Annotated in this window: 51 protein-coding genes and 1 other RNA gene (2 of these 52 running past the window's edge); 45 read left to right on the top strand and 7 right to left on the bottom strand. The window is 43.5% G+C overall.

The window, feature by feature from the left end; all coding sequences use genetic code 11:
* The 5 genes from secA to SULKU_RS07425 all read left to right on the top strand — a co-directional run.
* A protein-coding gene (gene secA / locus SULKU_RS07445; protein WP_013460337.1) for a preprotein translocase subunit SecA crosses the window boundary here: on the top strand, positions 1 to 1,537 show its 3' portion. Its footprint begins 1,031 nt before the window's first position; only the last 1,537 of its 2,568 coding nucleotides appear in the window; the start codon falls outside the window, past its left edge; it ends in the stop codon at positions 1,535 to 1,537.
* 2 nt (positions 1,538 to 1,539) lie between these two features.
* Positions 1,540 to 2,730 carry an ABC transporter permease gene (locus SULKU_RS07440; RefSeq protein ID WP_425358596.1) on the top strand — a complete coding sequence of 397 codons (1,191 nt, stop codon included), beginning with the start codon at positions 1,540 to 1,542 and terminating at the stop codon, positions 2,728 to 2,730.
* Positions 2,731 to 2,762: 32 nt separating this feature from the next.
* Positions 2,763 to 3,248 carry a hypothetical protein gene (locus SULKU_RS07435; protein WP_013460335.1) on the top strand — a complete coding sequence of 162 codons (486 nt, stop codon included), beginning with the start codon at positions 2,763 to 2,765 and terminating at the stop codon, positions 3,246 to 3,248.
* 240 nt (positions 3,249 to 3,488) lie between these two features.
* Positions 3,489 to 4,997, top strand: a complete 1,509-nt coding sequence (locus SULKU_RS07430; protein ID WP_013460334.1) for an extracellular solute-binding protein — start codon at positions 3,489 to 3,491, stop codon at positions 4,995 to 4,997.
* Positions 4,998 to 4,999: 2 nt separating this feature from the next.
* Positions 5,000 to 7,048: a putative bifunctional diguanylate cyclase/phosphodiesterase gene (locus SULKU_RS07425; RefSeq protein ID WP_013460333.1), complete on the top strand. Its 2,049-nt coding sequence runs from the start codon at positions 5,000 to 5,002 to the stop codon at positions 7,046 to 7,048.
* Between the two features lie 123 nt (positions 7,049 to 7,171).
* Here the strand turns inward: SULKU_RS07425 and SULKU_RS07420 are convergent, their stop codons facing one another.
* Positions 7,172 to 7,360: a hypothetical protein gene (locus SULKU_RS07420; RefSeq protein WP_013460332.1), complete on the bottom strand. Its 189-nt coding sequence runs from the start codon at positions 7,358 to 7,360 to the stop codon at positions 7,172 to 7,174.
* Between the two features lie 143 nt (positions 7,361 to 7,503).
* On the opposite strand from SULKU_RS07420, the gene SULKU_RS07415 reads away from it, so the two are divergent.
* From SULKU_RS07415 to SULKU_RS07385, 6 genes are read left to right on the top strand one after another with little or no spacing between them, the layout of a single operon-like run.
* Complete coding sequence (locus tag SULKU_RS07415; protein ID WP_013460331.1) at positions 7,504 to 7,911, top strand: DUF1924 domain-containing protein; 408 nt, start codon at positions 7,504 to 7,506, stop codon at positions 7,909 to 7,911.
* A 15-nt stretch (positions 7,912 to 7,926) separates the two neighbouring features.
* Positions 7,927 to 8,466 (top strand): diheme cytochrome c, encoded by a 540-nt coding sequence (locus SULKU_RS07410; protein ID WP_013460330.1) that lies wholly within the window; start codon positions 7,927 to 7,929, stop codon positions 8,464 to 8,466.
* A gap of 19 nt (positions 8,467 to 8,485) precedes the next feature.
* Positions 8,486 to 9,589, top strand: coding sequence for a cytochrome b/b6 domain-containing protein (locus SULKU_RS15015; RefSeq protein ID WP_013460329.1), 1,104 nt, complete (start codon positions 8,486 to 8,488; stop codon positions 9,587 to 9,589).
* Positions 9,590 to 9,602: 13 nt separating this feature from the next.
* Positions 9,603 to 9,983, top strand: a complete 381-nt coding sequence (locus SULKU_RS07395) for a Spy/CpxP family protein refolding chaperone (protein ID WP_013460328.1) — start codon at positions 9,603 to 9,605, stop codon at positions 9,981 to 9,983.
* Positions 9,976 to 10,647 (top strand): response regulator transcription factor, encoded by a 672-nt coding sequence (locus SULKU_RS07390; RefSeq protein WP_013460327.1) that lies wholly within the window; start codon positions 9,976 to 9,978, stop codon positions 10,645 to 10,647. The genes SULKU_RS07395 and SULKU_RS07390 overlap by 8 nt, the downstream gene beginning before the upstream one ends.
* A gap of 3 nt (positions 10,648 to 10,650) precedes the next feature.
* Positions 10,651 to 11,853 carry an ArsS family sensor histidine kinase gene (locus SULKU_RS07385; protein WP_013460326.1) on the top strand — a complete coding sequence of 401 codons (1,203 nt, stop codon included), beginning with the start codon at positions 10,651 to 10,653 and terminating at the stop codon, positions 11,851 to 11,853.
* Position 11,854: 1 nt separating this feature from the next.
* Here the strand turns inward: SULKU_RS07385 and SULKU_RS07380 are convergent, their stop codons facing one another.
* Complete coding sequence (locus tag SULKU_RS07380; protein ID WP_049766969.1) at positions 11,855 to 15,025, bottom strand: YhdP family protein; 3,171 nt, start codon at positions 15,023 to 15,025, stop codon at positions 11,855 to 11,857.
* Between SULKU_RS07380 and mltG the strand changes: the two genes are divergently transcribed.
* The 16 genes from mltG (at position 15,009) to rnpB (ending at position 32,296) form a co-directional block, all read left to right on the top strand.
* The gene (mltG, locus tag SULKU_RS07375; protein ID WP_013460324.1) at positions 15,009 to 15,899 is read left to right on the top strand and encodes an endolytic transglycosylase MltG; all 891 of its coding nucleotides are present in this window, start codon (positions 15,009 to 15,011) and stop codon (positions 15,897 to 15,899) included. The genes SULKU_RS07380 and mltG overlap by 17 nt on opposite strands.
* A 101-nt stretch (positions 15,900 to 16,000) precedes the next feature.
* On the top strand, positions 16,001 to 18,196 hold the full coding sequence (locus SULKU_RS07370; RefSeq protein ID WP_013460323.1) for an NADP-dependent isocitrate dehydrogenase: 2,196 nt from the start codon (positions 16,001 to 16,003) through the stop codon (positions 18,194 to 18,196).
* A gap of 139 nt (positions 18,197 to 18,335) precedes the next feature.
* Positions 18,336 to 19,295 (top strand): malate dehydrogenase, encoded by a 960-nt coding sequence (gene mdh, locus SULKU_RS07365; RefSeq protein ID WP_013460322.1) that lies wholly within the window; start codon positions 18,336 to 18,338, stop codon positions 19,293 to 19,295.
* On the top strand, positions 19,295 to 20,686 hold the full coding sequence (gene fumC / locus SULKU_RS07360; RefSeq protein ID WP_013460321.1) for a class II fumarate hydratase: 1,392 nt from the start codon (positions 19,295 to 19,297) through the stop codon (positions 20,684 to 20,686). The genes mdh and fumC overlap by 1 nt, the downstream gene beginning before the upstream one ends.
* Before the next feature lie 20 nt (positions 20,687 to 20,706).
* Entirely contained in the window at positions 20,707 to 21,876 is a 1,170-nt protein-coding gene (gene sucC, locus SULKU_RS07355; protein WP_013460320.1) for an ADP-forming succinate--CoA ligase subunit beta, read from the top strand.
* Positions 21,877 to 21,880: 4 nt separating this feature from the next.
* Positions 21,881 to 22,756 (top strand): succinate--CoA ligase subunit alpha, encoded by an 876-nt coding sequence (sucD, locus tag SULKU_RS07350; RefSeq protein ID WP_013460319.1) that lies wholly within the window; start codon positions 21,881 to 21,883, stop codon positions 22,754 to 22,756.
* Positions 22,756 to 23,058 (top strand): heavy-metal-associated domain-containing protein, encoded by a 303-nt coding sequence (locus tag SULKU_RS07345; RefSeq protein ID WP_013460318.1) that lies wholly within the window; start codon positions 22,756 to 22,758, stop codon positions 23,056 to 23,058. The genes sucD and SULKU_RS07345 overlap by 1 nt, the downstream gene beginning before the upstream one ends.
* Before the next feature lie 96 nt (positions 23,059 to 23,154).
* Entirely contained in the window at positions 23,155 to 23,484 is a 330-nt protein-coding gene (locus SULKU_RS07340; protein ID WP_013460317.1) for a 4Fe-4S dicluster domain-containing protein, read from the top strand.
* Positions 23,484 to 24,635 carry a 2-oxoglutarate synthase subunit alpha gene (locus tag SULKU_RS07335; RefSeq protein WP_013460316.1) on the top strand — a complete coding sequence of 384 codons (1,152 nt, stop codon included), beginning with the start codon at positions 23,484 to 23,486 and terminating at the stop codon, positions 24,633 to 24,635. Before SULKU_RS07340 ends, SULKU_RS07335 begins: the two co-directional genes overlap by 1 nt.
* Positions 24,635 to 25,489: a 2-oxoglutarate ferredoxin oxidoreductase subunit beta gene (locus SULKU_RS07330; protein ID WP_013460315.1), complete on the top strand. Its 855-nt coding sequence runs from the start codon at positions 24,635 to 24,637 to the stop codon at positions 25,487 to 25,489. The genes SULKU_RS07335 and SULKU_RS07330 overlap by 1 nt, the downstream gene beginning before the upstream one ends.
* A gap of 9 nt (positions 25,490 to 25,498) precedes the next feature.
* A complete protein-coding gene (locus SULKU_RS07325; protein WP_013460314.1) occupies positions 25,499 to 26,062 on the top strand; it encodes a 2-oxoacid:acceptor oxidoreductase family protein in 564 nt (187 codons plus the stop codon).
* 308 nt (positions 26,063 to 26,370) lie between these two features.
* A complete protein-coding gene (locus SULKU_RS07320; protein WP_151174282.1) occupies positions 26,371 to 27,354 on the top strand; it encodes an ABC transporter substrate-binding protein in 984 nt (327 codons plus the stop codon).
* The gene (locus SULKU_RS07315; RefSeq protein ID WP_013460312.1) at positions 27,347 to 27,928 is read left to right on the top strand and encodes an SCO family protein; all 582 of its coding nucleotides are present in this window, start codon (positions 27,347 to 27,349) and stop codon (positions 27,926 to 27,928) included. Before SULKU_RS07320 ends, SULKU_RS07315 begins: the two co-directional genes overlap by 8 nt.
* Complete coding sequence (locus tag SULKU_RS07310) at positions 27,925 to 29,883, top strand: putative bifunctional diguanylate cyclase/phosphodiesterase (RefSeq protein WP_013460311.1); 1,959 nt, start codon at positions 27,925 to 27,927, stop codon at positions 29,881 to 29,883. Before SULKU_RS07315 ends, SULKU_RS07310 begins: the two co-directional genes overlap by 4 nt.
* A gap of 56 nt (positions 29,884 to 29,939) precedes the next feature.
* Positions 29,940 to 31,868, top strand: coding sequence for a GGDEF domain-containing protein (locus SULKU_RS14415; RefSeq protein ID WP_049766968.1), 1,929 nt, complete (start codon positions 29,940 to 29,942; stop codon positions 31,866 to 31,868).
* 99 nt (positions 31,869 to 31,967) lie between these two features.
* Positions 31,968 to 32,296: RNase P RNA component class A (gene rnpB, locus SULKU_RS14625), an RNA gene on the top strand.
* On the opposite strand, the gene SULKU_RS07300 is transcribed toward rnpB, so the two are convergent.
* Positions 32,290 to 33,021, bottom strand: a complete 732-nt coding sequence (locus tag SULKU_RS07300) for a Gabija anti-defense Gad2 family protein (RefSeq protein ID WP_013460309.1) — start codon at positions 33,019 to 33,021, stop codon at positions 32,290 to 32,292. The two genes, rnpB and SULKU_RS07300, sit on opposite strands and share 7 nt — an antisense overlap.
* A gap of 257 nt (positions 33,022 to 33,278) precedes the next feature.
* Here SULKU_RS07300 and SULKU_RS07295 point away from each other — a divergent pair, with 257 nt between their 5' ends.
* Both SULKU_RS07295 and SULKU_RS07290 read left to right on the top strand, forming a co-directional pair.
* The gene (locus SULKU_RS07295) at positions 33,279 to 33,635 is read left to right on the top strand and encodes an ArsR/SmtB family transcription factor (protein ID WP_013460308.1); all 357 of its coding nucleotides are present in this window, start codon (positions 33,279 to 33,281) and stop codon (positions 33,633 to 33,635) included.
* 158 nt (positions 33,636 to 33,793) lie between these two features.
* A complete protein-coding gene (locus tag SULKU_RS07290) occupies positions 33,794 to 35,035 on the top strand; it encodes an EAL and HDOD domain-containing protein (RefSeq protein ID WP_013460307.1) in 1,242 nt (413 codons plus the stop codon).
* Positions 35,036 to 35,070: 35 nt separating this feature from the next.
* On the opposite strand, the gene nhaD is transcribed toward SULKU_RS07290, so the two are convergent.
* Entirely contained in the window at positions 35,071 to 36,399 is a 1,329-nt protein-coding gene (gene nhaD, locus SULKU_RS07285; protein WP_013460306.1) for a sodium:proton antiporter NhaD, read from the bottom strand.
* A gap of 227 nt (positions 36,400 to 36,626) precedes the next feature.
* Between nhaD and SULKU_RS07280 the strand changes: the two genes are divergently transcribed.
* On the top strand, positions 36,627 to 36,878 hold the full coding sequence (locus tag SULKU_RS07280) for a hypothetical protein (protein ID WP_013460305.1): 252 nt from the start codon (positions 36,627 to 36,629) through the stop codon (positions 36,876 to 36,878).
* Positions 36,879 to 37,132: 254 nt separating this feature from the next.
* Complete coding sequence (locus SULKU_RS07275) at positions 37,133 to 37,582, top strand: globin domain-containing protein (protein ID WP_013460304.1); 450 nt, start codon at positions 37,133 to 37,135, stop codon at positions 37,580 to 37,582.
* A gap of 8 nt (positions 37,583 to 37,590) precedes the next feature.
* On the opposite strand, the gene SULKU_RS07270 is transcribed toward SULKU_RS07275, so the two are convergent.
* On the bottom strand, positions 37,591 to 39,096 hold the full coding sequence (locus tag SULKU_RS07270; RefSeq protein WP_013460303.1) for an FAD-dependent oxidoreductase: 1,506 nt from the start codon (positions 39,094 to 39,096) through the stop codon (positions 37,591 to 37,593).
* Positions 39,097 to 39,223: 127 nt separating this feature from the next.
* Here SULKU_RS07270 and SULKU_RS07265 point away from each other — a divergent pair, with 127 nt between their 5' ends.
* Positions 39,224 to 40,492 (top strand): citrate synthase, encoded by a 1,269-nt coding sequence (locus SULKU_RS07265; RefSeq protein WP_013460302.1) that lies wholly within the window; start codon positions 39,224 to 39,226, stop codon positions 40,490 to 40,492.
* On the opposite strand, the gene SULKU_RS07260 is transcribed toward SULKU_RS07265, so the two are convergent.
* Both SULKU_RS07260 and SULKU_RS14410 read right to left on the bottom strand, forming a co-directional pair.
* The gene (locus tag SULKU_RS07260) at positions 40,462 to 42,033 is read right to left on the bottom strand and encodes a GGDEF/HDGYP domain-containing response regulator (protein WP_013460301.1); all 1,572 of its coding nucleotides are present in this window, start codon (positions 42,031 to 42,033) and stop codon (positions 40,462 to 40,464) included. The genes SULKU_RS07265 and SULKU_RS07260 overlap by 31 nt on opposite strands.
* A 17-nt stretch (positions 42,034 to 42,050) precedes the next feature.
* The gene (locus SULKU_RS14410) at positions 42,051 to 45,527 is read right to left on the bottom strand and encodes a PAS domain S-box protein (RefSeq protein ID WP_013460300.1); all 3,477 of its coding nucleotides are present in this window, start codon (positions 45,525 to 45,527) and stop codon (positions 42,051 to 42,053) included.
* A gap of 201 nt (positions 45,528 to 45,728) precedes the next feature.
* On the opposite strand from SULKU_RS14410, the gene SULKU_RS07250 reads away from it, so the two are divergent.
* From SULKU_RS07250 to lptA, 13 genes are all read left to right on the top strand, one after another.
* The gene (locus tag SULKU_RS07250) at positions 45,729 to 46,160 is read left to right on the top strand and encodes a CoA-binding protein (protein WP_013460299.1); all 432 of its coding nucleotides are present in this window, start codon (positions 45,729 to 45,731) and stop codon (positions 46,158 to 46,160) included.
* A 9-nt stretch (positions 46,161 to 46,169) separates the two neighbouring features.
* Positions 46,170 to 47,381 carry a threonine ammonia-lyase gene (gene ilvA / locus SULKU_RS07245; protein ID WP_013460298.1) on the top strand — a complete coding sequence of 404 codons (1,212 nt, stop codon included), beginning with the start codon at positions 46,170 to 46,172 and terminating at the stop codon, positions 47,379 to 47,381.
* A gap of 11 nt (positions 47,382 to 47,392) precedes the next feature.
* The gene (locus SULKU_RS07240; protein ID WP_013460297.1) at positions 47,393 to 49,522 is read left to right on the top strand and encodes a WD40 repeat domain-containing protein; all 2,130 of its coding nucleotides are present in this window, start codon (positions 47,393 to 47,395) and stop codon (positions 49,520 to 49,522) included.
* The gene (locus SULKU_RS07235; protein WP_013460296.1) at positions 49,522 to 50,403 is read left to right on the top strand and encodes a Ppx/GppA phosphatase family protein; all 882 of its coding nucleotides are present in this window, start codon (positions 49,522 to 49,524) and stop codon (positions 50,401 to 50,403) included. Before SULKU_RS07240 ends, SULKU_RS07235 begins: the two co-directional genes overlap by 1 nt.
* Positions 50,404 to 50,463: 60 nt before the next feature.
* Complete coding sequence (locus SULKU_RS07230) at positions 50,464 to 51,318, top strand: NAD(+)/NADH kinase (protein ID WP_013460295.1); 855 nt, start codon at positions 50,464 to 50,466, stop codon at positions 51,316 to 51,318.
* 100 nt (positions 51,319 to 51,418) lie between these two features.
* Positions 51,419 to 52,960: an AAA family ATPase gene (locus SULKU_RS07225; protein ID WP_013460294.1), complete on the top strand. Its 1,542-nt coding sequence runs from the start codon at positions 51,419 to 51,421 to the stop codon at positions 52,958 to 52,960.
* On the top strand, positions 52,957 to 53,733 hold the full coding sequence (locus SULKU_RS07220) for a TatD family hydrolase (RefSeq protein WP_013460293.1): 777 nt from the start codon (positions 52,957 to 52,959) through the stop codon (positions 53,731 to 53,733). Before SULKU_RS07225 ends, SULKU_RS07220 begins: the two co-directional genes overlap by 4 nt.
* Before the next feature lie 15 nt (positions 53,734 to 53,748).
* Entirely contained in the window at positions 53,749 to 54,969 is a 1,221-nt protein-coding gene (locus SULKU_RS07215) for a lytic transglycosylase domain-containing protein (RefSeq protein WP_013460292.1), read from the top strand.
* Positions 54,970 to 55,012: 43 nt separating this feature from the next.
* Positions 55,013 to 55,768, top strand: a complete 756-nt coding sequence (locus tag SULKU_RS07210; protein WP_013460291.1) for a septal ring lytic transglycosylase RlpA family protein — start codon at positions 55,013 to 55,015, stop codon at positions 55,766 to 55,768.
* Between the two features lies 1 nt (position 55,769).
* Positions 55,770 to 56,342: an imidazoleglycerol-phosphate dehydratase HisB gene (gene hisB, locus SULKU_RS07205; protein ID WP_013460290.1), complete on the top strand. Its 573-nt coding sequence runs from the start codon at positions 55,770 to 55,772 to the stop codon at positions 56,340 to 56,342.
* The gene (locus SULKU_RS07200) at positions 56,339 to 56,830 is read left to right on the top strand and encodes a KdsC family phosphatase (RefSeq protein WP_013460289.1); all 492 of its coding nucleotides are present in this window, start codon (positions 56,339 to 56,341) and stop codon (positions 56,828 to 56,830) included. The genes hisB and SULKU_RS07200 overlap by 4 nt, the downstream gene beginning before the upstream one ends.
* A complete protein-coding gene (gene lptC, locus SULKU_RS07195; RefSeq protein ID WP_013460288.1) occupies positions 56,831 to 57,340 on the top strand; it encodes an LPS export ABC transporter periplasmic protein LptC in 510 nt (169 codons plus the stop codon).
* Between the two features lie 12 nt (positions 57,341 to 57,352).
* Positions 57,353 to 57,671: the 5' portion of a lipopolysaccharide transport periplasmic protein LptA gene (gene lptA / locus SULKU_RS07190; RefSeq protein ID WP_013460287.1), read on the top strand. Its footprint extends 173 nt past the window's final position; the window shows 319 of its 492 coding nt (coding positions 1-319); its start codon is at positions 57,353 to 57,355; its stop codon lies beyond the right edge, outside the window.

Here is a 57,671-nt window from a genome sequence, read left to right as displayed (position 1 = left end):
AGAGGGGGTCATCATCAAAGAAGAGACCCAAACACTGGCCGATATCACCTACCAAAACTATTTCCGCATGTACGCAAAAATCGGCGGTATGACCGGTACGGCACAGACCGAAGCGACCGAGTTTGCACAAATCTACAATCTCGACGTTATCTCGATCCCGACCAATGTTCCCGTTATCCGTCAAGACTTGAACGACTTGATCTATAAAACGGAAGGGGAGAAATTTGATGCCGTTATCGCCAAAGTCAAAGAGCTTCATGCCAAAGGTCAGCCGATTTTGATCGGTACCGCTTCGATCGAGAAATCCGAAAAACTGCATGAATTGATCAAAAAAGAAAAAATCCCTCACACCGTTTTGAATGCGAAAAACCATACGCAAGAGTCTGAGATCATCAAAAATGCAGGTGAAAAAGGGGCGGTAACCATCGCAACCAACATGGCAGGTCGCGGGGTAGACATTAAAGTCAGCGATGAGATCAAAGCTCTCGGCGGTCTCTATATTCTCGGAACTGAGCGCCACGAAAATCGCCGTATCGACAATCAGCTTCGCGGCCGTTCAGGGCGTCAGGGCGATCCGGGAACGAGCCAGTTTTATCTCTCATTGGAGGATAACCTTCTCCGTATCTTCGGTTCGGACAAAATCAAGTCGATCATGGAGCGTCTGGGTGTTGAAGACGGTGAATATATCGAATCGGCGATGGTAACCCGTGCAGTAGAAAAAGCGCAGAAAAAAGTCGAAAGCATGCATTTCGAAGGGCGTAAAAGTATCGTTGAATATGATGACGTCGCGAATGAACAGCGCAAAATCGTCTATAAATTCCGCGGTGAACTGCTCGATCCGTCGTATAACGTAGCCGATAAAATCGATCTAATCCGCAGTGAATACGTCAACCGTACGTTGGCGTTCTGCGGTATCTTTGAGGGGATTGCCGAAGAGGAGATCGATTTGGAACGTCTGGCAATGACGTTGAAAGAGGAGATGAACGCCGATATCGATGTTTCACTCTTCGGCGATAAATCGTTCGACTCGATTCAAGGTACATTGCTAAATGTATTAAAATCTCAATATGACGAAAAAATGTCGGTTGTGGATGAAAAACTTCGAAGCGAAATCGAGCGGGAGATTTACCTCAAAACCCTCGATACCGCATGGCGTGAACACTTGTACCAAATGGACAGCATGAAAACGGGGATCCGACTTCGCGCCTACAACCAAAAAGATCCGTTGGTCGAGTATAAAAAAGAGAGTTATAACCTTTTCAGCGAATTGGTCGAGACGATCAAATACGATACGATTAAAACCCTCCATGTTATCCGATTTAAAGTAGAGAGCGCCGAAGAAGAGGCTGAAGCGTTTGCCCGTCAAATGGAACTGGAGAAAAAACAGGAAGCATTTCGAATGTCTCTCAATCATCAAGAGCACGAAAATGACGATAAAAAAATTTCCCGAAACGACGATTGCCCGTGCGGAAGCGGTCTCAAATACAAAAACTGCTGCGGTAAATCAGGACCTAAAAAAGGGGTATTTGCCTCTTGAATATCGTCTCTTACCTCGTCAAACGATTTTTGCGCTTTGACAAAGAGCAGCCCTTTATCTTCCTCTCCGCACTCCTCGCATTCTCCGGAATTGCGCTGGGCGTGATGGTTCTTATCATCGCTATGGCACTTATGAACGGTTTTGACAACGAGTTTAAAAAGAAACTTACCGTGATGAACTATCCCATGACGATTCAGCCAAAATTTTATGCGACATGCGACACGGCTTTGCTCGAACAGCTGCGTCAGAAATTTCCCGATCTCTCGTTTAGTCCGTATGTCACCTCTGCCGTTCTCTCCAGAAGCGGCGATCAAATGGAGGGGGGGTATCTTTTCGGTGTCGATTTTGCTCAGGAAGCCAAAGTCAACCGCATAGTTGCCGAAGGGCTGAGAGGGGGGATACCTAAAAACTTTGAAGTGATGGTCGGCAAATCGCTCAAAGAGGAGTTTCAACTCGATTCTGGGGAGAAACTGACTTATATATTCACTCAGATGGAGCCGGGCGGTTTGGCCTTGACTCCGAAGATCAAGCGCTTCAACGTCGTGAGCACATTTAACTCCGGACTGAGTGCCTATGACAAGGGGTTCTCCTATACCTCTCTGAGTGCGTTACAGCGTATTTTGGGGATCCCTGAAAACCTCTATGACGGGATTCACGTCCATTCCGCCAATCCCGAAGCCGATATTGGCCGTGTCGCTGCCGCATTGCCCGATACGGTATCGATTCGCGGATGGTGGGAAGACAACGGCAACTTTTTTGCCGCGCTGAAAATGGAGAAGATGTCACTGTTTATTGTCCTGATGCTCATCATCCTCATCGCCGCCATCAATATTATCTCATCGCTTTTGATGACGGTGATGAACCGCCGAAGTGAAATCGCTTTGCTTATCTCACTCGGTGCATCGAAACAAGAGGTTAAAAAAATCTTTTTGGTTCTGGGTATCGTCATTGGATTGTTGGGAATTACGACGGGAGCCATTTTAGGCTTTTTGGGGATGTGGATTTTGGGGACATTCGATATTATCTCCCTTCCTGCCGATGTTTATCCGACCTCGACACTGCCTCTGGATTTGAGTGTAGTCGATTTCTTTTCCATCATAACAGGGGCTTTTGTGATTGTCTTGCTTTCTGCCTGGTATCCAGCAAAAAAAGCTTCTGAAGTGGATGTTTTGACCGTTTTACGCAACGAATAAAATTGATGCAATAAATAATGTGAAGGTAGATAGTGGACGAGTTTTTACAAAATGATCAAGTATATAAAACTTCATTATATGGGCGTTTAGGCTATTTTGTAATGATACTTATGTATTTGATTTTTGTTCCAGTGTTTATCGGTTTAGGATATGAAAAAATCATTACTCCTGATTATCCTACTGAAATTATAGTTGGTATTTTATTTTTTGGAATGGGCTTAGGACTAGTGAGATGGCTTATATGTGATTTGTTTTTTCTATTTTCATTTAGAAATCGTGTTGTGCTTGAGAATGATAATATAATTTATTACGGATGTTTCAAAACTCTAAAGATAAAATGGAATGATATTGGTTATATACGACTATCATTAAGAACAGGCCCGTACGCATTGCTTTGGATAACTGTTAAGCAAAGAAGATGGCCATATATGCTCGATGTCTCAGGTCTAAAACCATCGTATACAAAATTAATGGAAGAAGTGGAAAAACGAAAAGACAGAAACAGCACGGAGAGGTAGGGGGGCAAGGGGTAAAAAAAAGTAGCCTGTCCCCTTTTTTCTGTGATCGATTTCTTCTTTATCATCATCGGAGCATTTGTTATTGTATTGCTCTCTGCGTGGTATCCGGCGAAAAAAGCTTCTGAAGTGGATGTTTTAACCGTTTTACGCAACGAATAGTTTTTTTAGTCTGAATTTAAGGCAAACAAAATAGGGTCTTTATTACAATGAAGCACTATATCGGGATACGGGTACCAAAGCATGAAGATTGACTATGCAAATCGTTTCACTCTGGCTGCTTTACTCGTTTTGATCCTTGTCGGATTTGCCGGATGCGAACGAAAGAAAGAGGGAAACGATGTCTCGACATCGGTTGTTAACCCTTCCAAACCTTTTGCAGGACAGTCTATCGTTCTAATTGTTCCGACCCTCGAAGCCCGCCTGATACGCGGTCCGATTTTGGATGAAGTGGAGTCTTTTGAAAAAAAGACGGGTGGCAAGGTACGGGTCGTGACTCCCAGCTGGAACGAAACGATTGAAAAAATCGATCAGTCTCTTAAAGACCCGAACCTCAAATATGATATTTTTGTTGTGATTTCGATGTGGAACGGAACGCTTCTTGGAAACAACCATATCGAACCGATCCCGGAAGCGATCAAAAAACAGATTGACTGGGACGATGTTTTGCCGATTTACCGCAATACGGTTCTCTCCTGGAATGGAAAAGCATACGGACTCCCTTATGATGGAGATTGTATCAATCTCTATTACCGCAAAGACATTTTCGAAAAACCTGAATACAAGGCTGCATTTTCCAAACGCTACGGCTATCCTTTAGCGCCGCCGAAAACATGGAAAGCATTTAGAGATATTGCAGAGTTTTTCAACGGCTGGGATTGGGACGGAGACGGTAAAGTTGAATACGGAATGGCCGGTTTAAGGGTCAAAGACGATATCTCCATGCTGCAATTTTTTGCACAGGCGGGAGCATATGCCAAATATCCGGACGATAAAGCATACTATTTTGATCCCGATACGATGAAACCGCGCATCAACAATCCGGCTTTTGTCCGTGCCCTGAGCGATTATGTCGATTTTATGAAGTTCGGGCCTCCGGGGATGGCAAGCTTCGCAGGGCATGACGTTCGTAACAGTTTTGCTTCGGGCGAAGTAGCGATGGCACTGGATTGGGCCGATATGGGGATTTTCGTCGCCAATTCTCCGGTATCGATTATTAAAGACAAAGTTGGGTATGCTCAAATTCCGGGATCCAATACCGTATACAACTCTCATACGCATAGATGGGAAAAGCGTCATAATGATGTCTCGTCGATCAGCGGCAACTGGATGTTTTTAGTTAACAAGGATTCCAAACATAAAGATTTGGCTTTTGCGTTTGCCGCCCATATGACATCCAAAGAAATGACAAAAAAGCTTACTGCAACAAACGGTACAGCCGTAAATCCATCGCGATATTCGCATTTCAACGATCCTGCATCATGGGAACAAGCCGGGTTTTCAACCGCTTCGGCGAAAGCGTATCTGGATGAAATTACCGTCTCACTCTCGAACCCGAATGTCGTCTATGATATTACCATTCCGGGAGCTGGAGAATATTATCAGGCAATCGATGAATACGCGTACAAAGCCGTTAAGGGTGAGATGACGCCTCAGGCAGCTATGGACCATGCTGCTCACTCATGGGAACAAATAACGGACGACTTGGGACGAGAGAAACAGATTGTTTTCTACAAATCCTCTTTGAACTGAACATGCAGAAAAGTTTAACCCTTCGGCACATAGCAAATCTTACTTTTATCACGATTTTGCTCGGATCGCTGGTGGTCGGTTTTTTACTGAGTTCGCTCTTGAAAGAGTATGAGCAGATTATTGCCGATGAACAGCTAAGCAAATCGACCTACGAATCACTGTTTATACTCAAATACGATACTGAGAGGCTTTTGACGACGGGAGATCTTGATCAGCAGAAAAAAACGATTATTGAATCCGAGCGCGAGTTTATAAAAAAATTCGATGCTCTCTCACCGAATATTTTTGATAAAAAAGAGTGGTTTGAGTTTAAAAACATCATAGTCAGCGAGTTGGACAAGGTCGAAATCTTATTGCAGGATGATTTGTTTTCAAAACAGAATATGATGGAGAAATCTCTCTTGAGACGGTTAGGAGAAGGTCTGAATGCGAATGAAAACAGTGCCTATTACATCAAAATTCGGGATATAAACAACCGAATTGTCTTTTTAAAGCAATATGAAGACTTTTTGCTTGACGAACTTTACACGTTTCAACGTGATAATTCGATCAGAGCGGATCAGCGGATTGCTCGAACAAAAGTGATATTGATTCGGGTCATAGTGATTACGTTCAGTTTTTTGGTTGTATTGATCTTTTTCGTCTCTCGATCGATTAAAAAAGTGGAAAATAAGCTCCTCGGTATCCAGGAAAATCTCAAAAATGCTCTCTCCGAGCTTGAAAAGAAACAAAAGACACTAGTAGTGCAACGGGATATTTTGGACCATTCGGCTCACTACGATTTACTTACGGGGATTCCGAACCGCCTCCGTTTCGTGGAAAAATTGAACCGTCTCATATACGATTATCGTCAAAATAAAACGCCGTTTGCCGTATGGTTTATTGATTTGGACCGTTTCAAAGAGATTAACGATTCATTCGGCCACAGTATTGGTGATCGTGTATTGCAGGAGGTGGCTATACGCCTTGAAAAAACCATTGACAAAGAGTCTATAGCCCGTTTCGGAGGAGACGAATTTGCGATTATCGTCGAGAATGCGCAGAGCATGGAATATGTTGAAAGTGTAATTCACAGATTTGTTCATTTGTTGACCGAACCTCTGGATGCAGACGGTTACGAAATCTTTATTAGTTGCAGTGCCGGAGCCAGTTTTTATCCTATAGATGCGGCAAATGCCGAAGAGCTGTTGCGCAATGCCGATTCGGCCATGTATCAGGCAAAAGAGAGGGGAAAAAATACCTACCGTTTCTATACGCATGAATTGACCCAAAGAGTCTATGAACGGCTTACTATGGAAAACAGTTTACGAAAAGCGCTCAAAAACAATGAACTTATTTTGCATTACCAGCCGCAGGTCGATATGTCAGAGAACAAAATAATCGGTGTCGAAGCTCTGGTACGCTGGAATAATCCGGACATGGGAATGGTACCGCCGGTAAAATTCATTCCGATCGCGGAAGAGACAGGGCTGATCATTAGCATAGGCGAATGGATTATTGATGAAGCATGTCGTCAAATTGTGCATTGGAAGAGCGAAGGAGTAGAGATAGGCTATATAGCGGTAAATATCTCTGCTAAACAGCTGATGCACGGAAATCTAGAAAAAACGATCCCTTTGATCCTCGATAAATACGGTTGCAAGCCCGAATGGATTGAATTGGAACTGACAGAGAGCATTTTGATGGAGGATCCGGAATACTCCAAAAATATTCTCACACTCTTGTCCGAAAAAGGGTTCAAATTGGCGATCGATGATTTCGGTACGGGATATTCTTCCTTGGCATATCTGAAAAATCTCCCGATTCATAAACTTAAAATCGATAAATCTTTTGTTGATAATCTCCCGTTTGCGGCAGCCGATTGTGAAATCGTAAAATCGACGATTCACTTATGCAAAGGGCTAAATCTGACTATTGTAGCAGAGGGAATTGAGCAAAAAGAGCAGGGAGAATTCTTGTTAAGAGAAGGGTGTATGATCGCCCAAGGATATTATTATTTCAAACCTATGGCAGCCGATCTTGTGACACAGAATTTTCACATATCTATTTGAGTCCGTGTGCTTGCGATTGCATTGTTTTTGTACGATATTGGATTAAAAAAGCTTTCAAAATCGTTGAAGTGATAATTTGCAGAAATGAATAGAGAGGCGCTACAGCTAGCGTATAGCTGTAGACTAACCTTTTATGTCAAGATTTTGACCTAGGCCGGTAAGCTCTGAGCCGGAAGCGGTGCCCGAGCTACCTGACATAGGCATAGCACTCTCTAACACTTTCATTATTCCCTGTCCCTGAATATCAATCGCTTTTTTCATCGCATAGATTTCAAGTCCACTACCTAAATTGCTGCTGCTGATCGGATCCATTTTGTAACCTCCTAAATGGGGTTCATGGTTATATCGGTCATAAATCACTATTTGTTAAATGTCAAGAAAGTGTCAAGGGATTTTACGTGAGGGATTGACAACTTTGGCGTAGCATTAGAGCATCAAAAAACAGGAGGAAGGTTATGAAATACCTTGCAATCGTCACAATGTTCTCAATGTCACTTATGGCGGCATCGCCGGAAGTGCTCCAGTATATGAATGATCTCTCAAAAACGGCTAAAGCCGAAAACAGTGCATTTAACGGCTTTGATGCCGCCAGAGGAAAAGAGATTTTTACCTCTACCCACACCGGAAAGCAGGGCAAGCCGATGGCATGTACCAGCTGCCATACACTCAATCTTGCAAATCCGGGGAAAAACTCTCTTACCGGAAAAGTGATCGAGCCGCTCTCGCCCCGTGCGAATCCGCAGCGTCTTACCAGCACCAAAGAGGTGAATAAATGGCTCAAACGCAATTTTATGGATGTGTACGCCCGTGAGGGGAGCGCACAGGAAAAAGGTGATGTTCTCACCTATATCATGAAAAACTAAACTAAAGGATCCACAATGATGAAGTTTTTAAATCTATCCGTAGCCGCTCTAATTTTAGCCGGCGGAGTTTATCTGTATGCAGAAGATGAACATGAAGAGCATGAACACCGTTCTTCAAGCGTTGTAGCAAAACCGATGACGCCGCAAGAAAAATCGACCGTTGCGTTGTATCAAAAAGAGTGCGGATCGTGTCACATGGCCTATCAGCCGCAGTTTCTGCCGAAGCGGTCATGGGACAAGACGATGAATACGTTGGAGAACCATTTCGGTACCGATGCCACGCTCGATCCAAGCGACCACAAAACGATCCAAAATTATTTGGCGACCCATGCGTCTAAAAACGATCGCACAAGCGATATGAAGGGAGCGGTTGCTCTGCGTATATCGGAAACACCGTATTTCGTACGTGAACACCGTGAAGTAACCAAAAAAATGGTCACACAGCCGGAAGTAAAAAGTTTCGCAAACTGTAATGCATGCCATACCCAAGCATCAAGCGGAAGCTATCGCGAACGTGAAATCCGCATCCCGAATTACGGGCGCTGGGAAGATTAAACCACTCTAGGAGTCAACTATGAAACGGGTATATGTTTGGACACTGCCTACACGGCTGTTTCACTGGCTGTTTGTTTCCCTGATCCTTATCAGCTGGATTGCTTCCTTGGAAGATCGCTGGCTTTCACTGCACGTAGCGGCGGGAATGGCGGCGGGTGTATTGGTCGTGTTTCGGATCGTGTGGGGGATAATCGGTCCAAAATACTCCCGTTTCGGCGATTTTACACTTCGATTTGATGCCCTCAAAGAGTATCTGATGACTCTCCTGAACCCATCACGGCACTATGTCGGTCACAATCCCGCGGCAAGCTATGTGATGATCGCTATGCTTCTGACGGTCGTATTGGCCGTGATCAGCGGAATATTCGCATACGGAATACAGGAAAACCGCGGTATTTTGGCATTTTTGCACAGCGGATATTTCCAAGAGATGAAGGTGTTTGAAGAGGTACACGAATTTTTCGTCAATCTTTTGTGGATTTTAATCGCGGCTCACGTAGGCGGTGTCATCGTCGATAGAATGTTGCATAAAGAGGAACGGACACTCCCCTCTATGATCGACGGGCACAAAAACAGTGAGGGGGAGAGTGCTGTTCTCACTGTACCGCAGAAAACGGTCGCTCTCATCGGCATCGGCGGAGCTATCGGATTGCTCATTTACACTCTGAGTGTTCCTAATAATCCGTTGATTGCGGGACACAACCAAAAAGTAGCTTATGAGCAGGAAAATCCGGTCTTCGTCAACGAATGCGCATCGTGCCATACCCTCTATCCGCCGACCCTTCTTCCGAAAGAATCATGGTCGGCGTTGATGGGGGATTTGTCAAACCATTTCGGCGATGATGCTTCGCTTGACCCCGCCGATCACCAAACGATATTAGCGTATCTTTTAGCCCACTCGGCAGAAACCTCGACGCAGGAGATGTCGGTAAAAATGGTGCAATCGCTTCAAAAACGCGATATGATAGCAATTACCCAAACGCCGTTTTGGAAAAAGAGACATAAAAATATCGCGGCTGACGTCTTTGCAAGCGAGAAGGTCAAAAGCCGCGCAAACTGTAAAGTGTGTCACAGTGACATAGAGCAGGGGACCATCGAAGATAACGCCATAAAAGCGATATGAAAAAGAGGATAAGATGAAACGGATTGTCTTTGTATTGACGCTAATGTTTCTGATCGGAATGAATCCCTTATATGCCGACGATCATCGTCTTCCGATGGATCTTCATGATTTGGGATTGAACAAGCAGCAGCATCGAGCCGTTGAAGAGGCTATGAAAGAGTATCAGCATTCTTATCGCCGCTATCATCATCAAAGCGAGAAAACCCAAGAAGAACTTAATGCCTTGTTTTTGAATCCGACGTTCGATGCGGAGATGTTCCGGGCTAAAAACCTGGAGAGGGAGAAAGCTTCCGTAGAGATTCGTACCCGGTTATTCGAGCGGCTTCATACTATTTTGACTTCTGAGCAAAAACGGCGCTTTATCGCCCATATAAAGGAGTGGGACATTGAGTAGAAAGGTATTGTTGATCGAAGACGATCTTTCGCTTCAGGAATTGATTATCTCTTTTTTGAAATCGTACGGATTTGAAACAGCCGGATATGCCGATCCGAAAAAAGCGCTTGATCGGCTGCTGGTGGAGAAAGAACCGTTTGACATCGTCGTATTGGATCTGATGCTGCCGGGGATGGACGGATTCGATGTGGCAAAGATGATTAAATCTCAGTTGGATATTCCCATCATTATCTCATCCGCCCGCACCGATATCGGAAACAAAATATACGGCTACGATTTAGGAGCCGATGATTATCTTGACAAGCCCTATGAGCCTCGCGAGCTTGTCCTTCGCATCGAGGCGGTATTGCGCCGCTACGGGCGTAAAAATGAGCTCGTCGTATCCGATTTTACGATTGACGAAACCAATAAGACAGTGATGATGGAGGGGTATCCGATCGACTTGACGCGGATCGAGTTCGATATATTTATACTTCTGATTAAAAATCGCGGTAAAAACCTCTCACGCGATCAGATCATCGGTTCTTTAGGGCTTGAAGATGAGATGAAGCATCGCACCGTCGATATGCACATCAGCAATATTCGCCTCAAAATCGGTGACGATGCCAAAGAGCCCCGCTATATCAAATCGGTATGGGGTATCGGCTATAAATTTACGGGGTAACGTATGTCTATTTTTACAAAAATCACCGTATTATTTTTGATCAGTCTGGCTCTGATGGTCGGGATAGGGTACAAAATCGATACGATCAATACCCAAAAATACGAATCGGTCGTTCTACAAAAATATCTCCTTGACGGACGAAAAATATTTAGTTGGATGGCAACGTCAACCGCCGATGAGCTTAACGACAGATTTCGGAGCCTGAATTTGGTCAAGATATCTCCTGTGGATTCGAAACTGGTTATGTTGCGCCAATCGCACACCTTTGGATTATTGGAAATCCTAAAGGCGGATGAGGGGGATTATATTCTCCATATCCGCTACTTCGACGATGATATCTATTTGCGCGATATAACACTTCAGAGGGCTCAGAAAGAGGGGTGGATACTCAATGTCCTTGTTATCGCCGATATCGTTGTTTTGGCCATTATATTTTTTATCATCCTTCGAATGCTCTCACCACTCCATTCGATAACGGCGAGCATGCGCCGATTTGCGCAGGGAGAGTACCGCAGCCGCAGTCCGATACATTCGCGTGACGAGATAGGCGAAGTCGCACGCAGCTACAACGAGATGGCGCAAACGATAGAGAATCTGATACGGTCGCGTCAGGAACTTTTACGGGATGTGGGGCACGAGCTTAGAACCCCGATAGCGCGCGGAATGTTTGCGCTGGAACAGTTGGAGGAATCGAACATACGCGATTCGCTGAAACATTCGTTTAAAGAGCTTGAGCAACTGACTCAGGAGCTTTTAGAGATCGAAAAACTTCAGGCAACCGATTCGATCCAATCGGAGAGCTTCAGTGCCGAAACACTCGTTATGGAGGCCCTTTCAAAACTCTATCTGATCGATGAATCGAATATCGAGGTCCGTATCGAAGAGAATTTTTCGATAACGGGCGATTTGCAGTATTTATCGCTTGCGTTAAAAAATCTGCTCGATAATGCGCTGAAATACGCGGATCGGCTGCCGATACGGCTGGAAGCCGCGTCAAAGAGCATTAATATTTATAATCACGGAGATCCTTTGGAAAAAGAGTTCAGTTATTTTCTGACACCCTTTACCCGTCAGGAAAGTTCGCGCACGACCGATGGCTTCGGACTCGGACTAAATATTGTCAGTAAAATTGTTGCCAAACACGGCTTTTTGCTCTCCTATCGATATGAAAATGAAGAGCACTGTTTTTCTATAACTGTTCAATAAATTATTTTTTATTTTTATCGTCCAGCATCCATAAAAACGGATAAACCAACGTTCTTCGCAGGATATTAAAAGGTGCGGTGACGATCTCTTTGGCGATAGCGGTACTGATTTTAGGATCATCGAGTTTTCCGCTGAGCGTCAGCGTAGTAGAGAGCGAGCCGTCTTCCCCCAGAAGAATATACCCTACCATCGGCACTTTGCCGAGTTTCGATCCCAAATCGGTTTTCAGTGTCAGTACCCCATCAAGCTGATTGGCATTAAAATTGGCCTGAGCGTTACCGGTGATTTTGATTTCAGGCGAGTTAAGGGTGAAATTGTCGACGGAAACGATCCCTTTTTGATAAGCGAAATGGGCATATCCTTCATTAACCGGCAACCCTTTGGAATTATAGGTCGGAAGGGAAAATGTTGCCAAGGATGGGACGGTATTTACAAATGCCAGTACGTTGTTGAGGACTTTATAATCTTTAAGAATGGTATTTTCAACTCTCATCAATCCGTCAAAAGAATCGGTTTTCCCTTTTGCTTCGAAAGCAAAGGTTCCGCCGCTGAAATCGCTGAGGGCAAAAAGATGTTCCATAAACTTATCGTTAAATCCTTTCCCGTTGATTGAGAAAAGATTATTTCGTATTTTGAGGGTTGCCGAACCGTTCATATGCTGGAGCGATGCATCGAAATTATCGTTGTTGAGTGTCGCGTCTAGCGTATCGGTCACGATCTTTCTGTCTTTCATGAGATACAAATAGGAATTGGTCGCATGAATATTGATGGGCTTTGACGCATCGTCAGATGATGATACATCACTCTCTTCGGTGTGTGCAGAGAGAAATTTGAATAAAACCGGCATGTTCAGGCCGGTATTGTTAGCTCGTATATAGATATTTTCGGGAGAATGGGTAATCGTTAAACGGTCGTTAACCCTGATTTGTGTGACATCGTTTTGATGTGAGCCGCTAAACTTGTAATGTTCTATCGGAAGATTGTTGACGACCATGAGCGGATAGAGGTAGTCAATTTCTCCGTTAAAAAGGAAGCGGGAACTCTCTCCCGTATAGTAGAGATTCAAATAGCCGTTATTGATATTGTAGCGTCGTAAAATAGGGGATTTTTTGGAAATCAGAGAAATGTCGTTCAATAAAATTTTCCATCCGGTTGATATGGTCGAAAAATGGGCTTTTAGCTCGGGGGCATCGATTTGGATCGGATCGCTTGTAGCGTCAACGATTAAATTGATCGACTCTTTAGATTCTATGATCGGGGTCAATTTAGGAGAAATAGGAATCATGTTACTCAGGCGGATTGTCCCCTTATGGGTATTCATGCGATAGGTTCCCGTAAAGTTCCCTTTGAATAAATCACCCAGTACAGTTTCAATCTGATCAAATGTTATAAGATCATTTTTAAGGATTGCACTAAAGGGGGATACGAGAAGAGGGAGCTGATGAATCGACCATGCGGAAGCGCTGCTGATCCGTAGTTTCAGCATTTCGTCACTGTAGTGCAAATCTACATCAAATTGGGATTGGTTGAGCTTGACTTCGCCAAGTTTAAATTCATTCAGACGGACTTTAATGTCGGATAGTTTTTTTGTACCGTCAAATGCGGCATTGATTTTTCCTTTAACGGAATCGGAGAGGATAAAAGGGACTGAATTGATTGCCGTATAGGCACGATGATAATCAAACGGAGCACGGAACCCTTCAATCGTTAATTTTTCTCCTAAAAGGTTCCAGTGAGATTTTTCTACATTGAGAGTATCGCCGTCCGGGGCGATGACATAGGCGACACGAAGCGGCTCTTTAGAATCAAAAAGGCTTAGGCTCCCTTTTACGGGTGAGACTGCGTAGGCATTAATGGAAACGACCCCTCTCTCTTTTTTGGTATCGTACTCACCGGTGACGTTCGCATGGGCAACGTCATTGCCGTAATGGGCGATAAAATTTTCAAACGTTACATGATTTCGATTGACTTTTACGATCCCGTTTTCGGTGTTGAGCAAGATTTTATCGAGTAGGATTTCAGAAGCGGTAGGGATGAATTCCCCTTTGCCGGTCGTATCCAGCGAATGGAGATTAATGGAGAGATTTAAATCTACCGCACATTCCCCTTTTTGTTGTTTGATCGGCAAATGGATATCGTAAAATGTCAAAAGAGATAAAATCGGATCATTGAGTTTGGCATGCTGTGTCCGGATATAGGCATCCAGCATAGTATGCGGTGTCATAAAATCGATGATTACATGGCTCTGTTCGGTAGGAAGCGTATAAAACGTCCCATTTTTAGGGAAGATATAAAGTTTTCCTTTGCGAAAATTCAAATCGATTTGAGGGGAGCGAATAGGCTCAAACCCTTGAGCAAAGGTATATGACGCATCAATGACGGTAGCATCCGCCGTAAGTGTTTCTATAAGCTCTTCGGGGGTATCATAATGGCATGTCCCGTGTAATCGCTTTAGATGTAGAGATGAGGCTTTTGCGTAGTCGACAATCCATGGGGTAATTTCGGGATCGAGATTGAAAAAATCGATTAACGGCTTGAGTGTTGTCAACGAGTTATCGGCGAAGAGGGAGAAACTCAGCAAATCGGAATCTCCGGAAATATTGAGTGTTAAGCGAGGTGTTTGTGGAAAATTCGCCATGATGGCGGCGTTAAGATGCTGATTAAGAAGATTAATATGCAGTTTGGTTGAAAAAATACCGTTTTTCAATGCATAGGAGGGCAAAGTGACGGCAAAGTCCCTCTCATTAAGCTCAAATGTCCCTTGTGTACGGTTCGATTCATCTCCTACGGATAGTGTACCTACTTCACCTTTACGATAAAACAATGAAGCCACGTTGTCGTCATACTTAATAATATCAATTTGAATGGATTCTACCCACTTTTCAGTCCAGCGTATGTATCGGGGAAGTTTAGAGAGGGGTTTTAGCGTAAAAGGCTCATCACTGTTTTTTAAGCCGCTTAAATCTATTTTTGATGCTTTTATCTGAAGGGAGTTGTCCCATTTTAGGTATAATTTCTCAACTTTGACCTTACCTAATTTCAGGTGATCAATGCTAAATCCCTCAAGCAAAGCGACAAACGTGAAAAAACCGAGAAAAAAAGTAAAAACTAAAAAAAGTAAAATACTCTTATGGGTTTTCGGAATGATTTTGGTGATGATTATATCTTTCATGACCTACCTGTTCTCCACCGTCACATCACCCAAAATCGTATATATTCCGAAAGGTTCCGTCTTTAAAAGTATATCACACCTCCAAAACGAAGGGGTCAACGTCTATAAAATCGATGCATTTATTTTACGTTTATTGGGCAAACCCCAACAGGGATGGATTGACATTAAAGACGAAAATATGACACGTATAGGGTATCTTTATCGGCTTACAACGGCAAAAGCGGTGAGCAGAGCCGTCACATTGATTCCGGGAGAGACTACGGAGATTTTTTTACAACAGCTCGCAAAAGAACTTTCATTAGACCTCAATAAACTTCGTGAAGCGTATGACGAACATGCCCGTTTGAAAGAGGGAAATTTTGTCCCTGAAACTTACAGCATTCCCAATGAATTCAGTGAAGAGAAACTGATCGTTCATCTCTTGAACGAATCTGATCGAATAATGAAAAAGATAGCTTCTGAGAATCTTTTACAACCCGATAGTGAAAAATGGTTACAAATCGTAACAAAAGCGTCCGTTATCCAAAAAGAAGCCTCATCTGTTGGCGATATGCCGTATGTGAGCTCCGTTATTGACAATCGGATCAAAAAAGGGATGAGACTCCAAATGGACGGTACGTTAAATTATGGAGAATTCTCACATCAAAAGGTTACGGCACGTCGTATAAGAACCGATACAAGCCCCTATAATACTTATAAAAACAAAGGTTTGCCTCAATATCCCGTATGCAATGTTTCCAAAGAAGCCATTGCGGCGGCACTCCATCCCGCACATACCGATTATCTTTATTTCGTACGAGGTAAGGATGGGGAGCATGTCTACAGTAGTTACTTTTCTACACACCATAAAAACATAGTAAATGCTACAAAATGAAACACTTTGTCAACTTTTGCCCTCCTGTGATGTTACAAAGTGAAAAAAAATCGAACTACAGTGTTATGATGCTTGCATAAAAAAAATAACAGGAGAACCTGATGGCAAAAATCATTTGGTCAGTAATTGATGAAGCACCGGCATTAGCGACATACTCGCTACTACCGATCGTAAATGCATTCACAAAAGCAGCAGGCGTGGAAGTCGTAACAAGTGATATCTCACTCGCAGGTCGTGTTATCGCAACATTTCCAGAACGTATGACAGACGCTCAACGTATTCCGGACAATCTTGCACAATTAGGCGTAGTTGCAACTCAACCGGACGGTGTTATTATCAAATTACCGAACATTTCAGCTTCGATTCCACAGCTTAAAGCGTGTATTGAAGAGCTTCAATCACAAGGCTATGATCTTCCGAACTACCCGGAAGAGCCTAAAAATGATGAAGAAAAAGAGATCCAAGCACGCTATTCTGCATGTTTAGGTTCAGCGGTTAACCCGGTTCTTCGTGAAGGTAACTCGGATCGCCGTGCGGCGGTTGCGGTTAAAAACTTTGCTAAGAAAAATCCACACAAACTTCGTGGATGGGATGAGGGTTCAAAAACTCGCGTTGCCCACATGAACAGCGGTGATTTCTATGCAAACGAGCAGTCAATCATCAAAAACGGTGACGGTAAAGTGACGATCGCTTTGAACGGAAAAACTCTTAAAGAGATCGACGCAAAAGACAAAGAAGTTCTTGACGGTACATTTATGTCTGCTAAAGCACTTCGCTCTTTCTTGGCTGAGTCTATGGATGAAGCAAAAGAAAAAGGGATTCTTTGGTCGATTCACCTTAAAGCCACGATGATGAAAGTAAGTGACCCGATCATGTTCGGCCATGCGGTTTCAGTGTTCTTCAAAGACGTTTATGAAAAATTTGCGGACGATTTCAAATCGGTCGGTGTTAACCCGAATCTTGGTCTTGGCGATCTTGAGAAGAAAATGCAAAAACTTTCAGCAGAAAAACAAGCTGAAATCAATGCTGCAATGCAAGCGGTATACGCATCACGCGCTCCGATGGCGATGGTTGATTCGGATAAAGGGATTACAAATCTTCACTTCTCGAACGACATCATCATTGATGCGTCGCTTCCGGTTGTCGTACGTGACGGCGGAAAAATGTGGGGACCGGACGGAAAAGTAAACCAATGTATCGTTACAATCCCGGATCGTTGTTATGCGACAATGTACTCGGAAATCATCGAAGATTGTAAAATCAACGGTCAATTCGACGTTACTACAATGGGATCGGTATCGAATGTCGGTTTGATGGCTCAAAAAGCGGAAGAGTACGGCTCACACCCGACAACATTTGAAATGAACGAAGACGGTGTTGTAACGGTAAGCGATGCAAGCGGTGCTTTGATGAGCTTCAACGTTGAGAAAGGTGATATCTGGCGTATGTCCCGCACAAAAGACATTCCGGTTAAAGACTGGGTACGTCTTGCGGTTGAGCGTTCAGAAATCGAAAACGTTCCGGTAGTCTTCTGGTTGGATGAAAACCGTGCACATGATGCAAACATCATCAAAAAAGTGAACGCGTATCTTCCGGAATTCAACAAATCAAACGTTGAGTACCACATCATGGCTCCTGAAAAAGCGATGGCGTTCTCACTAAAACGTGTACGTGCAGGACAAAATACGATTTCTGCAACCGGTAACGTTTTGCGTGACTATTTGACAGACTTGTTCCCTATCTTAGAACTCGGAACATCTGCTAAAATGCTTTCTATCGTTCCATTGCTTGCGGGCGGCGGATTGTTTGAAACAGGTGCGGGCGGATCTGCTCCTAAACACGTAGACCAATTTGTTAATGAGGGTCACCTTCGCTGGGATTCACTCGGTGAGTTCCTTGCTTTGGCAGAAGCGATGCGTCACATTAACAAAACCGAAAAAAGCAACAAGTTGTCGGCATTGACTGCTGCGCTTGATGAAGCAAATGCGGCTTATTTGGACAACAATAAAGAGCCTTCTCGTAAAGCGGGTGAGCCGGATAACAAAGCTAGCCACTTCTTTTTGGCACAATTCTGGGCAAAAGCTCTTGCAAATCAAACGGTAGATGCTGAATTGGCAGCACGTTTTGCTCCGGTTGCTAAAGCATTGAGTGAAAATGAAGCAAAAATTATGGAAGAACTTCTTTCAGTAGAAGGTAAAGCACAAGATATCGGCGGTTACTTCCACCCTGATTTTGCTAAAACTGAAAAAGCAATGCGTCCAAGTGCTACACTTAACGCAATTATTGCCGCTATCTAAACGATAGCAACGATTGGGGAAACTCCCCGATCGCTTTTTATCTGTAGAATGCTTTTCTATAGATAAAAGGCGATTGAATCGTCTTTTATTTCTCTCTGTTTTTCAGAGAGCAATAGTGATATGACACAAGGAGTATGGAATGGTAAAAGGAAAACGCGTCGGAATCGTAGGGGCAGGAAATGTCGGATCGACGATTGCCTACTCGCTTGCAATGCTCGGCTCTTGCCATGAGATTATTTTACGCGACAATAAAATCGAGATTGCCAAAGGTAAAGCACTCGATATGTCACAAGCCGCAGCGGCGGTACGATCGCACTCTATTGTTACCGTAGCTGAGAGCATGGCGGATATGACCGATTGTGATGTCGTTGTCATCACTGCAGGAAGCCCGCGTCTTCCGGGTATGAGTCGTGATGATTTATTGATGATTAATGCAAAAGTAACCCGTGAAGTGATCGAAGGGGTTGCAAAATACTCTCCGAACGCTATCGTCATTATGGTCTCTAACCCGTTGGATGCTATGACTTACGTCGCATTGCGCGAAAGCGGATTTGACCGAAGCCGTGTTATCGGTATGGCGGGCGTTTTGGACAGTGCCCGTATGGCGGCATTTATCCAAGAAAAACTCGGATACGGAGGCGGGCAGATCCGTGCTTCGGTCATGGGGGGGCATGGCGATGACATGGTTCCGCTGCCTCGCTATTCGACCGTTGCGGGTGTACCGTTGTCGGATGTATTGACGCATGAAGAGATCGATGAGATCGTTCAGCGTACCCGTAAAGGGGGAGCCGAAATCGTTGCATTGCTCCAAACGGGATCAGCGTACTACGCTCCGGCAAAAGCAACAGCGATTATGGTCGAAGCGATTTTAAAAGACACGAAACAAATCCATCCGTGTGCCGTCTATCTCGAGGGCGAATACGGATTTAACGATGTTGTCAGCGGTGTACCGGTAATGCTTGGAGCCAACGGTGCTGAAAAAATTATCGAAGTCACACTCAATGAGACGGAAAAAGCGATGTTTGCCGCATCGTGCAAATCGGTTCAGGGATTGATCGATACGTTGAATGCCAATAAATTTTTTGAAGGAGCCAAATAATGAGTTATCGCATCGAAAAGGATACGATGGGTGAAGTTCGGGTACCGAACGACACTTACTGGGGAGCGCAAACACAGCGTTCTTTGGAAAACTTCCAAATCGGGGAAGAGAAAATGCCGTATGAAATCACACGTGCATTCTCTTATCTGAAAAAAGCGGTTGCTTTGGTTAACTGCGATCTTGGAATGCTATCCAAAGAAAAAGCCGATGCGATCGCTCAGGCTGCAGATGAAATGCTCTCAGGCAAACTCGATGAGCATTATCCTCTTGTCGTATGGCAAACGGGTTCAGGTACGCAATCAAATATGAACAACAACGAAGTATTGGCTAGCCGTGCTACCGAAATTCTCGGCGGTGATTTCCGTACTCAAAAATTGGTTCATCCGAATGATGATGTCAACAAATCACAAAGCTCCAACGATACCTATCCGACGGCATTGCACGTTGCTTCAGTCATTGCGGTTGAGACACGTCTTCTTCCGGCAATCGATCATTTGCGTAAAACGCTGCAAGCTAAATCTGAAGCGTTCAGCGATATCGTTAAAATCGGACGTACCCATTTGCAAGATGCGACTCCGCTTACTCTCGGCCAAGAGATCAGCGGATGGGTAGAGATGCTCAACAAATGCGAGAAAATGGCGAAAGATTCTCTGGAGTCGGTTAGAGAACTGGCACTCGGCGGGACAGCGGTCGGCACAGGACTTAATGCACACCCTGAATTGGGCGAGCGCGTAGCGGCAAAACTATCACAGCTCACAGGGCATCAGTTTGTTACCGCACCGAACAAGTTTCATGCGTTGACCTCTCATGACGCTCTCGTATACGCTCACGGAGCCCTTAAGGCCCTTGCGGCAGATATGATGAAAATCGCAAATGATGTCCGTTGGTTGGCGAGCGGTCCTCGCTGCGGCATCGGCGAGATTACGATTCCTGAAAACGAGCCGGGTTCATCGATTATGCCGGGTAAAGTCAACCCGACACAAAGCGAAGCGGTGACGATGGTTGCGTGTCAAGTCATGGGTAACGATGCGTGTATCGGTTTTGCGGCGAGCCAGGGGAACTTTGAGCTTAATGTATTCAAACCGGTCATTGCGTATAACTTTTTGCAGTCGGTCCGTTTATTGGCTGATTCAATCGTATCGTTCAATGATAACTGCGCCGTCGGTATCGAGCCGGTTCGCGAGCAAATCGATGCATATCTGAACAACTCATTGATGCTGGTAACGGCACTAAATCCGTATATCGGATATGAAAATGCGGCAAAAATCGCCAAAACGGCGCATAAAGAAAACTCTACATTGAAAGAGACCGCGATCAAACTCGGTCTTCTTACAGCGGAAGAGTTCGATAAATATGTCATCCCGGAAGAGATGACAAGACCAATAGCGTAAACTTATAACAGGAGGAATGGATGAATATTCACGAATATCAAGCTAAAGAACTATTCAAAAAATACAACGTACCGACACCGCGCGGTCACATTGCTTTTACACCGGATGAGGCTGTTAAAGCGGCACAAGAACTCGGCGGCAGTGTTTGGGTGGTTAAAGCTCAAATTCATGCCGGCGGACGCGGTTTGGGCGGCGGGGTTAAACTTGCCCGTTCTACTTCTGAAGTACGCGAATTGGCCAGTCAAATTCTCGGTATGCAGCTCGTTACACATCAAACTGGACCGGAAGGTAAACTCGTACAAAAAGTTTACATAGAAGAGGGTGCGGACATTAAAAAAGAGTACTACCTGGGTATGTTGCTTGACCGTGCATCGGAAATGCCGATCATGATGGCATCAACTGAGGGTGGTATGGCGATTGAAGATGTTGCACACGATTCTCCGGAAAAGATTATCAAAGTAGCCATCGATCCGTTGACAGGGTTTCAAAGTTTCCACGGGCGCAAATTGGCGTTCGGTCTCGGACTTCCGGTCGAAGAGATCAATACGTTTATCAAATTTGCATCCGCACTTTATCGTGTCTACATGGATCACGATGCCGAGATGATCGAAATCAATCCGTTGATCAAAACGGGTGACGGCAAATTCTTGGCGCTTGATGCGAAAATGGGATTTGATAACAACGCCCTTTATCGCCAATCGCAAGTGAATGAAATGCGTGATTTGAGCGAAGAAGAACCGACTGAAATCGAAGCGGGCAAATTCGGTCTTAGCTATATCAAACTTGACGGTGACGTCGGTTGTATGGTTAACGGTGCCGGTCTTGCGATGGGTACGATGGATACGATCAACTATGAAGGCGGAAAACCGGCTAACTTCCTTGACGTGGGCGGCGGAGCAAATGCCGAAACCGTTGCAAAAGGGTTCGAAATCATTTTGAAAGACCCGAACGTAAAAGCGATTTTTGTCAATATTTTCGGCGGAATTGTTCGTTGTGACCGTGTTGCAAACGGTATTTTGGAAGCGACAAAACTGACGAAAGTCGATGTACCGGTTATCGTTCGTCTGGATGGAACCAACGCAATTGAAGCGGCTGAAATTTTAAACAATGCCGGAATCTCAAATATCATTGCTGCTACCGATCTTGCAGACGGTGCGCGTAAAGCCGTTGCAGCAGCAAAAGGAGCATAAATAAATGTCTATTTTGGTCAATAAAGATTCGAAAGTAATCGTTCAAGGTTTTACAGGAAAAGAGGGTACGTTCCACGCTGAGCAATGTATCGCATACGGTACAAAAATCGTCGGTGGGGTTACTCCGGGTAAAGGTGGACAAGAACACCTCGGTCAACCGGTATTTAATACGGTAGAAGAAGCGGTTCGCTCAACGGGCGCTACTGTTTCAATGATCTTCGTTCCGCCTGCTTTCGTCTCCGATGCGGTTATGGAAGCGGCAGACGCCGGGATTGAACTTGCGGTTATCATTACCGAAGGTGCTCCGGTAAAAGACATGATGTATGCAAAAGCGTATGCCGTTAAGAAAAACATGATGACTATCGGGCCGAACTGTCCGGGTATCATTACGGCGGATGAGTGCAAAATCGGGATTATGCCGGGCTTTATTTTCAAAAAAGGAAATATCGGCCTTATCTCTAAATCGGGGACGTTGACCTATGAGTCAGCCAATCAGGTTGTTAAAGAGGGATTCGGTATTACGACTGCGGTCGGTATCGGCGGTGACCCGATCATCGGTTTGTCGTATAAACAATTGCTCCCGATGTTCGAAGCGGATCCGGAAACGCATGCGATCGTCATGATCGGTGAGATCGGCGGTGACTTGGAGATCCAAGCGGCTGCTTATATCAAAGAACACGTTACTAAACCGGTTGTCGCATTTATCGCGGGTCAAACGGCTCCGGCGGGCAAACGTATGGGACATGCAGGTGCGATTATCTCCGGCGGGTCAGGTACGGCAGCGGAAAAAATGGCGGCTCTTGAAGCGGCAGGTGTTAAAGTCGTTGTTTCTCCGGCTGATATCGGAAAAGCGGTTGCTGAAGTGATGGCAAAAAAATAATGATTCAGATCTTTGAGGTTGCAAATATTCGTTGCGGCGGTTGCGCTAATACGATTACCAAGGCTCTCAATGAAGCTGGATTTACTGAGGTCAATGTTGACCTCTCGTGCGAGCCTCGTAAAGTTTCCGCTGCGATAGCGGAAGAGGCGCAATTAGCACAGTTTAAAATGATATTAAGAAAGCTCGGCTATCCTCTAATCGGTGAGGAAGAGGGGGCTATCGAAAATGCCGCCCTGAAGCTCAAGAGTTTTGTCTCATGTGCTGTAGGGAAATTCTCAACAAACGAAGAGACGAATCAGTAAGTGAATTTCACCGGATGGTGTAGATTCGGTGCCGTATCGGCCAGTATAGACGCGGAGATTTTCCGTGATGTTCAAAACTAAAAGGTAGGAGAGCAGATGTTTAAAACGATCAATCCCGGTAATGTCCCTGTATGGGTAAACACCGATAACTGTAAAGCGTGTGATATTTGTGTATCAGTATGTCCATCAGGTGTACTCGGTATGCGTTATGAGCCTACATCGACTTTGGGTGCCATGATCTCGATCGATCACCCTGAGAGTTGTATCGGATGCAATGAGTGTGAGCTTACTTGTCCAGACTTTGCAATTTATGTTGCGGACAAAGCAGACTATAAATTTGCAAAATTGACGGATGATGCAAAAGCACGTCAAGCGGCTATTATTGCGAATAAATATATGTCTTTAGACCAAGCAGGAGTGAAATAATGGCAAGAGAAGTAATTTCTACAGGTAACGAATTATCAGCACTTGGTGCTTTTGATGCCGGATGTATGTTTTTTGGCGGATATCCGATTACTCCATCGTCTGAAGTAATGCACGAGATGTCTGATCTTCTGCCGACAGTGGGTGGAAAATTTATCCAAATGGAAGATGAGATTGCCGGTATTTCGGTTGCGCTCGGTGCTTCTATGGCGGGTACAAAGTCTATGACGGCAACGTCAGGACCGGGGATTTCACTAAAAGCGGAACAAATCGGTCTCGGCTTTATCGCCGAAGTTCCGTTGGTTATCGTTAACGTTATGCGCGGAGGTCCTTCAACCGGTCTTCCGACTCGTGTTTCCCAAGCCGATATCGGTCAAGCACAATATCCGACGCACGGTGACTATGCATCAATTACCTTGTGTGCCGGTTCTCTTGAAGAGTGTTATACGCAGACAGTACGTGCGTTTAACTTGGCAGAAACGTATATGACTCCGGTTTTCGTCCTTTTGGATGAAACAGTCGGTCACATGCACGGTAAAGCGGTTCTTCCTGATTTGGAAGAGATCCGTGCAAAAAATGTTAGTCGTAAACGATTCGACGGGAAACCGGAAGACTATCGTCCGTACGATGTTCCGATGAACACACCTGCGGTTTTGAACCCGATGTTTGAAGGGTACCGTTTCCACTTTACGGGATTGCATCACGGCCCGACCGGTTTCCCGACGGAAGATGCGGCACAATGCCAATTCAACATCGAGCGCCTTGTCGGTAAAATCAACACGGTTGCACTTGAAAATGACGGTTTGGATGATGAGCCGGATTACGAAGAATTCATGCTTGATGATGCCGAAGTATGTATGATCGCATACGGAAGTATCTCTCGCGGTGCGAAAGAAGCAGTAATGAAACTTCGCAATGACGGTATTAAAGCAGGTCTTTTCCGCCCGATTACTATCTGGCCGAGCCCGGTAAAAAAACTTAAAGAGATCGGTCAAAAATTTGACAAAATTTTCGTAACCGAGCTTAATATGGGTCAATACCTCAAAGAGATCGAACGTGTAACAGGACGTAGCGATTTCGGTACGCTTCATAAAGCAAACGGTCGTCCGATTGCGCCGCTTGAAATGGTAGCTAAAGTTAAGGAGATGTTCTAATGGCTTTCAATTACGATCAATATTTACGTGTAGATAAAATGCCGACACTTTGGTGTTGGGGTTGTGGCGACGGTGTTATCTTAAAAGCTGTTATCCGTGCCATTGAAAAGATGCAATGGGATATGGACAAAGTCTGTGTCGTATCGGGTATCGGATGTTCAGGCCGTTTCAGTTCATACATCAACTGTAATACGGTACATACGACTCACGGACGTACGGTTGCGTATGCTACGGGTATCAAATTGACCCGTCCTGATGCACACGTTATCGTTGTAGCGGGTGACGGTGACGGTCTTGCGATCGGTGGTAACCATACCATTCACGGATGCCGCCGTAATATCGATTTGAATTTTATTCTTATCAACAACTTTATTTACGGTTTGACCAATTCCCAAATCTCTCCGACAACTCCGCAGGGTATGTGGTGTGTATCGGCGCAAAACGGGAATATCGATCCTACGTTCGATGCGTGTAAACTTGCTATCGGAGCCGGTGCGTCGTTTGTAGCGCGCGAGACTATGCTTGATCCTAAAAAATTGGAAAAAGTTCTTGTAAAAGGGTTCTCACACAAAGGATTCTCGTTCTTTGACATTATGTCTAACTGCCATATCAACCTTGGCCGTAAAAACAAAATGGCAAATGCGATGGAAAACCTTGCATGGATTGACAGCATTACGACACCGTTGAAAAAATGGGAAGCATTAAGCCCTGAAGAGCAAATGAACAAATTCCCGACGGGTGTATTACGTGAAGTAGAGCAGGCGGAGTATTGTGATCTTTACGATATGGTCATCGAAGCGGCACAAGGCAAACGCGCGAAAATCACGCAAGACGACTTTGCGAAAAAAATCTAAGGAGAAACCATGAGACATACGATACGATTTACAGGCGTCGGTGGACAAGGGGTTCTTCTCGCCGGTGAGATTATGGCTGCGGCTAAAATCAAACTTGGCGGTCATGGGCTGAAAACAGCTACGTATACGTCACAAGTTCGCGGTGGGGCAACGGTTGTTGATATCACCCTTGATGATAACGAAATTTTCTACCCGTACGCAAATGAGGGTGAAATCGATTTCATGCTTTCCGTTGCAAACGTAAGCTACCAACAGTTCAAAAACGGTGTTAAACCGGGCGGAATCATCGTCGTTGAACCGAACCTGGTTCATCCGACGGAAGAAGACCGTAAAAAATGGATCATCGTTGAGATTCCGATTATTACGATCGCAAAAGAAGAGGTCGGAAACGTTATTACCCAATCGGTTGTTGCACTCGGTATTACAAACGAATTTACCGGAGTTTTGGAACCGGAAACCTTGAAAGAGGTTATGCTTTCGAAAGTACCGAAAAAAGTTCACGAAGTGAACAACAAAGCTTGGGATTTGGGTATCAAATACGCCAAAGAAGCTAAAGCAAAACTTGGGATGTAAATCCTCTCTTCCCGCTTTTGCGGGAAACATAAAATACTTTCCCTCTTCCTTCTTCTCTTTTCCATCATTATTTTTAAATTTCAACAATATTGTGTTACTATGAAAAACAAGCGAAAGGCAAAATTTTTATGTTTAAATCTATAGTTTTGATTGCTCTTTTATTTTTGTCCTTGCATGGAAATACAGCGGTAAAAAAACGCATTTTTATCCTTCACTCTTATTCGCAGGAATATGAATGGACAAAACGTCAAAATGAGAGCTTTGTTTCTGAGTTAAAAGATAATTTTCCTTTACCCATTGAGATATCAGTGGAATATTTGGATACGAAGCGGCTTGAATTCTCAGAAGAGTATCAGAAGTTTTTTTTAACGTATCTGGAAACAAAATATAAAAACTATCTTCCAGACGCCGTTTATGTGACAGACGATAACGCGTTGAAATTTTTTCTAAATCATGGGAACCGGCTGTTTCGGCATTCTCCCGTCTTCTTCTCCGGTGTCAACGATCTCTCACTTGCCAAAACGATTGATCCTTTACGATATACCGGAGTGTATGAAACCAAAGATATTGTCCAAAATATTGAATTAATACGGCAGTTTTCGCCCCAAACGAGAGATATTTGGATTCTCGGTGACGATTCTACGACGTATAAATCGATTGAAGCCGATATCCGAAAACATCTCGTCAATTACCCTAAATATACCTTCCATATTATTGCTTCCGCACATATCCATGATATTATCGAAAAGCTCCCAAACACTCCTCAATCGTTTGTATTATTAACAACTATAGGTGGATGGAATGACGAAGACGGGCACAATTTGACACTTAAAGAGTCAATAGAACATTTGACACAAAACCCGAATCTGATTGTATGCAGTATGGAAGATGCGTATGTTACAGGCGGAGTGATCGGCGGTTTTGTGACCAGTGGAACGAGTCAGGGTAAACATGCGGCTGATTTAGTCGTCCGTTATTTGAAAGGTGAAGATCTAAAATCAATCCATTCGGTTTTAAAAAGTCCGAATATTTATATGTTCGATCACGATGCGTTTAAGAATTCTCGTTTAATACTCTCAGAATATACAGTGCGCGATGCAGTTATTTTACATAAAGAAAAGAGTTTTTTTGAGCGGTTTCACGAGATTATATTGGATGTGACGTTTATCACCTTTGTTCTGTTTTTTGTTTTTATCGTTGCGGTAATATTTATGCTTCATCAAAAAAATAATCAGATTGAGACATTGAAAATCGCTCTGAGAGAAAAGAACTCGGAAGAGCAAAATGACTAAAAGAATAGTTCTTTCCGCTTTTTTCTTTATCGTAATGATTCTTGTCATTCCTGCAGTTCAAACAATGTTGTTTGCAGGGCATACGACAGGTAAAATGGTCATTGATAAAGAACTCGTCGCCCCTTATCTTCAAGGCTCGGAAAAAGAGATGATGCTGGTTTTTTTCGGATATGTAGGGTGTGTGAAAGTATGTACACCGATCTTGCAGGAGTTGGACAAACTGTACGATTCAAAAGAATTCGCCAAGAATAAAGGGAATGTTGATTTGATGTTTGTCAATTTAATGCCGGAATTAGAACCGGATCAGCCCGATCTATTCGCCAAATCATTTAATCCGTCATTTAAAGGGGTCTATTTGACCCAAAAACAGCTGATGAGTCTAGACAGAGAACTGGGGGTCTATTTTTCAAAAAGTATCGGAGATACTGCGGAGATCGATCACAGCGATAACCTTTATCTCGTAAAGAAACAAAAGGATGGAACCCTGATATTAAAATCAATTTATTCCATGCATCCGCTGAAGAGTGAAATGCTGATAAGCGATATAGAAAAAATGAGCAAAGAGAAAAAATGAGTACTATAGATTTTAATCAATTATTCCGATTGCCGAAAGTTCCCGTATTTGCGGAAAAAAATTTTAACGACCATTTTTTACAAGCCGATAAAGTGATGTTGGTGTTGATCGTTATTCAGTGGTTTATAGCAACTTTTATTACCTCGATCACTTATGATACCTATTTGTACGGGTTTGTGGGGGGAGGGTTAATAACCCTTATCCTTTTTTGGGCTTATCGTACATTTAAGGGAACGCAGGTAATGCGTGCTTTAATGGGTGTAGGAATGATGCTCTTTTCGCTGATCTACATCCAACAGCATCTCGGACGTATCGAGATGCATTTTCATGTGTTCATCGCTTTGGCCATTCTGTCTCTCTATAAAGATATCATTCCTATTGTAGTAGCTGCGGCTACGACGATTGTTCATCATTTCGTATTTAATTTTTTGCAGTTCTACGAAGTTTCCCTTTTCGGTATGCCGGTAATGGTGTTTAACTACGGCTGCGGGATGGATATCGTCATTTTACACGGTGTTTTTGTTATTGCAGAGGCTATGGTGATCGCATACATCGTTAAATTGCAGATGGAACATGCCATCGAGCTCAACCGTACCGAAAACCAAGTTCTAGGCCTTAATGAAGAGCTTACTTTCGCCTCACTGCATGATTCGTTGACGGGGCTGCCTAATCGTCACAGTCTTTATACGCAGATGAAACTGATGGTAGCCAATGCCAATCGATACGACCGAAAATTTGCCGTCTTATTTTTAGATCTAGATCATTTTAAAAATATCAATGATACGCTCGGACATCATGTGGGTGATGAGCTTTTAAAAGCAGTTGCACAAAAATTAAATTCGATTGTCAGGGAAAATGATATTGTCGCCCGTATCGGCGGCGATGAGTTTATTATGATATTGAGCGACTTTAACAATGCGGTGACGATAGAACCCGTAATTTCGAAAATTCTGGATATGTTTCATCAAGAGTGGAGAATACAAAGCCATTTTCTTCGACTTTCTACCAGTATCGGTGTCTCGGTCTATCCCGATGATTCAAAAGATATCAATGAATTGATGAAATATGCGGATATCGCAATGTACAAAGCGAAATCGGAGGGACGTGATCAGTTTAGTTTTTTTACGACAACGCTGAACGCAAAAGTGCATGAAGAGGTTGCTATCGCCAATGATATGTATCGAGCATTTTCGGATGGTGAATTCGAACTTTATTATCAGCCGAAAATACATATCGAAAGCGGCAAGATTGTCGGAGCCGAAGCATTGATTCGATGGAACCATTATCAAAAAGGGATGATTTCTCCGGACCATTTTATTAACATTGCCGAAAATACCGGATTCATTTTAAAGCTCGGTACATGGATAATCGAAGAGACGGCACATACGATTAAACGGTTACAAGATGCGGGATATGACAGGGTACACATATCGTGCAATGTCTCGACGCGGCAATTTCAAAATCTCAATCTGTACGGAGAAATAAAAAACGCTATTCAAAAGAACAAAATTAATCCTAAGTTGCTGGCGATTGAAATAACCGAAAGTGTCATGTTGGATTATCTTGAAATAACATTGGAAACATTGAAAAAAGTAAAAGCATTGGGAGTCAATATCTGTATGGACGATTTCGGTACGGGCTATTCTTCGTTGTCGTATTTGCGTCAACTCCCTATCGATTCGTTGAAAATCGATAAAAGCTTTGTAGACGATATTTCTTGCTGTGAACAAAATGAAACTATTTTGCTCAATACCATCATCGCCATGGGCCAGACGCTTAATTTGCATGTCATAGCCGAAGGGGTGGAAGAGGAATATCAGATGCAATATCTCAAAAATCGCGGCTGCGGATATTATCAGGGATACTATTTTTCCAGACCGGTACCTGAAAAGACTTTTTTTGAATTGCTCCGAACCAATTATGCTTCATCTGTTACTGATGGAAAATCAATCTAAAACTTTTAAAAGGATGAAGTAAGGAATTGAAATACATTTTTTTAATATTTATTGGTATGGTCATAGCTGTACACGCTCAAGAGACCGAAAAAGTTCGAATCGCTTTAAAATGGTTTTACCAATACCAGTTTGCCGGTATTGTTATGGCCAAAGAAAAAGGGATATACGAAAAATATGGACTGGATGTTGATATTATTGAACGTGACCCGAAGAAAAATAATGTTCTACAGGTTGCAAACGGGGAAGCCGAATATGGGATTGCCGATTCGAGTATTCTTTTATACCGTGCACAAGGATATCCTCTCAGAGTTATCGCATCCATCTTTCAGCACAATCCGCTAGTCTTGCTAACACGTCGGGATTCGGGTCTTCTAAGCCCTTATGACCTTAAAGGGAAGATCGTCGCCTATCAGCAAGGATTAGACGATGCCGCAATCACTGCTATGCTCAGTTTTGCAGGGTTGGAGGCTGGGGATTATACCCATGTTCCTCATGATTTTGGGCATAAAAAACTAATCAGCGGTGAAGTCGATGCAATCGAATCATATATTACCAATGAGCCGTTTAAATATAAAAAAAGCGGACATGACATCAATATTTTGAATCCGATGAGTTACGGCATCGACCTTTATGGCGACAATCTTATTACTACCGATCAAGAGATTAAAAATCATCCCGATCGGGTCAAACGGTTTGTTTTGGCAACGATTGAGGGGTGGCAATACGCATTTAACCACACCGAAGAATCCGTCATGGCTATCAAAAGACTTAATCCTAAGAATGATGTGGATGCGCTATGGTATGAGGCCGGTATGACGGAACAGCTCATTATGCCAAAAGTTATCCCCATCGGAACAACCAGTCAGGAGCGTTTTGAGGTCATTTCCAATCTCTATCTCTCTTTGGGAATGGCAAAAGAGGGGACGTTAAACAAGGCTCTTAAAGACCTGATTTACAATCCTAATGAAAAGCCCAACGAATTAAAGCGCTATTTGTATCCTCTATTAGGCGGCGTTGCTTTTTTAAGCTTGATCGCGCTCTTTCTTTATCTCAACAACAAACGGCTTAATTTTCTTGTTCAAAAGCAAACAAAAGAACTTAAAGAGTTTTCCGAACATTTTCAAAAGATGATGGAAATTCAACAAAATATCATTGTGCTAACCGGTATCGATCATCCAGAATATGCAAATCCTGCTTTTTTCGAATTTACCGGCTATGACTCTATGGAAGAATTTTTCAAGCTGCATCAATCGGTACATGAACTTTTTATACCTATGGATTTTTATTTTCATACCGGAAAGATTAAACCCAATCAAACTTGGATTGAGGCTCTAAACGCACTTAGTGATAATAAGCGGATTGTCTCTATGATTGACCGTCACCATATTCCACATGCGTTTACGTTATCCATTGCCCCGTTTGATGATCAGCGCTATATTCTCAGTTTTAGCGACATCAGTTCAACCATGCAAGATTTTATCGACCTTGGTCAAAAAGCGACTCACGACCCTCTCACAGGAGCATATAACCGGACTTTTTTGGAAAGCAATTATGATCGAATTGTTCAGAAAATCGGCTACCATCAAAAAGAACTGTGTGTCATGATGTTCGATATCGATTATTTTAAAAAAGTTAATGATACCTATGGGCATAATCGGGGTGACAATGTTCTGAAATATTTTGTCAACGTACTTAATGAGTCTATCCGAAATGAAGATGTTCTCATCCGTTGGGGAGGAGAAGAATTTATTCTCCTGCTTGCCGTCGAATCAGATGAACAAGCACTCAAGGTTGCAGAACATCTCCGACACACGATAGAAACAGCATATTTTGAAGAAGTTGAACACATAACGTGCAGTATAGGTGTAACATTGCATAATTTTGAAGAGAAAATCATGCAAACGATCAAGCGTGCCGATGAAGCCCTTTATAAAGCTAAGTCAAGCGGAAGAAATCGGGTTGAAATAATTGCTGGCACTGTTTAGAAATATTATGACTATTATGGGGCATGTAGATGATTAGTCTCCAAAAAGCCGATAACATAGGCAATATGGGGAATTAATCTATTATCTCCTATAATTATGCAGGTACAACAGGTGATAGCTTGAGTCACAGCTCAAGAGGTAAAGTCCGGGCTGCCGTAGGACACGGTTCCATCTAACGGATGGCCACGGTAACGTGAGGGAAAGTGCAACAGAGAGGAAACCGCCTCGAAAGAGGTAAGGGTGAAACGGCGGGGTAAGAGCCCACCAGTTCCCTGAGCAATCAGGGGAGCTATGTAAACCCAACCGCGCAGCAAGAAACAGATGGTTAGCGTCCTACATTGCTATTGTTTCGCTAGAGGCCTAGAGCGATCTAGGCAGTAGATTAATTATCACTTCATCCAGAACCCGGCTTACGTTGTACCTACTTTTTCTGCTCCTCCACATAATGCTCAATCGCACTTTTTATATTGACCAGCTTATTCGGATTACCCTGAAGATTTTTAAAATAGACCGACATGTCGTTCTCTTCCTCCAAAGGCAGCGATGCGATTTTTGCGCAAATCTGCAAAAACACTTCATAAGGGACGTCATCTCCCCGTTTTAAAAAGTAGATTGCCCGCTGGAGCGATACAAACGGGTTAAGGCTGACTTTGGATAAACGGTTGACGCGGGTGTTGATATAGTTGACGAATTCGATTCTCATGTCGCATCGTACAATCGTAAAGAGCCTCTTGAGTGTGTCGTAACGGCACTCAAATGCGATCTTTGTCGAATCAAAATCAAATCCGTCCACCAGCTCTTCGAGTGTCGCATCTTTAAACCTCTCCCTATAGACAAGCTGGTAAATATCGTTTTTGTATTTGTAGGTATACGAGTTGTTTTCGTACTCGAAATAGTCCTTGTTCATCGCATTGTTGATCAGCTCCTGATCCTCTTTCGAGGGAAAGAACATGTCAAGGTCTCTGAATGTGTCGGCCTTGATACATGAACCGGCCAGATAAAAATGGATTTCCCGTTTCTCTATATGTTCGATAATCAGTCTTTGGAAGAAGATATTGAGTTTTATGGCGATGCTATCGAGCCTATAGTCGAGCAGGGAGGCCTGCTCATACGAAAGCAGCTGATCGTAGTCTTTCCAAAAATCGTAAATCATTTTATCTCCTCATCCGGCTAGAATTATCTTATCTATCTAATTTTCTCTAACATCAAACTTTTATTATATCGATTCAATGCAACACTGGTGCAACGTTACACTATTATAATTAGATTATAGTAATAGGAGATAGATTCAGAGGATAATTTTTAAAAGAGCTTAAAAATTCATTCTCACTCAATTTTGCCTATGCATCTAATACGAATCTAATATACAATGATATAAATTTATTATACGACAGGACAAAAAGGAGGGGTATGTCTTTTATCGATAAAAGAAAAATGACGTTTGATGAAAAAGTAAATATTTATAAGGCACTCGGAAATAAAACAAGGCTTGAGATTTTTGAACAAATACTGTCAAACGGGGATAAAAGTATCCATAAAAATGGCATGATGTGTATTACGGAGATTGCATCATTATTCAGTTATTCCATGCCGACGATTTCGGCACATATAGATATACTCAGAAAAGCCGGACTGATCAAGAGTTTCAGAGAAGGCAAAAAAATATACGTTGATGTAGACATTGAAAAATGCAAAAAATTGTATGAAATGTTTAGCGGATCCATTTTGTCGTATGAAGAAAAAAAGTTGAGCCAGAAATCAGTATAAAACTGATTTTAAATTTTCTACGCACTCTACAACTCTCAAAAATCTCACTTTTTATAGATAATGTAATATTTTTGTAATAATTAGTTAATTAGCTAAGTAATTAAGTATTAATAGTTCTTTCATTTGATATCATATAAAAAACCAAATATAGGGATTATATGCATAACATTTTTATCGGCAGACAGCCTATTATTGATCTGAATGGGCATATTTACGGGTATGAGTTATTATTTCGTCAGAGTTTAGACAACTATGCGGCCCCAATTTCTTGCAATACACAGGCAACCTGCCGTGTTTTGGTCAATGCCCTTAATAATTTCGGTTCACGTAAACTTCTCGGAAAGCATTTCGGCTTTATCAATATCGATCATACTTTTTTTAACACGCCTCTTTTTAACGCCATCCCTGCAGAAAAATTTGTTTTGGAAATTTTAGAAAATACCTTTGTCGATGATTCGTTTATATCAAATGTTAAAAACCTCAAAGATCAAGGATACTCATTTGCTTTGGATGATATGGACTTAAGTGAAGAGATGTTTGAACGATTCGAACCGTTGCTTGAATATTTGTCGTATGTCAAAATCGATTTGTTTTCAGCGAGCAAAGAGAAAATCGTAAAAAAAATCAATTTGTTCGAACCGTATAAGAAAATAAAACTTCTGGCTGAAAAAGTCGAAACCATTGAGGATTACGAATATTATAAAAAACTCGGATTTGCCTATTTTCAGGGCTATTTTTATGAAAAACCGACGGTATTCAGCCAAAAGAAATTTGATCCTTCCCATCGCGTCCTATTAGAAGTAATTGCGCTGATCGATGCCAACGCCGATATAAAAGAACTCGAAGGAAAACTGCTTAATTGTCCGAATCTGATCATAAATCTTTTGAAATATATCAATTCAGTTGAAATAGGGGTAAGAGAGCCGATCTCTTCTTTGCGGCATGCTATGTCGTTACTCGGCAGACAATCTTTAAAACAGTGGATTTTGTTATTTCTCTACGCAGATGCAACCGGACCGATGTTTTCGGAGCCGATACTTTTATCAGCTCTCTTTAGAGGAAAAATGATGAGCTGTATAGCATCCTGTACGACATCATCCATGCAAGATGAGGCATTTTTGACCGGTTTGATCTCTTTGTTTGACGTAATGTTCGGAATGCCTATGAAAGAGGTACTTTCAGGCATTAATCTAGACGATTCTATCTTATCCGCATTGATTGATAATGATGGGAGACTTTGGGAAATGCTGTCATTGGTAATTTCCATAGAGGAAGAGAAGTTTTCCAATCTTCAAGAGAGTATGACAAAATTGGGTCTTGACGAAGATAAACTAAACGCAATGGCGACGGAAAGCTATAATTGGTCAAATGATTTTTATGAAGAACATTTTGCCGAGTAAATGAGCCGCCCGTGATGAGGGCAGTTTAAATCGATCTAGTAGAATCCTAAAAAAACAAATTGGAAATACCATACCGCCAGAGAAACAATGTAGCCTATCAGGACAGTCCAAGCTAGTTTAATGTGGGAAGCGAAGGTGTAGATACCTGCCATTTTACCCATAACTCCGACACCGGCCGCACTGCCGAAACTAATCAATGAACCGCCGATACCTGCCGTCATCGTTACCAGCATCCACTGTGCATGATCGATTGCCGGACTCGCTTTGAGAACCGCCGACATAACGGGAACATTGTCAACAATAGCGGAGAGGAATCCGACACCGATATTGACGATGGTCGGATCGAACATTTCATACAATTTTGCCGCGTACGCTAGAAAACCGGTGAAGTGCAGGGCGCCGACAGCTGCAAGAATACCGAAGAAAAAGAGCAGCGTATTATTTTCGATTTTACTCATTGCCTGAAAAATACTGACGTCGACATTATGCTTTTGTTTGAGAAAATACATATAAAGCTGCAAGATCGCCAAACCGAACAGCATACCCCACATCGGAGGCAGATGTATAATCTGTTTGCCTGCGACAGCCAGGGCAATAGTCAATGCGCCGAAAGCAATAATGACTTTTCCCCCCTTAAGTATTTCAATTTTCTCTGCCGCTTCGGGGTCTCCGTCTTTATTGGGATCGAGATCGGGAACGTATCGGCTCAGGAGATATGCCGTAACGGCCCAACCGATAAAGGATGCGGGGAAGAGATAAAGGAAGTCGACAAATGCACCTTTTTCAGCAGCCCATACCATCAATGTCGTAATGTCCCCAAACGGACTCCATGCACCTCCGGCATTGGCTGCAACAACGACGTTGATTGCGCTGGGAACCAGAAATTCTTTGGTTTTGTTGTCGATAGTCAACAAAACGGTTGAGAGGATCAAGGCCGTCGTAAGGTTGTCGGCCACTGGAGAGATAAAAAATGCCAATGTTCCCGTAATCCAAAAAAGTTCACGGTAACTGTATCCTTTGGCAATCAGTTTTGCGCGCAAAGCGCTAAACACTCCCCGTTCAATCAAGGCTTCGATATAGGTCATTGCGACAAACAGGAAAAAGAAGATTTCGGCAATTTCCAAAATCATGTGATCCACTTCGTGTTCGAACGGAGTCAAATCCGCACCGACTGAGACATAATAGAGCCCGATGAGGATAAACATCAGTGTACCGATAAAGAGTGCGGGCTTCGCTTTATCGATATGGTATTTCTCTTCAGACGCGATAAAGTAGTAACCGACTATAAAAATAGCAAGTAACAGCCATCCGAACGGATGACCTACAAAATTGATAGCCGCTGAATCGGCAACGGGTACAGTCATAGGTAAATTCCTTATGTATGAGGTAAATGCGGAATACAGTACAAAAGTATTTTATTGTATAGATTTAGGGAGGTAGTGTATCGCAGCTTATATTTGTGATAGTTGAGAATGCCGAACATTCCGGATGAAGTTGCCCTATTTTTTAATCATGATAACAAACAGATGCGTTCGTACTGTTGATAGAGCATCAGCTATAATGACGATTATAAAATAAAGAGGAATTACAAATGAATGAACAAATGTTACTAGAATTGCAGCATCATATCGCTCAGGTAGTCGGTGACCATACGGCTAAAATGGCGATGGCATTGAATAATTATGTACTCGATACTGCGGCTTCAACGGCAATCTATGCAATTGAAAAATCAACAGGGAATAAACTTTCCGATGATGAAAAAGATAAAATTCTTTCATCAATCATGACGGCTATGGACGGAAAACTTGAGGGTTATATCAAAATGGCATACGAAGCGGAGTGATTTACTAGGGGTTTAGTTACTTTTCCATAACAATTTTTAGGAATGAATTTTGCTTAAGGTTAGCATATTGTTGATTCAAGGGATTGTTATGACTATTGCTTTGTATAGTGGCTATTCAGAAATACTTGAAATTATCGAATCTTTTTTCGGCGCATGGGCTGAGGAACTCTTTTAATTTTCTTTTTCGGCATACCACTTATCGTATTGATGCCCAACTTTTAATGATTACATGAGAGACAAGGGAAAAGGCTAGAATGAACTTTACGATCAAAGAGAGCATATTAGGCGTCGATTCGCCGATCATTAAACCTAATCCCGGTTTCTTCACGCAAGTAGGTGAAGAGCGTTTTCGCAAACTTGTGGATGAACATTATGAAAATATCCGTCATAGTGATATTGCTTTTATGTTTCCGGTTGATTATCCCGATGAATTTGTCAAAGTAAAAAAGCACGCAGCCGATTTTTTTATACAGATATGCGGGGGACCGGACTATTTTTCCCAAACACGCGGTGATCCGCGTATGTTGGCGCGCCATCAGCGTTTTCGGATTGATGAGCGGGGGCGGCAGATTTGGCTTGAGTCTTTTGCATCCCTTTTGCCCAAACTTGAAGAGGAAGGGATTGACCCTGAGTATATCCAATCATTTTGGAATTATTTGGAGCGCTTTTCAAGTCTTCTTGTCAATATTCCGACCCCTAAATAAGAGTCGAATTATTTTCTTTTCCATAAACTGTGCGGTCGGTGCCAAAACGATTCGTTCGGTTTTCCGACATGGATCTCCTCATAATACTCTTTTTCATGTTTTTGCATCGCTTCGCGGATAGCATTGACTGTCAGTTTTTGCGCTTCAATCGGTTCGGACAGCACACAGTACTCTCCGTCGGTAAGCTCATTGTTAAACCGCTCTTCATCAAAAGATTTTCCTAAATATTGAACGATGTAACGCAGATCACGCTCGGCATTTCCCAGACAGCTTGTCGCACCGGGGGAGGGAGTCATGTTGAAAATAATCCCTTCCCCCGTATTGATAGAAGCTTCGCCTAACATCAGTTTCTGCTGTTTTTTATCAATGACCTGCGGACGTACTCCGCCGAATCCATGTGCGTATTCAAACTCGTCGAGTTGAAGGGAGGGGACGATTTTACGCGCATCACGCAAAAAAAGCCGTTTATTCATCCATGGGATTTCAAACAGAAAATTACGGAAGATATAGTTGCGGATATCGGCTTCCCGAAGAAGTTTCCACAATGCGCTTATGACGTTGTGATCAAGCCGGAGCGTTTTCCAAAAGTCTAAATAGGTTCCGCCGCTAAAGCGTTCGAGTTTCGGGAGGACGAGGGCCGTCGGACCGAAACGGGTGTTTCCCTCAGCGAGAATATCGGGATCACCATGGAGTGCCGCAAACGGAAGCTTCGGATTTTGGATCATATAGACTTTGCCGTTCAAAAGATGTTTGGATGTGATATAAAAGCTTCCGGCTACGGGGAGGCAGGCATAGTCGAGTCCGTGGCCGATACCGTGCGCCAGGTAAAGACTGTGTGCCCCGGCATCGGTTACGATGAAGTCGGCAGTATACATTCCGTCGGGTGTTCGGACGGTATAACCGCGCAGAGGATTTTTTTCGATGGCGGTAACGGGTGAGTTTACAAACAGATCGACTGTCGTATTCGGTTCACGTTTGGCATTGTCGATAAACGACTGGGCCATTTTCCCGTAATCTACCGTCGTCCACTGGCCGCGTGCCCCGATTCCGACGATCGCTTCGGGGCGTTCCTCCCCATTTTCATCGTACACGACGCGCGGTTCTAAGATTTTGAGCCTTTCTTTGTCCCATACTTCCAAATAGGGAAAAAGCTCCGAAAACTCTTCATAGCGGTGCAGCAGGAATTCAACCTCCTTATCGCCTATTCCGAGTGCCATTTTTTGGTGAGAAAAAAGTATGCTGTTTTGATAGCCGTACTGGAGACAATATTTTTCCACCATTTTAGCCGTTCTTTTGGTGACAGCCGCTTTTGCCAGCGTATAGTTGGTTTCAATATCGCCGACATGGATCGTTTGGGAATTTGCGGTCCCTTTGGAATTCAATGTAGCGACGGAGCCGTACTTTTCAAGAATGGCAATTTTGCCGATGTCGGTATATCGGGCCAGCTCATACGCCAGTGCACATCCCGATATTCCCGCTCCGACGATGAGCACTTCATAATGGCGATCGTTCATACGACCCTTTCAATTGAATCAGAGATAAGGTTATTTTATACTATATACATCAAAAAAACTCTTGAAACGGAAAAATTTCTACAAATAATGCTATATTGTCTTTTAATGAAATCAAGAAGGAGCAGGTATGCAAACTGTTACCCTTACCGATAATCGTACAGGCAAGAGTTATGAATTTTCGATCCTAAGTCCCAGTATAGGACCGGACGTTATAGATGTCCGTTCTCTTTATAAAGAGACGGGGATGTTCACCTATGATCCGGGGTTTACTTCCACGGCAAGCTGCAGTTCCACCATCACCTATATTGACGGCGAAAAAGGGCAGCTCCTTTATCGCGGATACGATATCAGTGATCTGGCAACCAAAAAGAGCTATTTGGATGTAGCCTACCTATTGCTCGTCGGTAAACTTCCAAACGAGCAGGAGAGGGCTTCGTTCGATATGGAACTGCGTAAACGCTCCTTTATTCATGAGGGGCTCAAACGGCTCTTCGATGCTTTTCCGGATAAAGCTCATCCGATGGCGATGATGTCTTCGGCGGTATCGGCTCTCTCAACCTTTTATTTTGAACACCTCAATGTCAGCAACGAGGAAGAAGCGCAGGTCATGGCACGGCGTATCATCGCAAAAATTCCGACTCTGGCTGCGTTTACCCATCGCAGGATGTTCGGGATTCCCTATATATACCCCGACATTGAACGCCCGTTTACCGAAAATTTCCTCTATATGCTGCGTGCTTATCCGGGGGAGAATCTTGAAATCCGGGATGTCGAGGTTAAAGCGCTCGATACCATTTTCACACTCCATGCCGATCATGAACAAAACGCTTCGACGTCGACCGTTCGTGCTGTCGCTTCTACGGGAGCACATCCTTACGCCTCGCTTTCCGCGGGGATAAACGCATTATGGGGCAGGGCGCACGGAGGAGCAAACGAATCGGTCATCGCTCAACTGGAATACATCGGAAGTGTCGAGAATGTAGATAGTTTTATCGCACGGGCAAAAGATCCGAACGATGAATTTAAACTGATGGGATTCGGTCATCGGGTCTATAAAAATTTCGATCCGAGAGCCAAAATACTGAAAAACCTTCTCGATCAGCTGAAAGACGAACTGGGTGTCGATAACCATTTGCTCAAAATTGCGGAGAAGATCGAGCAGATCGCTCTAAGCGATGAATATTTTATTAAGCGCAAGCTTTATCCCAATATCGATTTTTATTCGGGGCTTATTTTGACCGCATTGAAAATACCGAAATCGATGTTTACGATTATCTTTGTCATCGGACGTTCAGTCGGGTGGGTTGCCCAGTGGATCGAGCTTAAAAATGATCAGGAGATGAAGATTGCCCGTCCGAGACAGCGCTACATCGGAGAATCTAACCGGTCACTATAATTTTTTTTCCAATCATTCGCATTCGGAGAATAGCTTTGTAAATCTTTATAGGAAATGATTTCCGTTTTGGGCAAATCAATATGATTATATTCGCAATAAAGATCGTTTTCACTGAGTAGAGGCAGGGCATTGATCTTATCAATATCAATCTCTTGATGAACCGTATTCAACAGGGCAAAATCATCGCCGAAGATACGGAAAATTTGAAAATTTGAAAATTCGGATTCTAAATAGGTACTAAAGTTTGTTAATAATACATCACCTTCGCTCCAGCCGTGTTTTTGGTTGTAGGAGGTGAAATTTTTAATATTGATCAAATGCAAACAGATTTTTTCATCTCTATCTTTGCTTTTTCTAAGGACGAAGTCAAGATAGTCGTGATTGTAGAGATGTGTCAACGGATCTTTATAAAAATAGGCAAACCGTTCATAGTCTATCTCAGAAGTGGGTTCCTGGCTTATATCTTCAACGATATCGAAGGCTTGCAAAACATTCAATGCACTTTCAATGACCGTTGGGTCATACCAGACACCGCTCAGTTCTTTTAATTCGGAAATTGCTTCGGCGGATGTTTTTCTCGATTTATATATCCGCCCCGTCGTCATGGCGTCAAAAGCGTCGGCTACCGCCATAATGCGTGCAGCCATCGGAATTTCATCCCCTTTGAGAAACCGAGGATAACCGCTCCCGTCATAATGTTCATGATGTGCATGGATGATATCGACAAACTTACTGTACATAGGTACTTCGGAGAGTATGTCATATCCTGCCGACACATGGTTTTTGATCAAAGAATATTCATTTTTGGATAATTTCCCCGGCTTGAGCAAAATAGCGTCAGGGGTTGTGATTTTTCCGATATCGTGTAGTATACCGGCCTGATAAATCAAATCACACTCTTCCTGAGTATATCCCATAGCTTCCGCAATTTTTTGGGAATAGAGGGCAACCCGTTCGCTGTGCCCCCCTGTATAAGTATCCCGTCCCTCTATCATTTTGACGAGGGAACGAATGACATGATCATAGTTGGATGCCTGTTCATTCTGTAAAAGGAGCACCTTTTGAGTCCGTTCATTGACCAAAGATTCAAGCTTGGTTCTGTAAATCTCGTTTTCGCGAAATGCATTCAGTTTGTCTACCGATTGATCAAGTACTGTCAGTACTTGGTTAAAATCAATCGGTTTTATCAGATAGCCGGTTACCCCCAATTGGATGCATTTCGACAAAATTTCGGAATCGGTATCGGCAGAGAGGACAATAATTTCTTGCTTATCACTATGTCGGCGGATATTTTGAATTAGTTCCAAACCGTTCATGACGGGCATCAGCATATCGGTTAGAACGATGTCATAAGAGTTACTTACGTATTTTTCAAGTGCTTCTGCACCGTTTGAAGCGGTTTCTACATTCTCAAAAATTTTATTAAGAAAGTGAGAAGCTTTTTCTCGAAGACCAGCTTCATCTTCGACATAGAGAATGTTAAGACCTTTCGTTTTATTTTTTAGTGATTCGACTTTTTTCTTTAGAAGTTCGATATCCATGCATTTACCCTTAACTTTTAAATTTCTTGATGGTCGGTCTCATGATTTTTCAATAACCGTATTGTAAAACATGCCCCGCCGTCTTTATTGTTTGAAGCATCAATAAAACCGTGAAGATGTTCTTCGATAATCATTTTAGACATATACAGCCCCAGCCCGGTTCCTGTTTTTTCATCTTTTGTCGAGAAATAAGGATCAAATATTTTGGGCATAATCGTCGTATCAATGCCTCCCCCGTTATCGCATATTTCAGCACAGACATACTTCTCTTCATCATAAACTTTGATTTCTATCAGAGCGTTCTGGATATGATTGGACACTAATGAGTCTTTGGCATTATTGATAATATTCACAAACACCTGCATCAGCTCGCGAGGAAAAGCATTGACAAGCGTATTTGACAGATATGATGTTTTAAGAGCTATCGAATGGCTTGCAAGGCTCTCTTTGACTATGGCAAGCGTCTCTTCAAAAATACTTTCAAGGTTGACGGCTGAAACCGATTTGTCCGGTTTGAAAAAGTTTCTAAAATCATCGATGGTTTTGGATAAGTGATTGGTTTGATCTAAAATATCCTGGGTATATTCTGCTGCCGAGGTATTATCAAACGTTTCAAAGGCTATATCAAGCAGCATATTATTCGCATCCATCGCAATGCTTGCAATAGGCTGTCTCCATTGATGCGCGATCATTCCGATCATTTCACCCATCGCGGCATGACGGGACTGTGCCATCATCATTTCATCTTTCTTTTTCAGCTCGGTAATGTCCATAGCCGTAGTGACGATGGTACGTTTGCCGTCGATAATCCCTAGCGGAGCCGAGCTGAACTGCCAGATAAGGGTATTTCCGTCTTTTGTATTTACCGAAGCTTCTCCCATATCTATTTTATGTTCCAGAGAATATATCGAATCCATATACTGATTCATTAACGGTTTGTTTTTGGAACAAGCCAGCTCCGCCCATTTATCTACGGTATTGATCTCATCATACGTATACCCGCTGAGAGACTGCCAAACACGATTGACCATGACCACTTCTCCATTTTCGTTGTGGAGCATAATGGGATTGGGAGCCTCTTGAAGAATCGTTTGCAACTCTTTGGATTTTATTTCGAGTGCGGCGAGGAGTTCGTTCAGTTTTTTTCGTGCTTCGGTTTGTGCTGTGAAGTCTCGTGCCGAGCCTTGAAAGCCGATCGGTGTATGGTTTTCGTCAAAGATCAATTTGCCGTTGACTTCCAGCGGTACTGTAGTGCCGTCTTTTTTATACATGGCGATCTCTAGCGATGCCCCCTCTTCAGAGTTCGTACGTACTATTTCGGATATGATTTCGTGGGCTTTTTTAAACTCTTCAGGCGAAAAATGGTGATTCAGCTTGGTACCGATAAACTCTTCTATCTCGTATCCTAACAATGCTTTGACGGTCGGATTGACATAGGTAAAGGTGAGTTCCATATCCATTTTCCAGATCATATCGAGGGCATTTTCGGTTAACAGCTGATAGTTTTCCTGACTTTTTCGCAAGGCGTTTTTCGAGGTAATCTCTTCGGTTACATCCTCGTGGGTGATAACGATATTTTTGACGGCGCCTGAACTCTCTTTGAGCGGGTATATGCGGGTTTTTAACCACCGTTTTCGTCCCAATCCTGATGCTTCGGTCGGTCCTGTCGGATCGTACTTGTAAGGAGGAATCTGCACGATTTCGCCGTTGTAAGCACGTTGAATATAGGGGAGCAATCCTGTTTTTTCAACTTCAGTACTTTTGAACAGATTGAACGTGTGAAGCGTTTGTTCGGCAGGAAAGCCCCAAAGCTCTTCGTAGGCACGATTGACTTCGATTTGTGTCCCTTCAAGGTCATACAGCTCGATGACGGAAGGGGATTGGCGCATCATCAGAGTAAAACGCTCTTCGCTCTCTTTGAGCGCATCTTCGGTATTTTTCTGTTCCGTTAAATCCGCAGAGTTGCCGACGAGACCGAGTAGCTCTCCCTCTGCATTGATCAGAGGGGATTTGACGGTGAAAAGGTAGACCTTACGGCCATCGGGATAGGTAACCCACTCAAAATTGGCTTTTGCCCTTTTTTCCGCGAGCATGATCGTGTCATGTTCACGGAAAAAATCGGCGACCTCTTTGTCAAACAGCTCGTAGTCGGTTTTACCGACGATTTCATCGTTAGATTTTCCGACGAATTTTTCGAATGCCTGATTGCAGACGGTATATGTAAAGTCAGTATCTTTGACGAAAATGATGTTGTCGACGCTGTCGATGATATTTTCGTAGAGCTCTTTGGTATGATAAAGAGAGCACTCTCTGGTTTTGAGGTGCTCTTCCGTTTCCAGATTATACAGTGCATACGCTATATCGCTTGCGACTTCCTGCAAGAGCGAAAGTTCCTCGTCATCTTTGAGATAGGCCGCATTCACAGAGAGGGTCAGATTACCGTAGAGTTTATCGTTGTGTTTGATCTGGATACTAAACGCCCCTTTGTTCTCGTACATATCGGCAAAAGGGCATTGGGGACAACTCTCTTTGGTACTCTCGATGATGAGATATCCTTTGCTCCGGTCGGTTTCACTGTGGACGCAGGGGGGAATCCATCCACCATCCATTTTATTTTTGATTGCGGTGAAATTTTCGGATGTATCGGTACTGGCAATATAGTTGGCTTTTTGTCCTTGATCGTAGAGGATAATCCACGCATTGCTGTAGACACGGTTGGCGATAAGAATGTCGCATATCTCTTGAATGAGTTTAGGGACATCCTTCTCTCGGACAATGAGCTGATTGACATTGCGGATAACGGACAATACATCGGTCAGATGGCTGCTTTTTGAGATATAGCGAGAGAGTCTGTTTAGGGTGAAATAGGCGATTATAAACAAAAGGAGCAATACTGCCGCGCCGTTGACAAGGCTGATGAGATAGTATTGCGAATGCATGGCATTGGAATGGTTTTTAAAACGATGGGCTTCATTGTTGGCATATTGATAGAGGGCTGACGTCGAATGTTCCAACTCTAAGACTTGTTTAGCCCCTTTGCCTTTGGTAATGGCAATCGCTTCGGCGCGGTGACCCCCTCTGACCAATTCGACCACTTCGTCCCGGATCGGTTTCCATGCACGAGACAGCTCACGAGTTTGCCTTTCGAGCTGTTTTCCTTTTTCATCTCTCACCTTTTCTCGAACAACCGATAAGTAGTCATAGACATGGCGTTCGTGAGTGTTGACTTCGTTGATTTTTCTCTCCAACTCCTCATCGGATACGGAGAGAACGATATCCTTCATATCGCGGTGCATTTTGTATACTTCCGATTGCACGATCAGGGCTGCGTTGGAGATTTGAAAAGGAAACTCAAAAATCTCTTTTGTATCCTTCTTCATGACACCGATCTGATGCAGGGTATTGATTTTGGAACCAATGATAAGAACGGCGATAAGAATAAAAATAATCAATACAAAATGTATCTCTTTGCGCCCATTTTGAAAAATATTCATCAAATATTCCCGTTGATTTCTTACAGAGTATCCGTTTGCTGTAGAGCAACGATTTTATTGCAGACGCTCTTGCCTTTACCTTAAAATGTTAATTTATACTAAATGAAATGAATCAAGTCGGATAAATCACTATCTGAAATATGAAGTTGTGTCGGTAAATTTGGTATAATAAGTGATATTTACCTTTTTTAGGAGCCTTTTATGGAATGCGAATTCCCCACGGTCAATGCAACGAATACCGAAATTAAAACTATTTTGGAAGGAGTCAAAACAATTGCGGTATTAGGGCTCTCTCCCGATTCGAGCAAAGACAGCTACCGCGTAGCGGAATATCTTAAAAATGCCGGATATACGATTATTCCCGTTTATCCGAAGGAAGAGACGATACTGGGAGAAAAAGTGTTCCGTTCTCTTGCGGAAATCCCATTTGCCGTTGATATGGTTAATATATTCCGTAAACCCGATGCGCTCGATGCAATCGCCGATGCGTGTATAGCCCGCGGTGATGTGAAAGTATTTTGGGCCCAAAAAGGGATCGTTAACAACGAAGCAGCCGAACGTGCCCGCAATGCGGGGATGCGTGTGGTACAAAATCATTGCAGTATGGTCGAGCATCGTCTCCTCCATTCTTAAAGGGAAAGCTTGATCGATTTAAAAACAATATATGAAGCGCATGAACGCATCAAAAATGTGATCACAGAAACACCGTTTGCCCATGCCCCGAGACTTAGTCAGGAATCGGGATGCAATGTCTATCTGAAAAAAGAGAATCTCCAGGTTACCGGTGCTTTTAAAATCAGGGGTGCCTACAATAAAATCGCATCGCTGAGTGATGAAGAGCGTTCTCGCGGAGTCATCGCGGCCAGTGCGGGAAATCATGCCCAGGGTGTTGCTATGGCGGCCCAAATATTTGGGACACGTGCCCTTATCGTCATGCCGGAGTCGACTCCGCTGACGAAGATTAACGGGGTCAGCTATTACGGTGCGGAGGTTATTTTAGCGGGGAGCAATTACGATGAAGCCTATGCATACGCGGCTCGTTACGGGGAAGAGCACGGAATGGTGTTCGTTCATCCGTTCGCCGATGAAGCGGTTATGGCGGGGCAGGGGACCATTGCGATCGAAATGATCGAATCGATGAATGACATGGATGCGATTGTGATCCCTGTCGGCGGCGGCGGACTCATATCCGGTATGGCATCGGCGATCAAAGCACTTGCCCCTCATATCCGTGTAGTCGGTGTCGGTGCGGTAGGCGCACCGGCAATGCGCGAATCGTATGATGCTAAGCAGGCGATTGACAGTACCAGTGTCCGTACGATTGCGGACGGAATCGCTGTGAGGGATACGTCTCCGATAACCTTGTCTCATATTCTTGAAACGGTAGATGAGTTTGTCAGTGTCGATGATGAAGAGATCGCCAATGCGATTTTATTTCTTCTTGAGAAGCAAAAACTTGTGGTTGAAGGGGCCGGGGCCGTCGGTGTCGCCGCATTGCTGCATCATAAATTGGATCATTTCCGTAATAAAAAAGTGGGAGTCGTCCTCAGCGGCGGCAATATGGATGTGACGCTTCTCTCCGTTATTATCGAAAAGGGTCTGATCAAATCGGGTCGTAAGATGAAACTGACCGTAACGCTGATCGATAAGCCGGGTGCATTGATGCAGCTGACCCGTATGCTGCAAGATTTAAATGCCAATATCGTTCATATCGCATACGATAGAACTTCGACAACTTTGGCGTACGGTGATGCCAACGTTATGATCCATTTGGAAACAAAAGGCTCAGAACATCAGTCCCAAATTCGTGCTTTGCTCAAAGAACACCGTTATCTCAGCAGCGAAGAGCACTAAAAAGAAATGATATGGATGTTTTAAAATCATTAAATTTTAAAGATCCCATTCTTTTTATTAAAACGCTGAGCACCGGAAATTTGGGTATCGTCGACACCCAAAACACTCTCCGTATTATCGATACGTCGCTTTATGTCGTTATTGACGGCTTTAAAACCAATATTACCCATGGACGGCATCTCAGCAGTTATGTCGATATGACCCATGACGGGGAATATATGGTTTCGACCGATACGGATAAAAATCAAGCCGTCATTTTTAGTTTATCCAAGCGAAAACAAATTTATAAAGTCGGTTCTCATGACGGTGAAGTCGAAAGTGTCGGTATGGATCCGAACGGTCGGTATTTTGTCACATCCGGCCAAGACGGCAAGTCGTTTGCCTGGGTTCTTAAAACTTCCCGTCTGGCGTTTTCGCTTCCGCCTCATGCCGACTTTGTCAGTGCGGTCACCTTTAACGACGACGGACAATGGATCGCAACCGGAAGCTACGACAAATCAATAAATTTACTGAATATCGCGACGATGAATGAGGCCATGAGGCTGCGCGGACACGCCGATATGGTCAAAGAAATTGTATTTATGCCGGAAGCGAAACTTCTTTCGCTCGATCGCAGCGGCGGAATAATATTATGGGATATGAGCGACGGGAAGCTGATAAAACGGCTCCCGAAACTGGCGGATGAAGTCAGTTGTGTTTGTGTAAGTTCAAATAAGCATTTCCTTTTTGTCGGGACGAAGCAGGGGTATGTGGCGCTTTATGATTTGCATACGGCGGAGATGGTTTCAAAACGGTTTATTAAAATATCCGAGGAAATATCCTCCCTCGCTTTCATGAACAATCCTGAGCGTTTGGCTATCGGTACCCTAAAGGGGAATGTTTATGTCTATTCGCTGTTCGGTGATGAAGAGGGATATTTGCAGATGCTTTTAGATGGGCAATACAAAGCATTTTATGACGCTCTTGAAGATAATCCGATGCTGCTTTATTCCAAAGCATATGAATTGGCTGAAAAAAGCTGGATGTACGCCATCGAAAAAGGTCGTGCGTATCTGGAAGAAAATGAATCCGAAAATGCGAAAGAGCTATTTGCCCCTTTCATGGGAATTCCGAAAAAAACGGCCGTAATCAATCAGATGCTCAGTGCGTATGAAAAATTCGGAATGTTTCAAAACTACATTAAAATAGGACGTCTTCCTCTAGCCTATTCGTTAGCCAAGCAATATCCCGTGTTTCAGGAGTCGGAACACTATCGCAAGATGGAATTGCAATGGAAAAAGATTTTTTTCAAAGCGCAAGAGCTGATTTTAGCTCCGAACGGGGAGGAACAAGCACGAGCGTTACTGGCTCCCTATCGCGGTATTTCGGATAAAACGATGCTGATACAGCAGCTGTTTGAACAGCGTAAAATGTATTTGTACATGAAGAAGATCCTTTCTCAAAACGATTACGTCAAGTTTTTCGGACTCATAAAAATGTACCCGTTTTTGAAAGAATTTTCTGAGTATGCATCGACAATGGAATATGGGGATATTCTTTATATACAGACGCAAAAAGCATATGCGAAAGGTGACTTTGCGACGGTACGCAAAGCATGCAAAATTCTGATCTCTTTTCCGGATTATGCCAAAGAGGCTCAGGAAATGGACGATACGATCCGTATTAAACATCTCTTTTTCCAGGCGATTGCCGCAAATGATCTCTCCAATGCGTTTTCTTATCTCAGTTCCTATCCGCTCCTGTATGAGCTTCCGGAAGCTCAGTTGATCGAGCGCCAATGGAACGCTATTACCGATAATGCGCAACGATTCGCTTCGACAGGAAGCGTGCAGGAAACTTTGGCGGTTTTTGAACCTTATTTCGGAATACGTGATAAATTTAGAGCGATGGGAGGGGTAATGGCACAAGCGTATTGTGTACAGCTGGAGCAAAAAATACAGTTCAAAGCTCCTCAGGAAAATATCGAATACGGTATTCGTCAGTACATCTCCATATTCGGATTGGACGAAGGGATTCGAAGCGTAAATAATTATTTTAAATTGCTGTATGAATCGCCACTGGATATTGAGACATTCGAGCAAGCTCCATCCGTGTTGTGGACACCCGCCATGCGGATTGATGATATTACGGTAATAGCTTAATGGTAGCGATAGACCTAGGTTCCAATACAATCCGTTTTATCGAATTTGACGGAGAGAGATGGGGCAAAAGCTTTGAAAAGATCGTGCGTACCGCCGAGGGGCTTTATGAAACCGGAGTCATCGGCGAAAAGGCAATCAATAGGATTATCGATGCTATTAATGAGGCAGGAACACAAATAGATCTTTCGGAACAAAGCATTGCGGGGTATACCACGGCTGCGATGAGACTCGCCAACAACAGTACAGCCGTATTACAAAGGATAAAAGAGGAAACGGGTATCTCTTTTGCCATCATCGATGCGCAAAAAGAAGCCGCCCTTACCCTGAATGCCGTCCATATTCGCCTGAGCAAACTGGGGATTACACCTTCATCGTTTATTCTCGCCGATATCGGAGGCGGTTCTACCGAACTGATACGCTACGAGAATGGGGCGGTTCAATCGGAAAGTATCAATATGGGGATTGTTACCCTCTCGGAGAGTTCTATCGGTTCAAACCTATTGGAAGAAAAAATTTCTCAGTTTAAGTGCAAGGTAAGCGAGTCGCTCAGCACGAAAATAGCTGAGACGCTAGTCCTCACGGCCGGTACGCCGACTACCATCGCAGCTTATCTCAACGGGATGGATTATCAGAATTATGATCCGGACAAAATCAACGGAACCCTTTTGCGGTTAGAAGATTGTTTTCGCGTTTATGATGAACTCTTAGCGATGGATGAAGTAACTCGTACGCGCTATGTAGGCGTCGGGCGAGAAAATCTCATTATGGCCGGAATCTTAATGGTAACGGCGATTTATGAGGCTTCAGGGCATGAGGAAGCGCTAATCATTGATGACGGATTGCGTGAGGGCATCGCATTGGAATATTTCAAATTGCACTAAAATTTTGACCTGAACGGGAAGTTAGCTATAATAAAAAACAAAGAAAAAAGGGGCGAAATATTGAAATTAACTAATATTAAACGTGTCGGAATGCTTCTTCGCCCCTCGACTCCGGAACTCAAAGAGATGTTTTTTGAAGCGAAACGGATATTCGAATCGCGCGGGATCGAAGTCATCATCGATAACATCAGCGGCGGTATGATTGATGTCATGGGGCAGCCGTTTGAGATGTTGTGTCAAAACAGCGACTTTCTGGTTACCATCGGCGGTGACGGTACCCTTATCTCCGCCGTTCGCCGCTCATACCGCTATCAGCTTCCCGTATTAGGGATACATGCGGGTAAACTCGGCTTTTTAGCCGATCTTGATTTTGCCGAGCTTGAAATTTTTGTGGATAAGATGCTTGCAGGTGAATACCGCATCGATCAACGGGCTGTTTTGCAAGCTACCATTACATCCCCTAACGGCCAAAGCGAAATCTTTGCTTTCAACGATATCGTCCTTACCCGTCCCTCCATTGCGAAGATGATTCGTTTGGAAACTTTTGTCGACGGCCGAAGCTTTAACACCTACTACGGAGACGGTGTCGTAATCTCTACTCCTACCGGCTCTACGGCCTATAACCTTTCTGCCGGCGGACCGGTACTTTTTCCTCTGACACAGGTTTTTGCACTGACGCCTATCTGCCCCCATTCATTGACACAGCGTCCCGTTGTTCTGCCGGGACATTTTGAAATTGAGATGAAAACTCCCGATGCCAGTGCTTTGGTGATTGTTGACGGGCAGGATCTGGTTGAAATCAGTGACAGCGATACGGTTCATATCAAACTTGCATCGGGCGCGGCGCAGTTGATCCATCGAAAAGAGTTTAACTATTTTGAAGTTCTAAAAGAGAAATTAGGGTGGGGGAATTAATGACAAAATTACGCAAGCGTAATTGGGCACTCTGCCGAAGAGAACTAAGCGTTAGCGTAGCCAAAGGGGGCTTTGCTCCCTTGGCGTATAGGATGTAATTATGATAGAGCGATTCTATTTAAAAGAATTTTTAACCTTTAAAGAGGCGGATTTGGAGTTTCATCCCGGGCTTGTCGTTTTTACGGGACCGAGCGGGAGCGGTAAATCGATTTTAATGCGTTCTATTTTGGCTTCGGTCGGATTGGACAACGTCGACGCGCACATCTGCGAATCAAGCGTTGCCTGGGATATCGATGAAGAACTCTACGGCATTCAAAATGAATCAACGAATATTTTTCGCCATGTCAAAAAAGAGAAGACCCGCTATTTTATTAATAACCAGAGTACTTCAAAAAGTTCAATGGAGTCGATAAGCTCACTCTATCTGCGTCATTTAAGTCTCAAAGACTACAGTGACTTTGAACCCTCATCGCTGCTTAGTCTTATCGATGCACGTATCGGAATCAAATCTCCTGATCATCTAAGAATTCTGGACGAGCATAAAAACAATTACTCTGCGTACAAATCTCTCACGGATCAGCTAAAAGCGATAGAAGAACAAGAAAAAAACTTATCTGACCTCAAAGAGTTTGCCCAATTTGAGATCGGCAAGATCGATGCTATAAAACCTCGAATCGGTGAAGATGAAGAGCTGAATTTAATCAAAAAACAGCTCTCCAAAAAAGAGAAAATAGAATCGGCTATATCTGCGGCACAAGCAATTTTTTCTTATGAATCATCGGTAAGCTCCGCTTTGGGTCTGCTGGAAGCCGACAGTGCCTTTTTTGATGATGCGATGAATGAGCTGCGAAGCGTTTTTGAGAGTGCCTCTGAACGTCTCGATGAACTTGAAGAGGTTTCGATCGAGTCCGTACTTGATCGGATTGAACAGATTTCAGAACTTAAACGCCGTTACGGGGGAGTTGAAGAAGCATTGCTTTACAGAGATCAGAAGATGCGGGAACTTGAATCGTATGAGACGATTGAACACTCCAAAGATGATTTGGTCAAAAAGATTGAATCTCTTAAAGGTGCATTGGACAAATCTGCCAAAATACTCTCTTTAAACCGACAAGCTATTCTCAATGAAGCTGTTAATTCATTAAATTCGTATCTGGGTATGCTTTATTTACGCGAAGCAACGTTAGAGATTGAGGATTCCCCTTTAAGTGCGACAGGATGTGATAAAGCGATTTTGGGTTTAGAAGGGACAAAACTCGATAAATTGAGTTCGGGTGAGTTTAACCGTCTGCGCTTGGCATTATTGGCTATGGGCGTTGAAAGTATGAAAGGCAACGGCGGAGTATTGATGCTTGATGAGATCGACGCCAATTTGAGCGGGGAGGAATCGATGAGCGTTGCGAAGGTATTGCGTCATCTTTCATCTCGCTATCAGATTTTTGTCATTTCCCATCAGCCTCAGCTCACTTCGATGGGGCAGCAGCATTTTTTAATCTACAAAGAGGATGAGAGCCGTGTGCGGGAACTGAATGATAATGAGCGGATCGAGGAGATTGCCCGTATCATCAGCGGTGAAAGTGTCACTGCGGAAGCCCTGGGATTTGCCAGAGATTTATTTGAACGTTCCCGAGGAATAGCATGATTATAGATACCCATGTCCATTTGGATGATGAACGCTACAGAGAGGATTTCGATGCTATGATGGCACGTGCCCGCGAAGCGGGAGTGGAAGCGTTTATTATCCCCGGAGCACATCCGGGAACCTTGGAAAGAGCCGTAGAGATTTGCGAAAACTATAACGATGTCTATTTTGCGATAGGCGTTCACCCTTATGATATGGAGCATATCGAATCGGTTGATTTTGAAGAATATGCGGCCCACCCGAAATGTGTGGCGATCGGAGAATGCGGTTTGGATTATTTCAGACTTGAAGGCTCCGATGAAGAGAAACATGCGGAAAAGAGTCGGCAAGATGAAGTATTCCGTTTTCATATCCGATTTGCCAAAAAGGTCAAAAAGCCTCTCATCGTCCACATACGCGATGCCAGCCATGATGCCAAAATGATATTGCTGGAAGAGGGGGCAGGGGAAGTCGGCGGAGTGCTCCACTGCTATAACGCAGATGATGAGCTTTTGTCTCTTTCCAAAGAGGGGTTTTATTTCGGCATCGGCGGAGTCCTTACGTTTCAAAATGCCAAAAAGCTGGTCAATGTTCTTCCCCGCATCCCTCAGGAAAAACTGCTGATTGAAACGGACGGTCCCTACCTTACCCCGCACCCCCACCGCGGGAGCCGGAATGAACCTTCATACACCCGTTTGGTTGCGGACAAGATGGGTGATTTACTGGGTTTAAGCAGAGAAACGATCGAATCACTGACGACACGAAACGCAAAAACTTTATTCGGCATAGGATAGCGTTATGGAGGGGATATGAAGCATTTATTAGCATCGATACTGGTTATCCCCCTATGGCTTTTAGGGTCAGGATTTGACCCGACAGATCCTAAAAAAATAGAAGTTCTTAGCCACTTCGATATCCCCGCTTCCTATTTAAAAGACCCTTACCTGCACGATATGTACGATCAGAAAAAACGCGAATGTACCCTCCAAGGCTTTGCCGATACCTCTGAGAACAGCGATGTTTTTATTCCGATGCTCTCATCGCTCATAGCCCAATCGGATTTGCCGAGCGAATTTTTATTTGTGGTACTGGTTGAATCACAATTGGAAGGGAGCGCTACCTCCTCACGGGGTGCTGCAGGATTATGGCAGTTTATGGAGGGAACCGGAAAACTTCAGGGATTGCAGATTGACCAGTTTGTAGATGAGCGGCGCGATCATATCAAATCTACCCGTGCCGCTATCGCTTATCTGAGCGGCTTGAAAAAGCAGTTCGGTAAATGGTATTTGGCGCTTATCGCCTACAATTGCGGTGACGGGAGGCTCAGCCGTGCTATCGCCAAAGCCGGAACCAGCGATATCAGGGTATTAACCGATCCGAAGCGTGCCTATCTGCCGCCTGAGAGCCGAAAATATATCCGAAAAGTTATCGCTTTATCTTTGCTGGCGACGGATGACGTTTTTATATCGAAGATGCAATATGACACGTTTGCCAACACTCAGCAGGAGAGCCCGATCGCTACGGTCTATCTTCCGGAGGGGGAAAACCTCGATCGGATCGCAGCGGTGCTGGAGATGCCAAAAAAGAAACTGGTGGTACTGAATACCCATCTGAAAAAAGGGATTACACCGCCGAACGAGCAATCCTATCCCGTTTACATACCGCAAAATAAACTGGATGAATTTCGTAAAAAATACCGTACAAAAGAGCTAAAAGGGTATTTCGTTCTGGACCCTGCAAAATCAGGAGAGACACTGGAACAGCTCTCAAAACGGTACAACGTTCCTAAAACAGCCATTATGATGGAAAATATGATCGGAACCGATGACGGACGAAATCTTAACCGCCGTGTCAAAATACCGATCAATAAGCCGTTCTTGACAAATCCACGGCTTCACAAAGCAAAATCGGGTGAAACCCTCGCTTCAGTCGCAAAATTGTATAATATAAAACTTGAACAGTTAAAATTAAAAAACCCGTTTATTACAAGTATACTGTATGAGGGAGAGGAAGTAAAAATAGGTGATTAGAGTATTTTTAACATTTTTATTGGTTTTATTTAGCGGATGTACGATGAAAAGCGGTTCTTATTCGTACCACCCGGCCAAATCGTCTCAAAAATATCCTTCAGAAAAACTTGCAATGAGCTCATCCAATGTTTTCAAAAAAAACGGCGATCTTCAAGCCACCATGCGCCCCTATACCGTTATGGGAAAAAAGTATTATCCGACCGTTGTTCACGTCGGAGATACGTTTAACGGAAGAGCAAGCTGGTACGGACCGGATTTTCACGGTAAATCTACCTCCAACGGCGAAGCGTATGATATGTATGCTATGACGGCTGCACATAAAACACTGCCGATGAATACGGTGGTCAGAGTTACCAATACCGAAAATAACGCCCAAACGATTGTTCGGATCAATGACCGGGGGCCGTTCGTAGAGAGCCGGATTATTGATCTCTCCTATGCGGCAGCCGATCAGATCGGTCTTGCAAAAAAAGGGACGGCGTTTGTGACTTTGGAAGTACTTGGGTTTGAGCCGGGTTCTATGCGCACCATCAATATGGCTCAGCTCTCATCCGGTCCTCAACAATCGGTGCTCAATACTTTTTATGTTCAAATAGGTTCGTTCTCACGCTTTCAAGGGGCAAAATATACCAAAGAAAAATATGCCTCATTTCACGGGTACTCTGCAATTATTAAAGATACAGAGTATAATAACAAACGACTATTTCGTGTATGGCTGAGCGGATTTAAAAGTGAAGCCGAAGCTCGCGATTTCATTTCACGGGGCTACTTTCAGGGCTCTTTTATCATAGGGGAATAACATGATCCAAAAAAAACGTCAAACTAAAGAAACCGATATCGACTTGTCATTAAGAATTGCCGGAGAGGGCAAAAGTACGATATCGACCAAAGTAGGTTTTTTGGATCATATGCTGGAAAGTTTTGCCAAACATGCCCAAATCGATTTAACGGTCACCTGTGACGGGGATATTCATATTGACGATCACCATAGCGTAGAAGATATCGGTATCGTTTTAGGACAAGCACTCCGTGAGGCTATTTACCCGATTGAAAAAGTGGAACGTTTCGGAAGTGCCACCGTCGTTATGGATGAAGCTGCTGTGACCTGTGATTTGGATTTGAGTAATCGGCCGTTTCTCGTTTATGATGTCCCGGTGTCGGGAAAAATCGGCAGCTTCGATACTGAACTGGCCGAAGAGTTTTTTCGTGCCGTTGTCTTTAATGCCGGAATTACGGCACATATCGTCATGGTTCGCGGTAAAAACAAGCATCATATTATCGAAGCGGCGTTTAAATCGCTCGCCGTCGCGCTTCGCCGCGCTTTGGCACATAATGACAGAGCAGGTGTCCCGAGTACCAAAGGTGTTTTATGATCAAATTGTTGATTCTGGATGTCGACGGTTGTATGAGTGACGGCAAGATAATCTATACTGCCGATGGTCTGGAACTAAAAAATTTCAATGTAAAAGACGGTTTTGCGATCAAGGCATGGGTAAAGATGGGGCATCGTGCCGCAATCATTACCGGACGAGATTCAAGCATCGTTGAACATCGAGCAAAAGAGCTTGATATAGCCCATTTGTATCAGGGGGTCAAGGATAAACGTTCCGTCGCAATGAACATGTGTTCAGAGCTCGGCATCGAGCCGCATGAAGTAGCGGTGATCGGTGACGATTTGAACGACTATAATCTAATGCAATGGGCGGGGTTGGCTTATACTCCGAGAGACGGTTCTGATTATCTCAAGACATTTGCCGAAGTGCTGGACCGCTGCGGAGGCGATGCTTGCGTCCGGGAAATGATCGAAAAAGTGATCCGTCGCAACGGCGAAGAAGAAAAATTTTTGGCGCTTTGGATTTAAATGTCGATCAATCTGTTTTTTGTTTTTTTGTTGGGCCTGCTGATAGGGATGTACAGCTATTTTACCCCCGATTATAAAGCTTTGCAAGACAACCGTAATATCCCGAAAATTGAGTTAAGCGATTTTACCTTATATGAAATTTCCCATAAAAGGATTGAACATGTCCTGGAAGGGAAAGAGGGGAAAAAGTTTGACAACTATTATGTGATAACATCAGCAAAATTTGGCGATAATACGAAAAATCTATTTCAAACCATACGCTCTGATAACGCCGATTATCGAAATGACATTATCAAAGTTGACGGGAATGTCCATTATGCCCGCGAAGACGGGCTTGAATTTCGATCAAATGAGGGTATTTATAATACCGAAGAGTCTTTGATTCAGACAAAAGGTCCGTTTGTAATTACACAGAATGCGAATCGTATCGACGGTACGGCATTGAATTACAACACAGAAGAAGATACCGTATCCGCGAACAAAATCCGCGGCAGTTACCAAATAAAATAGGAATATACATTCATGATACCAAAACTGCTATTTATAGTTCCTCTCTTTTTCGCACTCTCATGGGGTGAAGAGCTTAAGGTTGTTTCTGACAATTTCAAAGGGGACCAACAAAAAGGGATTTCCGTATTTACCGGTGATGTGAAATTGACCAAAGGATCGGATGAATTGAACGCATCTAAAGTGACGATTTTCACGGACAAAGACAAAAAGCCGGTTAAATATGTTGCGGAAGGCGATGTCTCTTTTTACATCGTGACGGAAATGAAAGAGAGATACAAAGGAAAATCCCAAGTCGCAATCTATTTTCCGAATGAGAATGAATACCATTTTT

It is taken from the genome of Sulfuricurvum kujiense DSM 16994, from assembly GCF_000183725.1.
Lineage (GTDB): Bacteria > Campylobacterota > Campylobacteria > Campylobacterales > Sulfurimonadaceae > Sulfuricurvum > Sulfuricurvum kujiense.
The sequence above is the reverse complement of the archived record's forward strand: the minus strand, read 5'-3'. Positions and strand labels throughout refer to the sequence as shown.

What these genes read in the sequence shown, in the direction of transcription:
- SULKU_RS07430 (WP_013460334.1), top strand. Translation starts at nt 3,489, where the DNA reads ATGAAGATTGACTATGCAAATCGTTTCACTCTGGCTGCTTTACTCGTT.
- SULKU_RS07425 (WP_013460333.1), top strand. Translation starts at nt 5,000, where the DNA reads ATGCAGAAAAGTTTAACCCTTCGGCACATAGCAAATCTTACTTTTATC.
- SULKU_RS07420 (WP_013460332.1), bottom strand. Translation starts at nt 7,360, where the DNA reads ATGGATCCGATCAGCAGCAGCAATTTAGGTAGTGGACTTGAAATCTAT.
- SULKU_RS07415 (WP_013460331.1), top strand. Translation starts at nt 7,504, where the DNA reads ATGAAATACCTTGCAATCGTCACAATGTTCTCAATGTCACTTATGGCG.
- SULKU_RS07410 (WP_013460330.1), top strand. Translation starts at nt 7,927, where the DNA reads ATGATGAAGTTTTTAAATCTATCCGTAGCCGCTCTAATTTTAGCCGGC.
- SULKU_RS15015 (WP_013460329.1), top strand. Translation starts at nt 8,486, where the DNA reads ATGAAACGGGTATATGTTTGGACACTGCCTACACGGCTGTTTCACTGG.
- SULKU_RS07395 (WP_013460328.1), top strand. Translation starts at nt 9,603, where the DNA reads ATGAAACGGATTGTCTTTGTATTGACGCTAATGTTTCTGATCGGAATG.
- SULKU_RS07385 (WP_013460326.1), top strand. Translation starts at nt 10,651, where the DNA reads ATGTCTATTTTTACAAAAATCACCGTATTATTTTTGATCAGTCTGGCT.
- mltG (WP_013460324.1), top strand. Translation starts at nt 15,009, where the DNA reads ATGATTATATCTTTCATGACCTACCTGTTCTCCACCGTCACATCACCC.
- SULKU_RS07380 (WP_049766969.1), bottom strand. Translation starts at nt 15,025, where the DNA reads ATGAAAGATATAATCATCACCAAAATCATTCCGAAAACCCATAAGAGT.
- SULKU_RS07370 (WP_013460323.1), top strand. Translation starts at nt 16,001, where the DNA reads ATGGCAAAAATCATTTGGTCAGTAATTGATGAAGCACCGGCATTAGCG.
- mdh (WP_013460322.1), top strand. Translation starts at nt 18,336, where the DNA reads ATGGTAAAAGGAAAACGCGTCGGAATCGTAGGGGCAGGAAATGTCGGA.
- fumC (WP_013460321.1), top strand. Translation starts at nt 19,295, where the DNA reads ATGAGTTATCGCATCGAAAAGGATACGATGGGTGAAGTTCGGGTACCG.
- sucC (WP_013460320.1), top strand. Translation starts at nt 20,707, where the DNA reads ATGAATATTCACGAATATCAAGCTAAAGAACTATTCAAAAAATACAAC.
- sucD (WP_013460319.1), top strand. Translation starts at nt 21,881, where the DNA reads ATGTCTATTTTGGTCAATAAAGATTCGAAAGTAATCGTTCAAGGTTTT.
- SULKU_RS07345 (WP_013460318.1), top strand. Translation starts at nt 22,756, where the DNA reads ATGATTCAGATCTTTGAGGTTGCAAATATTCGTTGCGGCGGTTGCGCT.
- SULKU_RS07340 (WP_013460317.1), top strand. Translation starts at nt 23,155, where the DNA reads ATGTTTAAAACGATCAATCCCGGTAATGTCCCTGTATGGGTAAACACC.
- SULKU_RS07335 (WP_013460316.1), top strand. Translation starts at nt 23,484, where the DNA reads ATGGCAAGAGAAGTAATTTCTACAGGTAACGAATTATCAGCACTTGGT.
- SULKU_RS07330 (WP_013460315.1), top strand. Translation starts at nt 24,635, where the DNA reads ATGGCTTTCAATTACGATCAATATTTACGTGTAGATAAAATGCCGACA.
- SULKU_RS07325 (WP_013460314.1), top strand. Translation starts at nt 25,499, where the DNA reads ATGAGACATACGATACGATTTACAGGCGTCGGTGGACAAGGGGTTCTT.
- SULKU_RS07315 (WP_013460312.1), top strand. Translation starts at nt 27,347, where the DNA reads ATGACTAAAAGAATAGTTCTTTCCGCTTTTTTCTTTATCGTAATGATT.
- SULKU_RS07310 (WP_013460311.1), top strand. Translation starts at nt 27,925, where the DNA reads ATGAGTACTATAGATTTTAATCAATTATTCCGATTGCCGAAAGTTCCC.
- SULKU_RS14415 (WP_049766968.1), top strand. Translation starts at nt 29,940, where the DNA reads ATGGTCATAGCTGTACACGCTCAAGAGACCGAAAAAGTTCGAATCGCT.
- SULKU_RS07300 (WP_013460309.1), bottom strand. Translation starts at nt 33,021, where the DNA reads ATGATTTACGATTTTTGGAAAGACTACGATCAGCTGCTTTCGTATGAG.
- SULKU_RS07295 (WP_013460308.1), top strand. Translation starts at nt 33,279, where the DNA reads ATGTCTTTTATCGATAAAAGAAAAATGACGTTTGATGAAAAAGTAAAT.
- SULKU_RS07290 (WP_013460307.1), top strand. Translation starts at nt 33,794, where the DNA reads ATGCATAACATTTTTATCGGCAGACAGCCTATTATTGATCTGAATGGG.
- nhaD (WP_013460306.1), bottom strand. Translation starts at nt 36,399, where the DNA reads ATGACTGTACCCGTTGCCGATTCAGCGGCTATCAATTTTGTAGGTCAT.
- SULKU_RS07280 (WP_013460305.1), top strand. Translation starts at nt 36,627, where the DNA reads ATGAATGAACAAATGTTACTAGAATTGCAGCATCATATCGCTCAGGTA.
- SULKU_RS07275 (WP_013460304.1), top strand. Translation starts at nt 37,133, where the DNA reads ATGAACTTTACGATCAAAGAGAGCATATTAGGCGTCGATTCGCCGATC.
- SULKU_RS07270 (WP_013460303.1), bottom strand. Translation starts at nt 39,096, where the DNA reads ATGAACGATCGCCATTATGAAGTGCTCATCGTCGGAGCGGGAATATCG.
- SULKU_RS07265 (WP_013460302.1), top strand. Translation starts at nt 39,224, where the DNA reads ATGCAAACTGTTACCCTTACCGATAATCGTACAGGCAAGAGTTATGAA.
- SULKU_RS07260 (WP_013460301.1), bottom strand. Translation starts at nt 42,033, where the DNA reads ATGGATATCGAACTTCTAAAGAAAAAAGTCGAATCACTAAAAAATAAA.
- SULKU_RS14410 (WP_013460300.1), bottom strand. Translation starts at nt 45,527, where the DNA reads ATGAATATTTTTCAAAATGGGCGCAAAGAGATACATTTTGTATTGATT.
- SULKU_RS07250 (WP_013460299.1), top strand. Translation starts at nt 45,729, where the DNA reads ATGGAATGCGAATTCCCCACGGTCAATGCAACGAATACCGAAATTAAA.
- SULKU_RS07240 (WP_013460297.1), top strand. Translation starts at nt 47,393, where the DNA reads ATGGATGTTTTAAAATCATTAAATTTTAAAGATCCCATTCTTTTTATT.
- SULKU_RS07235 (WP_013460296.1), top strand. Translation starts at nt 49,522, where the DNA reads ATGGTAGCGATAGACCTAGGTTCCAATACAATCCGTTTTATCGAATTT.
- SULKU_RS07225 (WP_013460294.1), top strand. Translation starts at nt 51,419, where the DNA reads ATGATAGAGCGATTCTATTTAAAAGAATTTTTAACCTTTAAAGAGGCG.
- SULKU_RS07220 (WP_013460293.1), top strand. Translation starts at nt 52,957, where the DNA reads ATGATTATAGATACCCATGTCCATTTGGATGATGAACGCTACAGAGAG.
- SULKU_RS07215 (WP_013460292.1), top strand. Translation starts at nt 53,749, where the DNA reads ATGAAGCATTTATTAGCATCGATACTGGTTATCCCCCTATGGCTTTTA.
- SULKU_RS07210 (WP_013460291.1), top strand. Translation starts at nt 55,013, where the DNA reads ATGAAAAGCGGTTCTTATTCGTACCACCCGGCCAAATCGTCTCAAAAA.
- hisB (WP_013460290.1), top strand. Translation starts at nt 55,770, where the DNA reads ATGATCCAAAAAAAACGTCAAACTAAAGAAACCGATATCGACTTGTCA.
- SULKU_RS07200 (WP_013460289.1), top strand. Translation starts at nt 56,339, where the DNA reads ATGATCAAATTGTTGATTCTGGATGTCGACGGTTGTATGAGTGACGGC.
- lptC (WP_013460288.1), top strand. Translation starts at nt 56,831, where the DNA reads ATGTCGATCAATCTGTTTTTTGTTTTTTTGTTGGGCCTGCTGATAGGG.